At 35.7% G+C, this 43,449-nt stretch carries 39 protein-coding genes, 1 pseudogene and 1 riboswitch; of the genes and pseudogenes, 9 read left to right on the top strand and 31 right to left on the bottom strand.

The features are described 5' to 3' along the window. Positions 1-103: 103 nt before the first annotated feature. Positions 104-577, bottom strand: coding sequence for a DinB family protein (locus ACIQLB_RS23370; protein ID WP_400731088.1), 474 nt, complete (start codon positions 575-577; stop codon positions 104-106). 222 nt (positions 578-799) lie between these two features. Between ACIQLB_RS23370 and ACIQLB_RS23365 the strand changes: the two genes are divergently transcribed. After that, positions 800-1,795, top strand: coding sequence for a S66 family peptidase (locus tag ACIQLB_RS23365; protein ID WP_400731086.1), 996 nt, complete (start codon positions 800-802; stop codon positions 1,793-1,795). Positions 1,796-2,130: 335 nt separating this feature from the next. Continuing rightward, the gene (locus tag ACIQLB_RS23360) at positions 2,131-2,940 is read left to right on the top strand and encodes a S1C family serine protease (protein WP_400731084.1); all 810 of its coding nucleotides are present in this window, start codon (positions 2,131-2,133) and stop codon (positions 2,938-2,940) included. 298 nt (positions 2,941-3,238) lie between these two features. On the opposite strand, the gene ACIQLB_RS23355 is transcribed toward ACIQLB_RS23360, so the two are convergent. Beyond that, complete coding sequence (locus ACIQLB_RS23355; RefSeq protein ID WP_049665398.1) at positions 3,239-3,439, bottom strand: cold-shock protein; 201 nt, start codon at positions 3,437-3,439, stop codon at positions 3,239-3,241. Positions 3,440-3,668: 229 nt separating this feature from the next. Then, positions 3,669-3,950, bottom strand: a complete 282-nt coding sequence (locus ACIQLB_RS23350; RefSeq protein WP_400731092.1) for a DUF1033 family protein — start codon at positions 3,948-3,950, stop codon at positions 3,669-3,671. A 127-nt stretch (positions 3,951-4,077) separates the two neighbouring features. Here ACIQLB_RS23350 and ACIQLB_RS23345 point away from each other — a divergent pair, with 127 nt between their 5' ends. Then, positions 4,078-5,805 (top strand): methyl-accepting chemotaxis protein, encoded by a 1,728-nt coding sequence (locus ACIQLB_RS23345; protein WP_400731081.1) that lies wholly within the window; start codon positions 4,078-4,080, stop codon positions 5,803-5,805. A gap of 45 nt (positions 5,806-5,850) precedes the next feature. Further along, a complete protein-coding gene (locus tag ACIQLB_RS23340; RefSeq protein ID WP_400731079.1) occupies positions 5,851-6,132 on the top strand; it encodes an acylphosphatase in 282 nt (93 codons plus the stop codon). A gap of 587 nt (positions 6,133-6,719) precedes the next feature. Here ACIQLB_RS23340 and ACIQLB_RS23335 read toward each other — a convergent pair. From ACIQLB_RS23335 to ACIQLB_RS23325, 3 genes are all read right to left on the bottom strand, one after another. Continuing rightward, complete coding sequence (locus ACIQLB_RS23335) at positions 6,720-6,959, bottom strand: hypothetical protein (RefSeq protein ID WP_400731077.1); 240 nt, start codon at positions 6,957-6,959, stop codon at positions 6,720-6,722. Between the two features lie 389 nt (positions 6,960-7,348). Next, positions 7,349-7,615, bottom strand: a complete 267-nt coding sequence (locus tag ACIQLB_RS23330) for a hypothetical protein (RefSeq protein WP_400731075.1) — start codon at positions 7,613-7,615, stop codon at positions 7,349-7,351. Positions 7,616-7,844: 229 nt separating this feature from the next. Continuing rightward, positions 7,845-8,201: a VOC family protein gene (locus ACIQLB_RS23325; RefSeq protein WP_400731073.1), complete on the bottom strand. Its 357-nt coding sequence runs from the start codon at positions 8,199-8,201 to the stop codon at positions 7,845-7,847. 853 nt (positions 8,202-9,054) lie between these two features. Between ACIQLB_RS23325 and ACIQLB_RS23320 the strand changes: the two genes are divergently transcribed. Beyond that, positions 9,055-9,705, top strand: coding sequence for a 5-bromo-4-chloroindolyl phosphate hydrolysis family protein (locus ACIQLB_RS23320; RefSeq protein ID WP_400731071.1), 651 nt, complete (start codon positions 9,055-9,057; stop codon positions 9,703-9,705). Continuing rightward, positions 9,702-10,769, top strand: a complete 1,068-nt coding sequence (locus ACIQLB_RS23315; protein ID WP_400731069.1) for a toxic anion resistance protein — start codon at positions 9,702-9,704, stop codon at positions 10,767-10,769. The genes ACIQLB_RS23320 and ACIQLB_RS23315 overlap by 4 nt, the downstream gene beginning before the upstream one ends. 58 nt (positions 10,770-10,827) lie before the next feature. Here the strand turns inward: ACIQLB_RS23315 and ACIQLB_RS23310 are convergent, their stop codons facing one another. The 9 genes from ACIQLB_RS23310 to ACIQLB_RS23270 form a co-directional block, all read right to left on the bottom strand. Then, on the bottom strand, positions 10,828-11,025 hold the full coding sequence (locus ACIQLB_RS23310; protein ID WP_400731067.1) for a DUF6501 family protein: 198 nt from the start codon (positions 11,023-11,025) through the stop codon (positions 10,828-10,830). Between the two features lie 317 nt (positions 11,026-11,342). Continuing rightward, the gene (locus ACIQLB_RS23305; protein WP_400731065.1) at positions 11,343-12,074 is read right to left on the bottom strand and encodes an amino acid ABC transporter ATP-binding protein; all 732 of its coding nucleotides are present in this window, start codon (positions 12,072-12,074) and stop codon (positions 11,343-11,345) included. 12 nt (positions 12,075-12,086) lie between these two features. Continuing rightward, the gene (locus tag ACIQLB_RS23300) at positions 12,087-12,812 is read right to left on the bottom strand and encodes an amino acid ABC transporter permease (RefSeq protein WP_400731063.1); all 726 of its coding nucleotides are present in this window, start codon (positions 12,810-12,812) and stop codon (positions 12,087-12,089) included. 179 nt (positions 12,813-12,991) lie between these two features. After that, entirely contained in the window at positions 12,992-13,849 is an 858-nt protein-coding gene (locus ACIQLB_RS23295) for a transporter substrate-binding domain-containing protein (RefSeq protein WP_400731061.1), read from the bottom strand. Positions 13,850-13,964: 115 nt separating this feature from the next. Continuing rightward, positions 13,965-14,151: riboswitch (Lysine riboswitch) on the bottom strand. A 599-nt stretch (positions 14,152-14,750) separates the two neighbouring features. Next, positions 14,751-15,986 carry a 2-oxoglutarate dehydrogenase complex dihydrolipoyllysine-residue succinyltransferase gene (gene odhB, locus ACIQLB_RS23290; RefSeq protein WP_400731059.1) on the bottom strand — a complete coding sequence of 412 codons (1,236 nt, stop codon included), beginning with the start codon at positions 15,984-15,986 and terminating at the stop codon, positions 14,751-14,753. Positions 15,987-16,076: 90 nt separating this feature from the next. Beyond that, positions 16,077-18,899 (bottom strand): 2-oxoglutarate dehydrogenase E1 component, encoded by a 2,823-nt coding sequence (locus ACIQLB_RS23285; protein WP_400731057.1) that lies wholly within the window; start codon positions 18,897-18,899, stop codon positions 16,077-16,079. A 232-nt stretch (positions 18,900-19,131) separates the two neighbouring features. Next, positions 19,132-20,517 (bottom strand): ATP-binding protein, encoded by a 1,386-nt coding sequence (locus ACIQLB_RS23280; RefSeq protein ID WP_400731055.1) that lies wholly within the window; start codon positions 20,515-20,517, stop codon positions 19,132-19,134. After that, the gene (locus ACIQLB_RS23275; RefSeq protein ID WP_400731053.1) at positions 20,514-21,188 is read right to left on the bottom strand and encodes a response regulator transcription factor; all 675 of its coding nucleotides are present in this window, start codon (positions 21,186-21,188) and stop codon (positions 20,514-20,516) included. Before ACIQLB_RS23275 ends, ACIQLB_RS23280 begins: the two co-directional genes overlap by 4 nt. 122 nt (positions 21,189-21,310) lie before the next feature. Beyond that, complete coding sequence (locus ACIQLB_RS23270; RefSeq protein WP_400731051.1) at positions 21,311-23,338, bottom strand: diguanylate cyclase domain-containing protein; 2,028 nt, start codon at positions 23,336-23,338, stop codon at positions 21,311-21,313. Between the two features lie 558 nt (positions 23,339-23,896). Between ACIQLB_RS23270 and ACIQLB_RS23265 the strand changes: the two genes are divergently transcribed. Next, entirely contained in the window at positions 23,897-24,445 is a 549-nt protein-coding gene (locus ACIQLB_RS23265) for a GNAT family N-acetyltransferase (protein WP_400731048.1), read from the top strand. Positions 24,446-24,549: 104 nt separating this feature from the next. Here ACIQLB_RS23265 and ACIQLB_RS23260 read toward each other — a convergent pair whose 3' ends face one another. After that, positions 24,550-25,626: an undecaprenyldiphospho-muramoylpentapeptide beta-N-acetylglucosaminyltransferase gene (locus ACIQLB_RS23260; protein WP_400731046.1), complete on the bottom strand. Its 1,077-nt coding sequence runs from the start codon at positions 25,624-25,626 to the stop codon at positions 24,550-24,552. 243 nt (positions 25,627-25,869) lie between these two features. Here ACIQLB_RS23260 and ACIQLB_RS23255 point away from each other — a divergent pair, with 243 nt between their 5' ends. Then, positions 25,870-27,240 (top strand): MATE family efflux transporter, encoded by a 1,371-nt coding sequence (locus ACIQLB_RS23255; protein WP_400731044.1) that lies wholly within the window; start codon positions 25,870-25,872, stop codon positions 27,238-27,240. 419 nt (positions 27,241-27,659) lie between these two features. On the opposite strand, the gene ACIQLB_RS23250 is transcribed toward ACIQLB_RS23255, so the two are convergent. The 13 genes from ACIQLB_RS23250 to ACIQLB_RS23190 form a co-directional block, all read right to left on the bottom strand. Next, the gene (locus ACIQLB_RS23250) at positions 27,660-27,845 is read right to left on the bottom strand and encodes a hypothetical protein (protein ID WP_400731042.1); all 186 of its coding nucleotides are present in this window, start codon (positions 27,843-27,845) and stop codon (positions 27,660-27,662) included. A 309-nt stretch (positions 27,846-28,154) separates the two neighbouring features. Beyond that, a complete protein-coding gene (locus ACIQLB_RS23245) occupies positions 28,155-28,931 on the bottom strand; it encodes a CAP domain-containing protein (RefSeq protein WP_400731040.1) in 777 nt (258 codons plus the stop codon). A gap of 390 nt (positions 28,932-29,321) precedes the next feature. Further along, positions 29,322-30,224, bottom strand: a complete 903-nt coding sequence (locus ACIQLB_RS23240) for a CobW family GTP-binding protein (RefSeq protein WP_400731038.1) — start codon at positions 30,222-30,224, stop codon at positions 29,322-29,324. An 81-nt stretch (positions 30,225-30,305) separates the two neighbouring features. Further along, positions 30,306-31,811 carry a lmo1851 family serine protease gene (locus ACIQLB_RS23235; RefSeq protein WP_400731036.1) on the bottom strand — a complete coding sequence of 502 codons (1,506 nt, stop codon included), beginning with the start codon at positions 31,809-31,811 and terminating at the stop codon, positions 30,306-30,308. 352 nt (positions 31,812-32,163) lie between these two features. After that, the gene (locus tag ACIQLB_RS23230; protein ID WP_400731034.1) at positions 32,164-32,898 is read right to left on the bottom strand and encodes a peptidoglycan recognition protein family protein; all 735 of its coding nucleotides are present in this window, start codon (positions 32,896-32,898) and stop codon (positions 32,164-32,166) included. A gap of 218 nt (positions 32,899-33,116) precedes the next feature. Then, on the bottom strand, positions 33,117-33,878 hold the full coding sequence (locus ACIQLB_RS23225; RefSeq protein ID WP_400731032.1) for a GNAT family N-acetyltransferase: 762 nt from the start codon (positions 33,876-33,878) through the stop codon (positions 33,117-33,119). Positions 33,879-34,355: 477 nt separating this feature from the next. Beyond that, positions 34,356-35,105 (bottom strand): polysaccharide deacetylase family protein, encoded by a 750-nt coding sequence (locus ACIQLB_RS23220; protein WP_400731030.1) that lies wholly within the window; start codon positions 35,103-35,105, stop codon positions 34,356-34,358. A gap of 117 nt (positions 35,106-35,222) precedes the next feature. Further along, positions 35,223-35,684: a DinB family protein gene (locus ACIQLB_RS23215; RefSeq protein WP_400731028.1), complete on the bottom strand. Its 462-nt coding sequence runs from the start codon at positions 35,682-35,684 to the stop codon at positions 35,223-35,225. A 33-nt stretch (positions 35,685-35,717) separates the two neighbouring features. Next, positions 35,718-36,191, bottom strand: coding sequence for a hydroxymyristoyl-ACP dehydratase (locus tag ACIQLB_RS23210; RefSeq protein WP_400731026.1), 474 nt, complete (start codon positions 36,189-36,191; stop codon positions 35,718-35,720). Positions 36,192-36,389: 198 nt separating this feature from the next. Further along, entirely contained in the window at positions 36,390-37,316 is a 927-nt protein-coding gene (locus ACIQLB_RS23205) for a D-alanyl-D-alanine carboxypeptidase family protein (protein WP_400731024.1), read from the bottom strand. A gap of 87 nt (positions 37,317-37,403) precedes the next feature. Continuing rightward, positions 37,404-38,495 carry a vancomycin resistance histidine kinase VanS gene (gene vanS / locus ACIQLB_RS23200; protein WP_400731090.1) on the bottom strand — a complete coding sequence of 364 codons (1,092 nt, stop codon included), beginning with the start codon at positions 38,493-38,495 and terminating at the stop codon, positions 37,404-37,406. Between the two features lie 25 nt (positions 38,496-38,520). Next, positions 38,521-39,216, bottom strand: coding sequence for a VanR-ABDEGLN family response regulator transcription factor (vanR, locus tag ACIQLB_RS23195; RefSeq protein ID WP_400731022.1), 696 nt, complete (start codon positions 39,214-39,216; stop codon positions 38,521-38,523). A 235-nt stretch (positions 39,217-39,451) separates the two neighbouring features. Then, entirely contained in the window at positions 39,452-40,213 is a 762-nt protein-coding gene (locus ACIQLB_RS23190; protein ID WP_400731020.1) for a glycosyltransferase, read from the bottom strand. A 721-nt stretch (positions 40,214-40,934) separates the two neighbouring features. On the opposite strand from ACIQLB_RS23190, the gene ACIQLB_RS23185 reads away from it, so the two are divergent. After that, positions 40,935-41,378 (top strand): SRPBCC family protein, encoded by a 444-nt coding sequence (locus ACIQLB_RS23185; RefSeq protein ID WP_400731018.1) that lies wholly within the window; start codon positions 40,935-40,937, stop codon positions 41,376-41,378. A gap of 222 nt (positions 41,379-41,600) precedes the next feature. On the opposite strand, the pseudogene ACIQLB_RS23180 reads toward ACIQLB_RS23185, so the two are convergent. Beyond that, a pseudogene (locus tag ACIQLB_RS23180) lies at positions 41,601-42,041 on the bottom strand (alpha/beta fold hydrolase); the annotation flags it as partial. Between the two features lie 454 nt (positions 42,042-42,495). Next, entirely contained in the window at positions 42,496-42,882 is a 387-nt protein-coding gene (locus tag ACIQLB_RS23175; RefSeq protein ID WP_400731016.1) for a DUF5391 family protein, read from the bottom strand. Positions 42,883-43,449: the final 567 nt, after the last annotated feature.

Raw genomic sequence — 43,449 nt, 5'->3', positions numbered from 1 at the left:
TATCTGGAGACAACATAAAAAAATAGAGAAATCCGAATTTGAATTCATTCAAATTCGGATTTCTCACTAATTGAAGCTAGTTATGTCCCAGCCTCCTTTACGTTTATTTTTGCATTTCCTTCGTTGGTCCCAATACGCCTGGTACTGGTAAGCCTGCTTGACGTAGGAGGACTGTCATTTGTCCACGATGATGCGTTTGATGATCGATCAGCGTACGCAGTAATGCCCCTCTTGCTATTGGGCCAGTGAAGCCTTTTACTTCCTCCAGCATGTCTTCATTTGATAGCTTTGCCGCTTCCTCTGTCACACTGTTTGCTAGGTTTTCGTAAGTAGCTACAATTTCAGCTGCTGTAGATGGTATCGGATCTTCTTGACGAATCATTGGCACCTTTAAACCTGCTAAATAACTGAAATAACCAGCAGCACCAACTAAATGCCAACCTAACCAGCCAAGTGTGCTGTGACCTTCCACGATGCTTTGCTCTAGCTTGTCATCTGGTATAGCTTTTAATACTTGAATAGTACCTTGTGCTGATGCTGACCACTCATTTAAAAAATCATCTACTTGTCGATACATAATAACGCCCCCCATTTTCGTAAGTACATTTCTATCTTATTAAATAAGAGACTTTCTTACAAGTTTCTAATATTAAGTTTACATAATATTATTATATTTTATTCTGCTATAACTATTCAATTCAGTTACTTTTTACATGACTTTCGTCAAAATAAGTATACGACTCTTTAAATTGTAAAATCATGTATAATAGCTTTTATCTTAAATTGAAAGAGGTATTTTATGTTTTCCCCATTAAAAAAAGGTGATACCATTGGCATTTACTCGCCTTCCAAACCAGCTACAACTATTGCAAAGGCTCGCTATGAACGAGGTAAGGAACGTCTGCAAGCACTCGGCTTTACAATAAAAGAAGGCTCGTTAACAGGAAAAAAAGATTTTTATCGCTCCGGTACACCGAAAGAACGAGCAGAAGAGCTGAATGCCCTACTTCGTGATCCCCACATCAAAATGATCTTACCAACTATGGGTGGTACTAACGCCAATAGTATGCTGCCCTATCTAGACTACGAAGCATTTAAGCAGAATCCCAAAATACTTATAGGTTTGTCTGATGTTACCGCTATACTTCTTGCAATGTATGCAAAGACTGGTGTTCCTGTCTTTTATGGACCTTCTGTTGCTTCTACATTTGGTGAATTTCCACCTTTTGTCCATTATACAGAGCAATATTTTAAAGATTTGTTTTTACATTCATTAACGATTCCCTATAACATGCCAATCCCACCCATTTGGACAGATGATCGATCAAACTGGTTAGAAAAGACGACGGAGAAAACTCAGCATCACAATTCATGGATTACCGTTCAACCTGGCATTGCTGAAGGTCGTTTAATAGGTGGAAATATAAATACGATGTACGGCTTTATTGGAACAGCTTACTTCCCTCACATTCATGCGGGTGATATTTTACTTCTTGAGGATACTTCTAAAACAATTGCTGTTGTTGAGAAAAACTTTGCCATGCTAAAACTACACGGCATTTTCGACAAAGCTTCAGCGATTATTTTAGGTAAATATGAACAGTATGATGATTTGGACACCGGGAGAAAGCCTTATGATGTATTGCTAGAGCAGCTAGATGGACGTACTATACCTATCATCGCGGATGTTGATTGTTGTCACACTCACCCCCTGCATGCCATGCCTATCGGTTTACGTGTACGCGTCAATGCAACTAGTAAAGAGATTACCTTTCTAGAAAACTGGTTTTCATAACATTCGTATAACCTATAGACTTCACGTATAATGAAGGAAAATGCTGAAGGATTCTGGATATGAGTCCTAATATAAAGTAGGATATAGCATTAATGCTTAAACAATTCAATCGATTAGACTTCTTTCACTACTAGAGCAACTGTCTATCATGATGATATTTAACTTTCACGCTCAGAGGGTATAATGACGACAACGAAATATTTCATGTAGAAGACACATTGGTGACAACTAATAAGAATCGTTTGTCATTACCTCTACCCTACAAAAAATTGAATAAGAATGACTTCACAGGCATCCTGCTTGGGGCTTTTCATTTTTGGGTAAGGAGGGGTTTTATGAATGATATACATAGGCCAACAACAGATGAGGAATTGACCGAAGAAGAATTGATTGAGCTTGTCCTCGCTGAGCAGCAAAAGGCGTTAGCCCAAGAACAAGAAGAACGCCAGCAAGAAAAAAAGCCTAAAAAACAAAAACCGATTGTCAAATGGATCGTCTGGAGTATGGCATTTGTGTTGTTTTTGAATACATTTGCACTTATCTTTCAAATTTACTCCATTCCAGCTCTTGAATTTTTGAAGGTGTCTGCTCGGCTATCGGCGCAAGAAGATATAAGAACTTATAAAAAAGCTGTTGTAGAGATCTCTACAGGTTCTAGTAAAGGCACTGGTTTTTCGATTTCTTCAGATGGACTTATCGTAACCAATGCACACGTTATAGAAAATGCTCAATCATTAACCGTCATTTTCCCTGAGGAAGGTTTAATGGGTGCCAAGTTACTGCAAAGTTTCCCAGATGTAGATTTAGCATTATTGCAAGTAACCGGTGATGAGTTACCTTCCCTCTCCCTTGCTGAAAATCCTAGCTATAGTAAAAACGAGCATGTTTATTTTATAGGGAATCCACTAGCCTTTACGGGCATTGCAAATGAAGGAACTTTACTAGAGTCAACATCCCTTGAGGATTGGCAGGAGCCTGTTATGATGATGGATGCTCCTGTTTATCGGGGAAATAGTGGGAGCCCTGTCATAAATGCTGATGGTGAGGTTATCGGGATTGTCTTTGCAACGGCGAAAAAGGATCCATATGGTCGTGTCGGTTTGTTTATTCCTGTTGAAGTGCTACAGCGTATACTAAGTAGATAATTCCCAGAAAAGTTGCTTGTTCTCTAAACTTACGAGACAAGCAATTCATTTTGTTTACATAATAAAATTATTTTCTTTATAGAAAACAAATTGAGAACACTGCTTTGCTTCTCCTCCATCACTTTTCTCTGTTTTTTCGAAGAGCATTTAGATTAATGGTAGTATGTAAGCTCTATCATATGACTAGTTCACTAGCGTTCATATTTTGTAACTCTCAAATGTTCAAAGCACGCAAAAAAAGACATCCTATATCAATAGGATGCCTTAATTTAACGAATGTAATTTTAACTACTGAGAATTAAAGTTTAGTTACGTTAGCAGCTTGTGGTCCGCGGTTGCCATCTACAACTTCGAATTCCACTTTTTGACCTTCGTCAAGAGTTTTGAAACCTTCGCCTCCGATAGCTGAGAAGTGTACGAATACGTCGTTTTCGCCTTCTACTTCGATGAATCCAAAACCTTTTTCTGAGTTAAACCATTTTACTGTACCTTGTTTCATTTAAGAAAACCTCCAAAAAATAAAAGTGAACAATATGTAATTTCTTCAGCGTGAAAAAATTCACATATTACAAAGAGTACCGAACTAACGCGATCACTTTTTGTAATATGTGAATTCATGTTTCCGGTGAAGCAATTTAATTGTTAAACTAAGTATAACTGGCATTCATAATTTTGTCAAATAAAGAAAAATGTTTTTTTTATTAATTTCTAAAAATTTCTAATTTTTTCTATTTCTCAGGTTTCAAAACGATAATACCGTGAAATATTTGTACATCATCATCACAGGCTTCACAAAAAACACTTTCATCCTCTGACCAGAAGGCCCAAAATCCCCCTTCTTTTGTAAGCTCATTGTCATATGTTATTCGGAAGTGCTGCAGTTTTCTTTGTAATGCTGCCTCAAATTGCTCCTCCGTTTCAAATGTTTCATTTGTTTGAATAAAAGCCTCCCAGCCTTCAAACTTCCACCAAGGCTCATAATCAGCTTTCATGTAAATGATTGTATACATATTTGCCACATTCCCTGCTGTAATAAGATATTTTCATTTTAGCAAAGACATTTGAAATGTCTATTAAAACACTCTGTAATATGCTACTATTACCTTATTATTCATTATTTTGGGAGGTATTTTTTTTATGTTTTCAAGCATTCGACCTAAGGCCGAACTCGAGGAATTATTAAAACGTGGTACAAATTTAAATGCAACTGGCCGTTTTAATAAAACACTAGCATTTAACCATTTTAATTCTCAAGATGAAGAGAATTTAAAAACTCTCTACAATAAATTAAAAGATATCACGCCTTCAATGAACGCTATTTTTAATAGCTATTTAAGTGAACTCTCTCTCTCCTCTCAGCTGACAATTAGTGAAGAAAATATTAATCGATACTTGACTCAATTTTTCTTAGCTAGTCGTGATGATGAATATGTGGATGAAACCGTTAAATTTTTCAATTTATTCAGAAAGAATCAATATGAGCCGGGTAAGTTAATCGTCGTCTTCAATCAATTTGCATTTTATATTACTACATACATTTTACATAATTTTGGTTTAAAACCTAATAAGGCATTTGATTATATGAAATCTTTCCAATCTGCAGTCAATGTTGATCAGGAATTACTCGTTGAAGTATTAACAGAACGTACTATTGAAAATGTAGTTGCTGAAATTTCCTCTTTAATGGATGTCAACGCAAAAATCATGTACATGAAAGATTTAGTATTTAGCTTAGATAAACAAAACGAAGAAATCCAATCCTCTACCGCAGCAACTGAAGAAATTGCCGCTTCTATTAATGAGGTTGCTCGAATGTCTTCCCGTATTTCTGAAAAAACAACTGAATCTGTTGATCACGCTGTACAAGGAAAAAATGCAATTGAGCATGCCCTTTCTGAAATCTTTAAAACTGAAGAGACATTTACATCGATTGTTGAGTCCTTTGCAGAATTACAAAAACGGGTAAATGATATCGAAAATGTTGTAACGTTAATAAACCAAATTGCCGATCAAACGAATTTACTTGCTTTGAACGCATCTATTGAGGCTGCACGTGCAGGTGAACATGGTAAAGGCTTCGCCGTAGTTGCACAGGAAGTTCGAAAGCTTGCTGAGGGAACGGTATCAGCGCTCAATGAAGTATCCACAAATGTACAGCATTTAAAGAGCTATTCAAATGATGTGTCAAACTCAATTACTGAAACAACAGAGATTATTAAAGAAGCAACAGTGGAAGCTAAAGAATCGTTACCATTGTTAAATGCCATAGTTAGTGCCATTGAAGGTATTAATCTGGATGTTACAAATACAGCTGCGATCTCACAGGAGCAGGCAGCAGCTATTGATGAAGTATCAGCACGAATGATTGAAATTTCTAACCTTCAAGATGATATTCGTGAATATAGCCATAACACATCTAGTGATATACACTCATTAGGGAAAGAAATTAATCGTTTCCGCAATGATATTATATCGAATAATAATGTTCAGCTATCGTCTATAGCACTTTTACAATTATCAAAGGCCGATCATATTTTATGGAAATGGCGAATTTATAATATGTTCCTTGGTCTTGAAAATGTCGAGCCAAGAGATGTCTCTTCGCATACAGATTGTCGTCTCGGTAAATGGTATACATCTACTCGCTCTGTAGAACGTTTCGGACACTTGCAGGAGTATCGTGAATTAGACGCCTATCATTTACGTGTTCATGAATCGGCGAAGTTAGCAGCTGAGGCTTATAAGATTGGGAATATTCAACAGGCTGAAGTTCATTTAAAAGAAGTAGATCAAGCTTCGAAGCAGGTTCTCTACTATCTCAATAATTTAATTGCATATTTAGAAAAAGAACGTGTAATGCACTAAGCACAAAGGAGGGATCTCCCCTCTTAACTAGTAGGAGGTGTTAGCTTGAACAAGCGAGCGCTAATTAAATTTTTCGGGGATGTTTATGGAACCGGCTACCGTTTTTTCATTAAACAAAAAGCGATTGAGCTAGGATTAAAAGGATACTGTAAACTAAATGATCAAGATCAAATTGAGGTTGAAGTAGAAGGTTCAAAAAAAGCGATAGATGAATTTTTAGTATTTGTTCAAAAGGGTGTTAGCCCTCAAGCAGATTCCAATTCTTTTACTTTAGAGCTTTTTGATGATTTAAAAGGTTATACACGCATGGAGTCAGACATTGTTTAGTCTGGCTTCTTTTTTATAGTGCAGTAATACCAAGGTTTATCAAGCTTTTTGGCTATTTTCAACATTGAATGAATACGATTTTATCTAACATGACGTTGCTGGGGGCAAGTTTATATTTTATTACTTTGGATTGGGAATAATACCCCAGTCCTTTTTTATTTCTCTTTTATCCCAACCTTTGTGAACAATACCGTCAATGCGTTCTAATAATCTCCCTACTGCCCCTTGTATAACCATCCTTAACCAATGTAGCTATTTTTTTGTGCAATCGTTTTTAATAGGTGTTGTGTTTGTTGCTGCATGTTCTCACTCCACTTTTCATCTATGTTTTATTTAGTTGCTACCGCATTTAAAAGTAATTGTTTGTTGCGATCAGACATTGCACGCCATTCTTTAACCGTTACTTTCATTTACCCTCACATCCTTTCAAATATACGCTTCCAAACACTGTATACAAGCGTTGACGCATGTAAGACACTTCCACATCGGTTATTGTTCTATTCACGAAGTCCATTCGATACATCAATCGGATGTCATGTCATAATAAAAAGCCACCACTCATAATGAGTGTGACTTTGAAATTCTGATTATAATTCTTCTAAATAGATTGTAGCTATGATACTTCTTGGTCTATAAGTAAAAGTTCTATCACTCACGCCCCTGTAATTACCATCAATATTAACTACATCACCAACGTTCGGAATCAAAGCTGATAGAGAGTGGTTGATGTCATACGTCATCATTACTTCTCCGTTTTTTTCACAAAACTGATTGTAATCTGTTCTAAATTTTCTCTCATCTTTGGCACCAACTTCCTCACTAATCATAGAATATACGGTATCATATGTCATCATTAGAAATATAAAGCATAAAAAAAGACATACCTTGAGTGATGTAGACCTCGCTGTGCTATATTTACTCCACATGCTTAAACGGCTGAAATCGGATATGATTCGCACACTACTTTACTACTACTATGATACTGTTTAGTTTGTGAATATCTACTCAGAGGGTTCTCCCTCTTTATCTTTTAAGAAGGTTCTTATATTTCCAAAATTAAAGTAACCATCATCATTTAAAAATAATCCTTAAAATCCTCAATAAACTAGCATCCATTTCTCCTTTTTCGCCATCTGTTAAGCACACTCATGACTAGCAATAGTATGGAGTATAAGAAAAAGCCACACCAAATGGGCTATGACTTGATATTAATATGTTATTCAGTCATTAATGTCTCAATGGTTTTACTTTCATTACAGATAAGACTATTAGCTTTAAATTTTATACTCGTTGAAAGCATCTGCAACATACTTAATTCATTAGCCAACTTTTCTAATTCAACCAAGCCTTCGCTTTGCAAATTACTAACTTCCAACTCAAGTTGTTTTAATGATTTTTGAATGAATTCTATATTTTCCTTGTATTCCTCTAAAATAATTTTAGTATCCAATATCTCAACCTTATTGTTAGTGTTTTTTTGCATATGCTGACTCTCCCTTTCTATCTATAAAGTCACCTTTATAGCGCAATCTTTGTTACATGAGATATTGAAAAACACCTAAGAACATGAAAGTATCTCAAAAACTGGATTTAATTAACACTATTATAAAGTTGTTTACCTTATTTAACAATATTAATTTCTTTGAAATGAAATTAAAAAGCCACACCTTGTTAGATGTGACTTTCTAAAACATTATGGTCTAAATATCTACCTAAATAAATTGTAAATACTCTAAGACATTTCCAAAAGGATCTCTGAAGCTAATTACTTTTCCTGGAGGACAATCCATCGGCACATCTGCAATAAACTCTACATTATGTTCTTTTAACATATTGACTGTTTGATAAATGTCCTCTGTTTTTAAAGCTAAAACCACACCAAAAGAATTTTTAGGAATAGATTTAGCGTTTTTCGATTCTTCTAAAACTAAAGGTAAATTTCCGTAAACAAGTGTCACGATTTTGGGTCCGTATTGTTTGTTTACCTCAAAACCTAAAACAGTCGTGTAAAAATCAATTGCTTTTTCAATGCTAGGTACATAGATGCTGATAACACAAACTTGACTCATAATTCATCCCCCTATTATTCCGGTAATTACCTTTTTGGCACATAAAAATAATAGAATATATGGTAATATTTTCCAACTTCAAAGGCATAATCGAGTAGGAGGGGATTACTAAGTAAATAGTAAGAAGGAGGCTTAAAACACTGACAATTAAATCACCACACCAGGAGTAATTTATCTATATAAAAACTGTACCTCATTGTTAATGTCCAACAATTCGACAGAACAATTAAAGCATTTTCGGTCTAATGAATGACTTAAAATGGACGTGATGCAAGACTCGAAATATAAGCGTATTTGAGATTAAAATCTCGAATACGCTTATTAGTTTTTATAAAAACAAATATAACGATGATAGTGAGGAATTAACAACAGTGAAAAAAACAATACTAATAGATAAAATTTGACTAACAACGTGTGAAGCGATCCAAAAATTCGCGAATTACATTAAATTTGAATACAATATAATGAAAATGATTAATCCTTGATAGACCTTTTAATACCTATCCGAATATAGAGATTCTTTCCGTCGTTGGGGACTCTATCCGTCGCTTTGGCAATTCTATCCGTCATTTCGATGGTTCCATCCGTCGCTCTGACGATTCTATCTGTCACTTCGGCGGGCCTATCCGCCTTTGCAGAGAAGAGCAATGTCAGACAATTAGTTTTACTTCTTTTTCGTCTGTCCCCCTTTTCTTCCTAATAAAGCAAAGGATTTTCTTGTTCTTAAGTAATATCATTGAGAAACTTTACAATTAGCAGTAAAATTTATGTAAGGATTATTATTTCATTGAAACTTTATGTCGATTATTTCGTATAAGAATATAGACATATCTAAATGCTAGGAGGAAGAAACATGCTTAGTGTCGGCCAGTTTTTCTCTAGACATACCGCTAGCTTCTTAATTTCTCTCACAACTGTTTCTATCGCAGCAATTGCGGCAAGTCCAGGATACTTCCTTGGTGGTTTATTGTTTGCTGGAACATACGCGTCGAGTACGGCGTTGTTGAAACATAGACAGAAAAAGAAATTCATGCAAATAGCAGGTATAACAAAAGAAGAATACAAACATATTGAAACACAACTTACAGCAGCCAATAAAAACATTCAAACTTTAAGTCAAAACTATTTACGTGTACGTTCTGTTTCTGCATTTAAGCAATTACTCGAAATGACACGTATTTCAAAAAATATCGTAAAAATAGTTAAAACAGATCCACAAAAGTTTTATAATGTAGAACAATTTTTTTATGCACACCTTCCTTCTGCTGTCGAATTAACGGATAAATATACGATGTTATCGAGGCAGCCAGTGAAGGATAAGGAAATCCAGATTACATTATCAAAAACAAGAGAAACACTGACAGATTTAAATGATACGATTCAAATTGATTTAAAGGATGCGCTTTCCAACGATATCGACCATCTTCAAATGGAAATCGAATTTGCGAATCGTTCCAATATAAGACGAAAAGAACAATTGGAATGGCGAGGCGATGATAAGTGACAGCAAATGATCACGCATTTCAACTAAATACAATACAAGGTATTTCCCCTCTTGTGCAATCTTATTTAGAAACCACTCCAAATAATGAGGCGATGGCGACATATGAAACGCTATCGCCTCTTGCACAAAGTCGAGCACTTCTATTTGCTAGCCAACTAGACCTGACAAACTTCGAATCAGTCCTGTCTTTAGGGCAAGGTTCACAGCGAGCGCTTTCTCAATTTGCAGATCGAATGCTTGCACAAGTAAAACAGAAAGACGTCACAAAGATTGGTCAAATGTTAGACTCTTTAATGGGAACGTTAGACCGTGTGGACCCTAACGCATTAGAACCCAAAAAGCAGTCCTTTTTTCAAAAGATGTTTGGCAAAATCGAGCCTACTGTTAAGCAAACATTAACGGAGTTTGAACGTATTAGTATCCAAGTAGAACGAATTGGTGTTCAGCTTGAACGTGCACAGCTTCAAATGATAAAAGATGTGGAAATGCTAGAAGAACTTTATGCGCATAATAGAGGATTCTTTGAAGAGTTAGCGACTGCTATTGCAGCAGGACAAATGAAGAAGCAGCAAGCCATTGAAGTTGACCTTCCTAAAAAGGTGACTAGTATACAGGCGACGAAACAGCCTCTAGCTATCCAACAGCTTAATGATTTTGCCGCTCAAATCGAACGTCTAGATCAACGTATTTATGACTTACAAGTTTCTCAGCAGGTTGCCTTACAAACTGCGCCACAAATACGTATGATTCAGCAGTCCAATCAAACGCTAGCTGAAAAAATCGAATTTTCAATCGGTACTCTTATTCCACTTTGGAAAAATCAATTGGCCATGATGTTATCCATGCATATGGATCATCACTACGCACAGCTAGAGGAAAGATTATCTCGTACAAATGACCGTTTTACAAGTCCTTCCTTTGAACAGCAAGTATCGAAATTCAAAGAAACACAGCATGAGCTGAAGACAGCGATCAAAGACGTCTTTGCCCTTCATACAGCTACAGAACAGGAAAAACAGCAATTACAGGATGTAGCTGAATTAAAGACCGTTAAGAGGGAATGATTCCGCTTTTCCAACAAGTAAGGGTGGCTCAGAAATCTGAACCACCCTTTGATTATTCTTATTTGAAATAATCTTTATAGTAACCACCAATATTACCAGTGTTATCGATAATAAAAATGAATTCTTCTGTTTCATTTTTTACATCATATTGTTTTCCTACTGTTAATACGTTTGAAACTAAATATTTTGATGCATTTGTATGCTTACAAGTAACTGTGCGTACTGTTTGAGCATCTTTCCATTTTAAATGTAACATAATCTCTCTACCTCTCTTTACTAGCGTGAAGCTAATGTCTATTGCTTATTTTATAATATTTTTGAACTTTTGTGGAGAAAAAAACCATAGAAGACCATTTTTTCTCCATAACTATCTTTTTTTAACCATATCAATCATAAAAATTTTTACTTCGAGGTGTTAATATGAGCTTTGGTGGCGTACCGCAATGGTTTTTTATTCTGGCCGTTGCATTTGCAATTTGCTTTGTTTTATACGCAGAATGGAATTCTAGAAAATAAGTGAGCCCATAATATGGACTCACTTTTTTAGTTATTGAAACCGAATGCGTAATCTTATTATTTTAATGTTCGTTTTAAAAACTCTTTTGTCCGTTCATGCTGAGGTTTTACTAAAACCTGTGATGGTGGTCCTTCCTCTACAATAACACCTTTATCCATAAATACAACGCGGTCTGCTACTTCTTTAGCAAATTCCATTTCATGTGTAACAATTAACATCGTATTCCCGGCATTCGCTAGCTGACGCATTACCTTCAATACTTCACCAACCATTTCTGGGTCAAGGGCTGACGTCGGTTCATCAAACAGCATTACTTCTGGGCTCATTGACAATGCTCGCGCAATCGCTACCCGCTGTTTTTGACCGCCAGATAGCTGCCTTGGCTTCGCATTGACGTATTGGTCCATACCTACAATTTGCAAATATTTTAGAGCAATTTCGTCGGCTTCTTCTTTTGAACGCTTTAATACTTTCATTTGACCAACTGTGCAATTTTTTAGCACATTATGATTGTTGAATAAGTTAAATTGCTGGAATACCATACCTAGATGTGTACGGTATTCCTGGATATTATGTTTTTCATCTAAAATATTTTCACCTTTGTAAATAATTTGACCGCCACTTGGTGTTTCCAGTAAATTAATGCAGCGTAGTAATGTTGATTTACCAGAGCCTGAAGAACCGATTAAACAGACAACCTCGCCCTTTTCTACTTGGAAATTTACATCCTTTAACACTTGGTTACGCCCAAATGATTTACTTAAATGCTCTATTTTAATAACTGTCATTTGCTCGTCCCCCTATACTGCTTCTTTCTGTTCTTTTTGGTAGGCATCTGGTCCATCCAGTCGTTTTTCTACATACAGTAAAATTCTTGATGCTGTGAATGTCATGATGAAATAAAGGACACAGGCTACAAAGAAGGATTCAAAATAGCGGAAGTTATTACCTGCAATCGACTTTGTTTGGAAGTATAATTCCGTAACCCCGATAACGTTTAATACAGCTGTATCTTTAATATTCATAATTAATTGGTTACCTGTTGCAGGCAATATATTTCGTGCAACTTGTGGTAATACAACATGTAGCATGATTTGAAAATGATTCATACCAATTGCCGATGCAGCCTCGTACTGCCCCTTATCAATGGAAACAATGCCGCCACGCACAATTTCAGTCATATAAGCACCTGTGTTTAGTGCAACAACTAAAATACCTGCCGTAATAAAGTTCATATCAATACCAAATGCAATATCTAATCCGTAAAATACAACCATCGCTTGTACAATCATTGGTGTACCACGGAAGAATTCGACATAGCATGTTAGTATAAAATTAATGAGCTTTAAGCTATAGAATTTTACACCCTTTTTACGAACTTTGATGGTATGCATAATTCCGATGAAAAATCCGATAAGTGCACCAATAATTGTACTAGTAATCGAAATAAGTAATGTATAATACGCACCTCGTAAAAACATTTGCCAGTTGTTCTCAACAATAGAAATAATCCATTCAAAACTCATGATGTTCCTCCTAACAACGTCGTGTTGCTTGTTCGTTACAGTATCGTTTCTTAGCTGAAGCCTTTATTTCTTTTATTTTATGAAACTTTTAGCTAAGACATTATTATTATTTAGAGAGATTCTTATTTTATAAATTTTTATGGGATTGCACGGACTAGCAGATAGCCCGTGCATTCATGTTATTGTGCTGCTGGTTGTTGGTGAATGGCTTCTTCCATAATTTTTTGGCGATCACCTTCAGAAATACCTTTTAAGATTTCATTGATTTTTTCAAGATCGGCATCGCCTTTACGTAAACCAACTGCAATTGATGTATTTGAAATATCTGTATCGAAACCTTTTTCAAACTTTACATACGTAAACTTATCATTTGCAGCAGCAGCCGAAATACCTTCTGGACGTTCTGCTACATAGCCGTCAATTTTTCCAGCTTCTAATGCTACACGCATTGCTGGGAAGCTATCCATTGCTGTTTGTTTTTTTACACCTTTGATTTGATCAATAACATTGTAGTTAGACGTATTTAATTGTGAGGTAATTTTTGCACCAGAGAAATCTTGGATAGATTTTGCTTTTTCATATTTACTGCCTTTTTTGATGACCATCACAAAATCAGACGTATAGTAGTTTTCGGTGAAGTCAATTGTTTGTTTACGCTCTTTAGTAGGTGACATTCCTGCAATGATTGCATCAATTTTGTTTGATTGTAGTGCTGGTACTAAACCATCCCATTCCAATTTTACGATAACTAATTCTTTTCCTAAGCCTTCAGCAATTTTTTTCGCCATTTGCACATCATATCCGCCTGCATATTCTGCATTATCGGCAATTTTTACTGCGCCATTTGTATCATTTTGCTGTGTCCAGTTAAACGGAGCATAGCCTGCTTCCATCCCAATACGGAATTGGCCGCCCTTATCAGTATTTGCCCCCCCATCACTAGACGACGTCGCATCCTTTTTACCACCAGTACCACAAGCTGCTAACAAAATTGCAGTCATGACGCTCAACATTAATACCAACCATTTTCTTTTCATATAAAACTCTCCTTTCTGTAAAAAAATAAGACAACTGTACCAAAAAAGACCTAAGTTCTGAACTTAGGTCTTATCTTTTTAACAGTTGCCCAAATCCTCACAATAAATTCCAATATTTCGAGATAGCACAACCTAGTAAACCTGGAAAGTAATCTACTAGGACAGTCCTGCACTTATTCACTGCAGACCCAGCATAAAAGTACGAGCTCCTTTTATACTTCGGCGATAGTTCCTTCTCCATTGCGTCTTCGCTTGCTTATACTCAACAATGAACTAATAAATACCGCGCCTCTACCTCACAATAGGATAAATGTGAGGTTTGTATATTTAATTGATAATAAGATACTACTATAAAACTAAGTTATACGTCAAGATAATTTTATTACTTTTCTGACTAATTACAATATTAGGGTTTTTTATCCTTTTAAAGCCTTATATACACTTTTGCAAAGTTGAAAAAATGATTAAGACTGTAGAAAGAGTCCGTGACGTCCATGCTCCATTATACTTACTCCAACCAGCTTATATACTTGGATACGTTCATAATAAATATAATAAAGAACTGATTCTTCAGAAATTCCGCAAATAGTTAATACTCAACTTACTTTCAAGTAATTCAAAAGAAATTGTTAATCAGTAAAGATAATATCCTTTGCACTATATGCATTTTACTGAGAAGCTTTCACAAGCGTTGGGACAATCTATCCGTCGCTTTGAATGCTTTATCCTTCACATGAGCTCTTTTATCCGTAGCTTCGATTCTTATCCGTCACTTTAGCTCTTCTTTCCATCGCTTTGAATACTTTATCCGTCACTTCGGCTCTTTTTTCCGTCACTTCCTCAAATGCTTCATGAAAAAAACCTGCGAAACAATGTTCGCAGGTTTTAACAAATTCAGGAATTAAGAATTTAATAATAAATCTTCTGGGTTTTCAAGTAGTTCTTTAACAGTTTTAAGGAAGCCTACAGAATCTTTACCATCGATAATACGGTGGTCATAAGAAAGAGCTAAGTACATCATTGGGCGAATTTCTACTTCACCATTCACTTCAACTGGACGTTTTTTGATAGTATGCATACCAAGAATACCAGCTTGTGTACCGTTCATGATAGGTGTAGACATTAATGAACCGAATACCCCACCATTTGTAATTGTGAATGAGCCACCTGAAAGATCAGCTAAACCTAATTTTTTGTCGCGTGCTTTTTTAGCTAAGTCTGCAATTGAATCTTCAATTTCAGCAAAGTTTTTGCGGTCAGCGTCACGTACAACTGGTACTACTAAACCTTCTTCTGTTGATACAGCTACACCGATATCGAAGAAGTTGTTTAAGTGAATTTCATCGCCAGAGATTTGTGCGTTCACATATGGGTATTTTTTAAGTGCTGCAACTACAGCTTTTGTGAAGAATGACATGAAACCAAGTTTAGAGCCAGTTGACTCAAAGAATTGGTCTTTTTTACGAGAACGTAAAGCCATAACGTTTGTCATGTCTACTTCGTTGAATGTTGTTAACATTGCTGTAGATTGTTTTACTTCAAGTAAGCGTTTTGCAATTGTTTGGCGACGACGGCTCATTTTTTCAACAGTCACACGTGATTCGTCAACAGCTGCTACTGCTTTAGGTGCTGCTGGAGCTGCTTGTGGTGCTGCTACTGGAGCTGTACCATGAGCTGCAACGTCTTGTACACGTACACGGCCTTGTGGATCTACTGGAGATACAGCAGCAAGGTCAATACCTTTTTCACGAGCAAGTCTACGTGCTGCTGGAGATGCGATTACACGCTCACCAGAAGTTTCTTCTACAACTGGAGCTGCTGCAACAGGAGCAGGTGCCGCTTGTGGCGCTGCTGGTGCTGGAGCTGCTTCAACTGGAGCTACTGGAGCAGGTGCTGCACCTTCGCCAGCTTCAACTACTGCGATAACTTGACCTACTAGTACAGTATCGCCTTCTTCAGCTAAAATTTGAGTTAATACTCCCGCTTCTTCAGAAATGATTTCAGCGTTTACTTTATCTGTTTCAAGTTCAACGATGAATTCACCTTTTTCAACGCGATCGCCCACTTTTTTTACCCACTGTGCGATACTACCTTCTGTAATCGATTCTGCTAATTCAGGGACTTTAATTTCAGCCACTTTCATTTCCTCCTTTAATTAACGTGCATTGTGCACATAAAAGGGCTACTGCCTAAGCAAGTAGCCCGGCTCTTAAAATTTATTATGTGATTATTTTACCTTTACAGGCTCAGCAACTGCTTCTTCTACAAGTGCGGCTTGAGCTGCTTTATGAGAATCTGCATCACCTTCAGAAGTAGAGCTCATTGCAGGACGGCCTACATAACGAAGCTTTTTACCTTCAGTAAGTTCATGTAATGTTTCTAATGCATAATTCCAAGAACCTTGGTTTTTAGGTTCTTCTTGTACCCAAACAACTTCTTTTACATTTGGATACTTAGCAATAATACCAGCAACTTGCTCTTTTGGGAATGGGTAAAGTTGTTCTACACGAACAATGTGTACGTGATCGAAGCCTTCACCATCTTTAATACGGTCTGCAATGTCGATCATGACTTTACCTGAACCTAATACAACGCGTTCTACAGCTTCAGTTTTTGAACCTAGGCCTGGTTGTTCAATTACTTCTTGGAATGAGCCATTTGCTAATTGATCAGCATTTGCTGCAGCTAATGGGTGACGAAGTAAGTACTTAGGTGATACAACTACAAGTGGGCGAACGCCTTCTGTACCTAATAATGCTGCTTGACGACGTAATAAGTGGTAGTAGTTACCTGCGTTTGAGCAGTTTGCTACGAACCAGTTATTTTCAGCTGACATTTGTAAGTAACGTTCCATACGGCTTGAAGAGTGTTCTGGACCTTGCCCTTCATAACCATGTGGTAAAAGAATGACTAAACCAGATTTTTGACCCCATTTAGCACGTGCACCTGAAATAAAGTTGTCGAACATAACTTGTGCCATGTTTGCAAAGTCACCAAATTGAGCTTCCCAAACTGATAATACATGGTCATTTTCTATATTGTAACCATATTCAAAGCCCACTACCCCAGCTTCTGTCAGTGGAGAGTTGTGTACTGTAAATGATGCATTTGCACCTGAAATATGGTGAAGTGGCGTGAATAAATTACCATTGTTTTTGTCATGTAACACTAAGTGACGTTGAGAGAACGTACCACGTTGTGCATCTTGACCTGTAAATCGTACTGGTGTGCCATCTTGAATAATTGTTGCATAAGCTAAAGTTTCTGCATGACCCCAGTCGATTTTTGCAGAAGCAAATGCATCACGGCGTTTTTCTAAAATTTTGCCAAGTTTTTTCTGTGGTTCAAAGTTTTCTTCAAACACTAAAAGCTCTTCATTAATATTTTCTAAACGTTCCGCACCAACTGCTGTATCAATTTGTGGGAATTCTACTTTTAATTCTTCTGGCATTTCTAAATGCTTGTGCTCATCTTTATCTGCCATTTCTTTTACATGATCATAAGCTGCTTGCATTTCTGCATAAATAGCTGTATCTAATGCTGCTACTTCATCAGTTGAAACTACACCCTCAGCTGCTAATTGAGCACCGTATAAAGCACGAACGGGTTCATGTTTAGAAACTAATTTATATGTTTCAGGGTTTGTAACAGTTGGATCATCAGTTTCATTGTGACCATGACGACGGTAACCAATTAAGTCAACAACGATATCTTTACCGAATTTTTGACGGTAGCTAGCTGCGAAACGACCTACTAAAGCTACAGACTCAGGGCTATCTGCGTTTACATGTACAACTGGTACTTCGTAACCTTTTGCAGGGTCAGAAGAGTAAACAGATGAACGAGAGTCTTGTAGTTCAGTTGTAAATCCAATCATATTGTTAGCAATGATGTGGATTGTACCACCAGTAGTGAACCCTTCAGTTTTTGCAAAGTTTAATACTTCTGTTACGATCCCTTGACCTGGGAACGCAGCATCACCATGCACAAGAATACCTAATCCTTTTGTGCGGTTATGAATAGCTTGCCCTGGTTTAGAAGTGTCATCTTGTGCTGCACGTGCAGTACCTAAAACAACTGGATTTCCTACTTCTAAGTGAGATGGGTTGTATGCAAGTTTAACATTCATACCAGTTTCACGGTTGTAAGATGCACCCATGTGGTACTTCACATCACCAGTCCAACCTTTAGTAATTTCAAGGCGACCATTTTCTGGCATAAATAAATCATTAGATACATGTGCAAAGTCAGAGAACATCATGTCGTATGGTTTATTTAAAATGTGTGTTAACACATTTAAACGACCACGGTGAGCCATACCAATACGTACATTTTCAACGTTATTTGCTTCAGCTGTTTTTAAAATTTCATCGAATAGGACGATTTGAGTATCTAAACCTTCACCAGAGAAACGCTTTTGACCTACAAAAGTTTTATGAATAAACTTCTCGAAATTTTCAACACGAGTTAAGCGATCTAATAAAGCTTTTTTCTCATTAGAAGCTAATGCTTGTTTAAATGAACCTGTTTCAATTTGTGCTTGAATCCAATCACGTTCTTCTGTTGTTACCACGTGATTATATTCAAATGCTACTTTTTCTGTGTAAACAGATTTTAAGTAATCGATTGCATCTTTACCATTTTTCACGTTTGCTGGCACATCTTTGAAGAAGATAGCTGCAGGAATTTCAGCTAAATCTGCAGCGCTTAAGTTGAACGCGCTTTCTTCAATTTGAGCTGTTTGTAGTTCACGGTTATTCAAAGGGTAAATATCTGCCGCTAAATGACCGTTTGTACGGATTGCATCTGCTAATTTCACAGCTGCTAACACTTTCTTGTAATCGCCAGCAGGAGCTGCTGCATTACTAGCTACAGCTACTTCACCTTCTACTACTACTGGTGCACCAAATTGTTGGAATAATAATACTAACTCCGGTTCTACTTCTTCAGGAGACTGTAAGAATAAGTCGTATTGCTCCATCACATATCCTAGGTTAGGACCAGAGAAAGCTGACCATGGAGAACTTACAGTTGTAACGTTGTTCGACATGAAAAATGACCTCCAAATTTTGCCTTTCGGCAGTTCCATTAATTAAAATACAATTAATTATATAATATTTCTCCGCTCTTTAAAAGGATGTTTAACACAACATACCCATATTTTAAAGAACGTTTTTTCCATCTCAATCTTACTACTCTTCACAAAAAATACAACTCTTTTTAGCAAATTAAGCAATTTTTCTCCCAAAGGATAGAATAATTAAATAAAGCATGTATTTTTCTCAATATTTCAGCGGGAAATTCATCAAGAAAACGGTTCCAACATTTTTGACACTCTTGACTTCCACAGAGCTATTGTATTTTTCAAGTAACATTTTTGTAATACTAAGTCCTAAGCCTGTACCGCCTATTTGACGATTTCTAGCCTCATCAACCCGATAAAAACGATCGAAAATGAACGGAATGTTTTCTTCCGCTATACCAATTCCATTATCTTCTATTTTTATAAGCGCCTCATTACCAGAGACAGAAAGTGAAATTTGAATCTCAGGAATTTTTTCACAATAACGAATTGCATTTTCTATTATATTACGAACAATTTGGCTAAGTGCATTTTCTGTTATAAATAATCGCCCTATTTCTTCATCTTTCGACAGCGTTATTCGAGCTTTTGGATGAAGGCGTCTTGTTTCCTCTAGAACCGCTTCTATAACAGCTACTGCATCAGCCTCACTTTTGATGTCCTTTTCTTCACGGCGCGCAAGTTCTAATAATTCTTCAATCATTTTACGCATCCGTGCAATTTCCGATAGAGAAGTATCAATAGATTCCTCTAAAATTTCAGGATCATCCTTCCCCCATCTTTTCAAAAGGGAGAGATGTCCTTCAATTGCCTGAATAGGTGTTCGTAACTCATGAGAAGCATCCGCAACAAATTGTTGCTGCTGTGCAAATGAAATTTGCAATTCATTCATCATCGCATTGTACATTTTCAATAGATCACCAATCTCATCATGAGACGTGTAAGTTAATTGAATTGGTTCATTAAATCCTTTATCCATAACGGTTTTCATCGATGAACGTAACGCATGCAACGGTTTGATGAAATAATTGGCGAGATAATAGCCAATCGAAGCTGATAACAATAATGCTCCTAATCCCGCTATTAGCATTGTAGTCAATAAATAATGCATCAAAGACTGGAACTTAGATAATGGATGTATCACCTGAATATACCCTTGAAAGAAACCGAGCTGAATCCGTTGATTTTTGACATAGACATCCTTATTATCAATCGTCATTTCAATAATTTCACCTATCGAGGTAAGTGGTGCAACCTGTGCAGTATTATTAATACGAAGAATCTGAATGCCATCTGAATTAAACATTCTAATCGTTTGATCACGATCCGCAATAGAATCTATAAGACCTTTATTTTGCTGAATTTCCTGAATGGTAAGATTGGGTCCCTGTGACTCTAAAAAATACACCAAATCATCGCTTGTCCGTTTGATTTTACTTGCCTCGTCATTTAATAGCCATGTATGTAATGAAATATAGACGACGATACAAATGATCGTATAGCTAAAAAATATTACAGCACTAGATGTTAGCATCCATTTTCTTTGTAAAGACTGATTGACTAAATAATCTCTCAATTTTTTCATTCACGCATCACGTACCCAACTCCACGAACGGTTTCGATATAGGCATTCATACCACCCGGTAGTTTTGTTCGTAAATGCCGGATATATACATCTACGACATTTGTCTCTATATCCGTATCATACCCCCAAACAGAGGTTAAAATTAGCTCTCGTGTACAAACTTTATTTTTATGCTCTATTAATAATTTAAGTAAATCGTATTCAGTTTTCGTTAAATCAAGCTTTTTCCCTTGAACAAATACTTCATAGGCCGCTACATCCATTTCGATATCACGAAAATGTAATGAACCCCCATTTTTTTCATCAGGTGTCACCCGACGTATTATAGTACGAATTCTAGCTAGTAGTTCTTCAATAGCGAATGGTTTTACTATGTAGTCATCTGCACCAGCATCTAAGCCGGCTACACGATCCATCACAGCATCTCGTGCCGTTAACAATATAATAGGTACCATTGACTGCGTACGTATTCGACGACAAATTTCAATTCCATTTATCCCCGGAAGCATAACATCTAATAACAGCACATCAAAATTTTCAGTTGAAGCTAGCGCAAGTCCTTCACGTCCATCAAAAGCGACTAATACATCGTAGCCTTCATGCTTTAATTCTAGCTCCACAAAGCGAGCGATATGCTTCTCATCTTCCACCAAAAGTATTTTTTTAGGCATTTCTTCACCTTCTATTCTAAGATAACTAATAACTATGAGGGGTTTCCTCTTTAGTACTGTTATAGCATAACATCAAACAAAAAGTCTGTACCACAAGCAGCTACTTGCGGTACAGACTTTTTTCAATGAGTCTCAGTAATATAGAGATTATTTTTTCCAATTTCCTTCGCTTTATATAAAGCTTGATCTGCTAGTTCTAGCAATTCATTTAATGTTTGACCGTGGTCCGGATAATAAGCGATACCAATGGAAGCAGTTGGAGCAAAGTGATGACTTTCGATCGTCCAACCCTTTTTTAGTTCATTACGGATACGATTAATAATATCCATTATTTGTGTATGTCTCTTCTTTTCATCACTCGTTATACCAGTTAGGACGACAATAAATTCATCGCCACCCATACGAATCACTAAATCGTGGTTACGTACAGCAGTAATTAAAACTTGGCCAAACTTTCGGATAAAACCATCCCCCATGTCATGGCCGTGCCGATCATTAACATTCTTAAAGTCATCCCCATCGATATAGAGCATAGCTAAACACTCAGTACGTTCTTTTGCTTCTGCCAATAGTTTCGGAAACTCCTTGTGTAAAAAACGACGATTTGGTAGTTGTGTTAACGTATCGTGATAAGCTAAATATAATAAGTCATTCTCTCGTTCCTTACGATGAGTTATTTCACGAGATACCATCATAATTTGTGAAACTTTTTCGCGCTCTGGATCATGAACAACCGTTGCGTTCCCTTCAGTCCAAACAGGCGTACCGTCCTTTGCCCTTAGCAGTAGCTCAAACTGTGTTTCCGTTTGACCCGAATAATTATTTAGAAAAGTTTGCCACTCCTTCTTACTTTCTTCATCCACAATGTTGCTGTAAAACTGACCTTGTAATTCTACATTTTCGTACCCTAAGAAAATCTCATAGGAAGGCGAAGCATAAATAATGATGCCATCTTCGTTTGTTATGACAATCAAATCATTTGTATTTTCTGTAATGATACGGAATGTACGTTCAATATTTTTCAATTCGGTTAACATTCTTTTCTTGTCCGTAATATTATAGTTAATGGATAAATATCGTTCTGTCTCGCCAAATTCATTTTTTAATGGAACTATAGATGCTTCTACCCAAAAATCTGCATGGAATTTTGTACGGTAGCATAACTCCCCTCGCCAAATATTCCCCGCTTTAAGCGTTTTATCAATTAATTGTATTAAGTCGTCAGTATTGTTACGAGGCTCTATTAATTTAAAAGGTTGTTCTATCAGCTCTTCTGCCGTAAAGCCAGTTGCATTTAAAAACAAATCATTAATTTCTAGAATTTTGGCATCCCTATCCAATACAGCAATGTACGCTGCAGAATTTAGAGCAGCCTTAAAAACCTCTAAACCATGTGATTTTGAGCGTAACTCTGCTTTTTGTTCAGTGAATTGTGTGCAATCCTGCATGAGAAGAAAAATAGCAAAAGAGTTATCCCCCTGCATAACTGGAGATAATGATACTAAATACGTGCGCTCTTTTTTATCCAGTGTATGAAGCTTGATGAGTTTTTTACCAATATTTTCGCCCATAGCTGCTCTTTGTAAATAGTTTTGTATGTTTCCCACTTCATCTTCAGGAACAATTGGTAGATCGACGAATAATTGCTGTTTAACCGTTTCTGTATCTAATTCAAAGTCTTCCGTGAAGCTGGAGTTCACTTCATAAATAGACCCTTCAGCTGATAAGATGACCGTTGAAAAAAAAGCATGATCAAACATTGAGCGCAGAAATAAAAACTTATCTTCGATGCTACGATCATAGAGAATCTCTTTTGTTATGGCTAAAATATAATCTTCTTTATTATGTTTAAACGGCCGAACAGAAGTCTCATATTTACGAACTTCTGCTTTATAATAGGCATAATCCACATAGTCAACCTGACTATGCTTCGTTATTGCTTGATTGTAATTTTCTTGAATTATAAAAAAATTGCGACTTGAGGTAAGGGTAGATAGCATTTTCCCAATCGCCTCATGTGATAACAAAGCTCGAGCTGCTTGATTTAAGCGAATATATTGAAAATCGTCTCCCACTTTTTTCATTAAAAAGACAAAATCTTTTCCTATAAACAAGTCATTAAATAAGTCTTCGCTTAAAAGATATTCCATGCTGTCACCCCCATAAGTCGTTATTGTTACTATTAAATAGAATTTTTATATAGTTTCTGTTTATACAAAAAAATCAATACTACTATTATAACATAATTTAAATAAATCACTCTTCTCGATTCTAAAAAAATATATCCTTTTTAGGATAAAATTTGTTAATTTACCTCTCCTGAAGAAATTACGTAATCCTAAAGAAACACTATCCAATTATTTTTACCTAGAAAACTGATATTTTAGACTTAATGACCCTAAAAAAAATGGATAAACAAATTTTAACTATATATGCAATTATTTATTTTTCGGAATTTACTGACTATTAAATATAATTTTTGTTTTAGCGAGGAAAATGATTGCATAAAGCAGTATGATTGTTATATTATATTAAAAAAACTAGCCTTTTTTCGGTATGGTCGAAAAATCAGTAAGACAGCGGGAGATTATGGATATCATAGTTTTAACGTCTAGTTCTTTGGGTTTTAATTCCAGTACGAATTTTAGTTTTCTTCTTTATGTTTTAAAGGAATTGTTTTAACTACCCTAGTAAAGGAGGCGTTTCGTATGCTTAAACATCGAGACCTACATGAATGTACAGAGCTTTATGAGCTATTATCACACCCTTCTGTTTTCCCATTTGTCCGTCAAAAAGCCACATCAGCTGATGAATATTGGTTTATGACAAAACAATTGATTGAAGAAGAAGCGAAGGGACTCGCTATTTCAAGGACAATTACTGATGATTGGGGGCAACCGATCGGCACCATTAGCATTCATGACGTGGAGGATGGTGCAGGCTTTTTAGGAACGTGGATTGGACTCCCTTATCAAGGGCAAGGTTATAACCAAAAGGCGAAAATGCTTTTTTTGAATGAACTTTTTTTTGACTATAACTTCCATACGGTATTTCTCCGTATTCGTGTTGAAAATATAAAATCGCAGCGTGCAGCCTTAAAGCTACCCTATGTTATGAGTGCGAATGAAAGTCACCCAACATTATTAACACAGGTTAACAGCGGCAAGGCGCAATTTAATTTATATAAAATTCCAAAAGACTTGTTCTATCTTACAACAGCCAATCAAATGGCAGAAGGCGAAGAACAAGCGATGTAATCTAAAAAAAGCTATGTGCTCTGTCATGACAGGTACATAGCTTTTTTCTGGCTTGGCTTCATATTATTACAGTAATTGTGATTTAACGACTACGGGTACAGTGCCTACTTTTTATATTGTAAAATCAATTTCGCCATTTCATCTGGCGTTTTCGGTCTTTGAGTTTTTTCCATAGTCGCAACCATTTCTGCTTTACGCTCTGTTAACACATGAACCGATTTTTTAAAGGATTCCTTTGTTAACTCTTCCTCTTGTAATACTTCCGCGTAACCCTGTCTTTTAAACAGGTTGGCATTTAATATTTGGTCACCACGACTTTTTTGTGCAGATAATGGCACTAATAACATAGGTTTGTGAAGTGCTAAAAATTCAAAAATCGAGTTAGAGCCAGCACGTGAGACGATGAAGTCTGCCGCATGTAATAGATCCGGTAACTCTGTTGTCACATATTCAAATTGCTTGTAACCAGGCGTAGATTCAAATGATTTGTCGTAATTTCCTTTACCGCACAAATGAATAATCTGAAACCGTTTGACAAGCTCTGGTAAATTTTGACGAAGTGCATCATTCAAGACAACTGAACCTAGACTCCCTCCCATCACAAGAAGAACCGGTCTTAATGTTGTAAAACCACATAATGATAACCCTTCCGCTCGATCTCCCATAAATAATTCTTGGCGAATAATGGAGCCTGTGCATGTTGCTTTTTCTTTCGGTAAGTGCTGCAATGTTTCTTCAAAAATCGTAAAGATGTGTGATGCAAATGGCAGCGCAATTTTATTGGCTAAGCCAGGTGTAACATCTGATTCATGGATGACTACCGGAACACCAGCAAGTTTTGCAGCCATGACAACTGGTACAGAAACAAAGCCACCCTTTGAAAAAATCACTTGGGGCTTCACTTTTTTGATAACACGAAAAGCCTGCATAATTCCAGCAAGCACTTTAAATGGATCTGTAAAATTTTTCATTGAGAAATAACGACGCAATTTCCCACTTGAAATACCGTAAAACGGAACATTGGGAAACGCCTCGCCTATTAATTCTTTTTCAATGCCCTGTTCTGAGCCAATATAGTGGACATCATAACCTAGTTCTTGTAAAGACGGGAGTATCGCTTGATTGAGCGATACATGACCAGCTGTCCCTCCACCGGTTAAAATGATTGTTTGTTGTTTCACATAAATTCTCCTATTCCTTAAAAGCATAGCCATCACTACTTTTTGTTTACAGTCTTTTATTTTACTATATGCGAACAAAAAGATATAGATGAAGCTTTTAATTTCTTTCAACAGATGTCTTTTGTACCGAAAGCGTAGCGACAGATGTTCGAACTCCTGATGAAAGAAATTAAATTTTCAACTTACCTCTTTTTTTATGCTATACTCATTATTTAAATATGTTAATTAAGGAAGATATACACTTTGAATCAGACAACTACGTTAAAAGAAAAATATGCATTACTTTTAAAAATTATCGTACCTATTTTAGTTACACAATTAGCGATTTATCTTATTTCTTTCTTCGATATTTTGATGTCGAGTCGGTACGGTACTGCTGACCTAGCTGGCGTGTCAATCGGCTCCTCTATTTGGATGCCTATTTACACAGGTTTATCTGGAATTCTCCTTGCGATCACACCTATTGTCTCACAGCTTGTTGGAGCTAAAAAAGAGTTGGCAGCAAAAAAGACTGTTCAGCAAGGAATCTATGTGGCCATCGTACTATCAGTACTTATTTTTATTGTATTATTAGTCGGTATTGATAAGATTCTTGGCAATATGAATTTAGAAGCTTCTGTACATACTATTGCTAAATCTTACATTCATGCGATGTGCGCTGGACTAATACCACTCTTTTTATTTTTTGTTATGCGCTGTTTTATCGATGCGCTTGGACAAACTCGCGTCACTATGATTATCACTTTACTTACAACGCCTATTAATATTGTATTGAATTATATTTTTATTTTCGGCAAGTTTGGGGCACCAGAGCTTGGCGGAATTGGTGCAGGCGTTGCAACAGCGATTACATACTGGCTTGTTTTCTTGATTACAGTTTGGATTATTGCAAAACGCGTTCCCTTTGAACGCTTCCGCCTATTCCACGACTGGCCAAAATTAGAATGGCTTCGTTGGAAGGAAATTTTAATCATTGGTGTACCGATTGGAATATCCTTATTTGCAGAAACAAGTATTTTTTCTGCCGTCACGGTGATGATGAGTAGCTTTAGTACAGAAATTATCGCAGCTCATCAAATAGCTATAAATTTCACCTCCCTGCTTTATATGGTACCTCTTAGCATTTCTATGGGTGTTACGATATTAGTAGGTTTTGAAATAGGCGCTGGCCGTTTGCACGATGCTAAACTCTATAGCTATTTATGTGTTGGGACCGCGATTTTATTTAGCTTTATTTCAGCTTGTATTCTTTTTATCCTTCGAGAGCCTGTTGCTAATATGTACACGTCTGATGACAAAGTGCTAGAATACGCCAGTCATTTTTTAATATACGCAGCTATATTCCAGCTATCTGATTCAATCCAAGCGCCTGTACAAGGAGCTTTGAGAGGTTACAAGGATGTTACCATGAGCTTTATTATGGCCATTATCTCGTATTGGATTATCGGCTTGCCTGTCGGTTATGCACTTGCTACTCAAACAGACTTCGGACCGTTTGGCTACTGGATTGGACTAGTTGCAGGTTTAACAACAGGTGCGATTACTTTATTAATACGTTTATTAATTGTTCAAAAAAAATATACAACAGCGGCTAAAACAGCAATAGCAAACTAGACTTTGTTCTAGTTTGCTTTTTCTCATTATGGAAGTAAAACAAGAATCCACCAGTATCGAATAACCCTCTTTCACATTATCAAGGCTCCCAAATCCTTTATTTAGTTTCATCTTCTTCTTTTCAACAATAATGTAATTATAAATCCAATGAACATTAACATCATAAGAACCTCCTTTGTTAATACTAGATCGATCCTTTAATGAAGTTTAGGGTATGTATAATATGAAAAAATACTTACTTTTTATCAATTTTTTTATGACTAAATATTTTCACTGTAGAGAGTTTGCTATTGCAGTTTGAAAAAATGATTCAACGAATGAGGCATAAGCCACTGGGAGTATCTTGCAACCGTAGCCCCATTGTATAGTTATTCTTCCGTGCTAAAATTTATTTGGCCGATAGATATACAACCCGTTATCTATTTAATATCCCAATAAAATTGCCCATTATTATTTTTTAAAGTAGGAAGTCGACTGTTCATGACTTCTATGTCCTTTCTTTCGCAGCTTTCATTACAGTAAAACTTATCTTCTTGATTGTTATAAATACTCATTGCTCTATCTAGTATTAATTTACCGCATTCTCCACATATTATTAATATCATACATCGTTCTCCCTTTTCAGTTAATTAACGATTCCAGACGGCCTCTAAAATATGAATTTTGTTTCACCGCTACAGTAAAGCTTCACAAACTAACTAATGCTCATTCGATTAGGTGCTAAATCGCATTGTGAAGCCATTTTTCTCTACATATATAATGTATTCAGATATCCCTTGAAATGCACTCATTTGTTTTTCAGTCAAAAGATTTGTCACTTATAGTAGCACTGGAAAATTAAAAAAGGATGTCCACCAAGCCTTTACGACTTAGTGGACATCCTATTATTCAATATAGCTATTCAATTTATACTATTATTTTTGGATAAATTGTTGTGTCCAGTAGTTACCTGATTTCACATAGCCAACACCAATATGCGTAAATTTCTCATTTAAAATATTCGCACGGTGACCTGGTGAATCCATCCAAGCTTGTACTACTTCTTGAGGTGTACGTTGACCTTGTGCAATATTTTCTCCTGCACTCTTATACGTAATACCTAAAGCTTTCATACGATCAAATGGTGAACCGAATGTTGGGCTTGTATGTGAAAAATAGTTTTTAGATTGCATATCTTGTGATTTTTCACGAGCAGCTGCCATCAGTTGATCATCAGTTTTAAATGGTGCTAAACCTGCTTTTGTACGTTCAGCATTTGTTAATTTTACTACTTCTTGTTCAAATGCATTCACATCTGAAGTAGTTGTTGATGGTTTAGACTGTGATGGTGCAGTTGCTGTATTATCTTTTTGAGTTGTTTGTGTATTGTTGTTTGGTGTTTGATTATTTTCTGGTGCTTGAACTTCTTTTGATGGTGCTTGAACTTCTTTTGATGGTACTTGTACTTCTTTTGATGGTGCTTGTACTTCTTTTGATGGTGCTTGTGTTTGTGGTACATTTACATACCACTTATGATTTGACAATTGGTTTAACAATTGATTTGACCATTGATCATTAGACCATTTATGATAAGAAACTTTATTACAGTCTGTTGTTGTGTTCCCCTCTGTAGTATTTGCTGCAGCGGAAGCCATTTGAATTGGAGCTGCTAATAAAAATGTTGCACAAATTGCAGTTAGTGTTTTTTTCATTTTTGCAATTCCTCCTTCTATGCAACCAATCGTAAAGTACGAATTTAATAAATTTCTTGCCAGCATCTGCTAACAACACCATCAGAGAAATAAATTCGCATCAAATAGAGGGTTTATAGTAAAGATTTTTAGCAAGTTTCACCAGCCTATGAAATACTTACGTTTCAAATAGGGTTGACACCCCTAAAAAACTATTAAATAATTTCAATATTCAAATAGATAAACAACGAAATAAGGACTCGAAATATCGGAACACACTTCCTTTTTTTTACTAATCTACAAAAAAATCTGCCATGATTACTACTTAAATAAGACAACAGAAACAGAACTTTCGTGTCTTATTAGTAGAAATCAGCAGATTTTATATGTTATATAGAAAAGCCTACTATTTTAATTACGACCTATAACGTTTATGCTACTTACATCTTCACCAATGATTACGAGTTTTGCGGGCATTTTTACGTATTCTGGAAGCCATTGGACCATGCCATATGCATATTGAAATAGCATAGGATTTTTTACACCTTCAATTGGCACATAGCCTTTCATTCGATACACAGTTTCAGGTAAGGTACGTACCCAATCCTCAAAGTGCTCCTGCGTAAAGTCAACGTCCTTAAATTCAACTAACCGTGAGCCTAGATGCATTGAAGCAATAGGAGCTTTCACAACATCTTGTTTATCCACCTGAGCTGTTGCCTTTAAATCTTCTAACAAACGTAACGGCACTCGCCCATTTGTAGTTTGCAAAATAAAAGCATGAGGATTAAAGCCTTGTAGCTCATAAACAACCTGTGCTTGCTCTGCCTCTGTTAATAAATCCGTTTTGTTAGCCAATAATAAGTGTGCGTGACGGATTTGTTCCATAAATAAGGAGCGCACTTGCGGAGTTAATGTTTCTCGATTTAGCCACAGCTTTGAGTCAGCAACCGTGATAATCCCTTTGACATTTAACTGTTCCGCAAATAACGGTGAATAAACAGCATCTAATGCTTCAACAGGATGTGCAGCACCGGTTGTTTCAATTATTAGGACGTCAAAGTCACTATCTAATAGAAGAGATTGAATTTGCGCCTCTGTTTTTTCGGCGCCAGAGCAGCAAATACAGCCCTCTAGCATTTCCTTTAGCGGGATATCCTTTTCCACAGCCTGTGAGTCAAATGGAAGCTTACCAAGCTCATTCATAATGACAGCAGGCTTTAATTTTTTTTCCTTTAGTTGTCGAATAACATCTGTTAACATAGATGTTTTTCCGCTACCTAAAAATCCACTAAATAAGTATACATCCTTCATAATTATTCCCTCCATAAAAAAAGCTGTCGCAAAAGGCCATTAAAGACGCCTGCTGCGACAGCTACTTTGTTAGTTTGTAGTTTACTCAGTTTTTGCTGGTGTACCAGTAAGCAGTTCTTTTGCTTTTAACAATTGAGGATCATCTGCTTTTATTTTAGCACGTAATGCTTCCATTAAAGCATACGTTGTATCGCCAGTTAAAACTCCAGTTTCTTCAAGACCATTTGCAGCTTGCAGTTTTTTCACTGCACGTTCTGTAGATTGATCAAAAATACCGTTTGCTTTACCAGGCTCATATCCTAGAACCTCTAGCATCTCTTGTGCCGCTTTTACTGAGTTAGACTGCACGTCCTTTTTCATTTCCATAGATGGATCTAAGTATGGTAATGATGCATAAGGTGGGTATGACACTTTAACATCTGGAACAATCCCTTTTTCATGAATCCAGTTACCATTTGGTGTTAACCATTTACCTGTTGTGAATTTAAGGTTAGAGCCATCTTTTAATGGTGTGACATTTTGCACGGTACCTTTACCAAACGATGTTTCTCCAACAATTTTAGCACCGACAGATTCTTTTAATGCACCAGCTAATATTTCAGAAGCAGAAGCACTGCCGCTATCGACTAGCACTGTCACTGGAACATTATATTTTTTACCAGCAATAGCATTTGAAATTTTCGGCTCTTCATTTTTTTGTTGCACTTGTACAATCGCTTTGCCTTCTGGAACAAATAAATTCGAAATTTCTACTGCAGCATCTAGGTAGCCACCTGGATTTTGACGAACATCTATTACGATGCCTTTCATGTTTTTACCTTCGTAATCTGCAAGAATCTTCTCAAATTCTTTTGCTGTATTTTCACTAAATGACGTTATTTGAATATGGGCAATATCCCCTTCAAGCATTTCACCGTAAACCGTTTCAACCGGAATTTCATCACGGACAATCGTCATATTAAGAGGTTCAGCATTTCCTCCTCGTTTCACGGTTAATTTTACAGCTGTTCCTTTTTCACCGCGAATAAGCGCTACTGCTTCAGAAGCACTTAACCCTTGAATGCTTTTTCCATCCACAGTTAAGATAATATCTTTCGGTAATAGCCCTGCCTTTTCAGCAGGTGAGTTTTTAATAGGTGACACAACTGTAATAAAGCCGTTACGCTCTTGAATTTCTGCACCAATTCCTTGGAAACTAGAAGACAATCCCGACTTAAATTGATCTGCTTCTTCTTTCACCATAAAATCAGAATACGGATCACCTAAAGCGTCGAACATGCCGTTAATAGCGCCATCGACAACTTTTGAATCGTCGATATCTTTGTAATAGTTGTTTTTAAGTAAATCATAGGCTTCATATAGTTTTGCAAATTCTGCACGCCCCGTTGGTACTTTCACTTCAACTGCTTTCTTTTCACCGAATGTTAAGGCAAATATCGTTAAGCCTGCAGTAATTAGGATTGTAAAGAACATCAGCATGATAAATTTAAACGGTTTCATTTGTATGAATTGTCCTGCTGGTTTTACTTCAGCAGGGGGTGTTTGTTCTGACTGCTGTTCTATACTATCTTTTTTCTGTTCATCCATCTTGATTGTCACCACTCTCATATACACTAACTTGTTGTCACACTATTACCATCTTAACAGGTTATAGAGAAGACGAAAAGAAAAGACTGTCAAAATTTCACGACAAATCTTGTCCTACAACAATCTTCATAAAATCCAGTATTTCTTAATCGCTATATTGTTAAGCACTTTATTCTATGTAGGTGTTATTGCTTTAGATTTTGTCAAAGTAAGGTGCCCGAGAAGCACTTTCTAAGGCACCTCTGTTATCTGCTAAGTTGTAGGTATATAATGGTACTGCTTTTCTATTTTACCCGTTTCCTCGAAGCAGTCAACTAAAATCCTCATAGAATATTAGAAATTATTTTTTCACTTATGCATCTTTAATATACGTAACTTGCGCCAATTTAGCATTTTTTATTTTAATTTCTGCATTTTTCGCTGCAGTAATCCCTGTAAAAGTTCCCGTTTTAATTCGATAATTTGTACCGTCCTGCTCCATGTAAACAAGCCATCCGAACGTTGTTTTCATCACCTGTGCTGCGCTTTCTGCTGCTTTAAGGGTACTATACGTTCCCGTGAAAATTCGATATTTTTGTATTTCTACTGGAGGATTTTGAATATCCCCAGCGTTTTTTACCATGTCAATAAATTGTGACCAAGGTACTTTTCCAGCTCGAATATTACGAGGGCAATTTTTCCCACTAAAATAATTGTGTTGAACAATATTCTGAATGGCTATATTTTCATCTTTTATTATTTTTGCGATAAGACTCGCCGTATTTTCCACAGCTTTTAAATAATCCCCATCACTATTTACGCAAATTTCCACTTGTATTCCTTGACTATTACCAACGTAAGTTCCTGTTCCCCAGCATTCCCAAAAATGTTCAAATGATTGTACAGCTTCCTTATCATCTACTTGCCAATGCCAGCTAGCTTCCCTACTATTGCCATTTATCTGTAGACGAGCATGGGCGTCAGCATCAGCTCCAATGTCCGTATTATCGGTTTCATGAACGACCATATACTTTTTTGCATTATTTTTACCATTTGTTATTTTGATTGCTTGTGAAGTTGATACTAGTTTTTGGCGAATGGTTACCAAAGGTTTTCCCCCCTTTCTTTTTGTCATAATGTAAAAAGTGGGATGAGTGAACTTGTAATCATACTATCTTAACATTCGTAGTTTAAAGATAGATATTTTAAGTTCATTCTATATTATGTACCTTTTGTAACTTCTTTTATGTTTTTATAAGTATTAATAACCAAATATTCATACTCGAAATTTACTAATGTTTATTTTGGGTTTGCACGAAGCAGTTTTTAACTCAGTTCTCTTAATTTTTTTATAACAGAGTGTACTGTTAACCTATGAAAAGTAAGAAGCTGCCCCTTATAAATGACAGAAAAAACACCGTACGGAGTTGGTGACAGTTCCATCAACTCTTCTCTATCTTTAAGATCAATAAGCTCAACTGGTATATTCAATTTATTTGCACCAGCTATAATATTTTCTGTTGCAATTTCGACATAAGGACATTGGAACGAACGTAAAATCGTTAAGTTATTAAATTTTTTTAATCTCTCCTCCCAATCATTCGGAAAATAGGGTTGTTCGTCTACGTTACTCATTGGGTAGACAAGTAATTCAAAATCATATGGCGCCGTATCTATAAGTTGAAAATCGTTTTTCAAAAAAATCTCTTTACTTGGCGCCCAAGACGTTTTTGAATTAGAAATAACAACAACCCCTTTTTTTGCTAGCTTTTTGGCATCTTCTAAACACTTATTGATTAAACGAGTACCGTAACCTCTCCCCACTTCACTTACCCATAAACAATGAATCACTAAATAACCATCTGCATGAACCACTCTTGAGGAATATTCCGCTTCTGTATATTCAATAAACCCTACTTGTTTTTTATTGTCGATTACTTGTACATATTTCAAGCCTTCTTCAAATCTATTGTTCAGCCAATTGTTCTTATTTAAATATCCACTTGATTTCTTCTTACTTCTAAGACAATAGCTTCCATTTCCCTCTAAAAGCTCATTATTATATTCAACTAATTCAACATTACACAATGCCAATCCCCCTCTTCATGTTAAGGTAATTATACCTTTTTTAAGCGTTTTTTGTCGTTTAAGAAGAAGTTCTGTAATATTAAACAAAATGAATGTGACAGATTATTATGATGTTAAATGGAAAAGTCATTTATAGAAATAAAAAAATCAGACTAATACCATTTTAGTCTGATTTTCTAAATAAAAAATCATTCATTAAATACCCAAAGCAGAGCTAATTTAGTATAGACTGAAAAAAGTATTTTTTCCCTCATTATCAAAACTGAAGATAACATTTGCTTTACCGTCCATAAGTTGAATGGAGTGGAGGCTGGGCGACTTCTTTGGGATCTAAGAGCATCACGTCCTGTGATAACACATCCGTGACCAACATCCAGTTGCTCCGACGCCCTCAAGAAAGCGCTCAGCCGGAACGTAAATCAACCCCACGTTATGACAACAAACAAATAAGTGACACATTAAGTTATAGTTCATACATTACGGATTTTTATTGTTATTACCTTTCTTACTCTGTGCGTCGAGTAATTCAGAAACTGTGACAAATCGATATCCTTGACTTTCAAGTTCAGGTAATATTTTTTCCATTGCTTGCACAGTTTGATGGCGATTTCCGCCTCCATCATGAAAAAGAACGATATTTCCTTCTTTCACACCGTTTAACACAGTGTTAACAATTCTATTCGTACCTGGACTTTTCCAATCTAATGTATCTAAATGCCATGACCACATAACTACTTTATATCCTTCTTTAGCAATTGCTTCAATCATTGCGTCTGAATACTGGCCTTCAACTGGTCGGAATAAAGTAGGCTTAAATCCGGTGATTTTCTGAATAGTGTCATTTGTTTGATTGATCTCCTTAAGTAAATTCGAGACATTCGTCCTTAGGGGATGAGTAAATGTATGGTTAGCTAATTCATGGCCTTCCTTATACATTCTTGATATTACCTCAGGATTTTTTTGTGCATTTTGACCAACAATAAAAAAAGTTGCTTTCGCATTATATTTGTCTAATACATCTAAAATCTGAGACGTGTACTTTTTATGTGGCCCATCATCAAAGGTAAGAGCAACAATTTTTTCATCGGTATTGATCTCCCAAACGATTTGTCCTGCTTCTTCATAATACTTTCTTCCTTTATTTTCATATTTTTCTGCGCCGACTTTTACATATAAAAAGGAGACAGTTAAAAGGCAAATAGGTAATAAAAATAGGAGTTTTTTCAAATCTTCACTTCCTCAAATAAAATATTTAGTACCTTATTATTTGAGGAATGTTAAAAAAAATGCTCTTTTTAAATATTTTGTTGTAGTATATACCTTTGTGATAGCAGCTAAAGGTTGTCATTTCAATGATTTTGTGATGAAAATCTGTTTTTTCAAATGATGTTCCATATGTTCAATGTAGTCTTGGATAAGCCAATGAAGAGTCACTAGTTGATTATTTTCAAAGCCACATTGAAGAGCAAGTTTTTCATCGGGGATATTTTTAATAACATATATAATTTTTTTATTTAAGCTCACCCATAGATTCATTACTTCATCAAAAGGTAACTCTTGATACCCTTGAATTTTCACCCAATGAACCTGGTCATACGGAGTTAATACAAATGGTTCCTTTTCGTATTGTATTTTAATGAACCTTTCCAGATTATTAATGGCGGAGTCACATAAATGGCCTAATATCTCTTTTTTTGACCATTTTTGAGGAGCTGGTCGTTGTGAAATCTCTATTTCAGACATTTGACGAAACTCTTCAGGTGCCTTATTTATCCAAAAATATAATTGATCTATAGTACTTTGCATATTTTTCACACTCCTAGGAATTGATTAAATTAGCTATTTATGAAAACTTAAATAATAGTCAATTAATTTAATGACCTCGTATATTTTTTTATATTCTTTTTCTATTTTATAGGAAATAAACAATATAGCTACATTAAAACTCAAAACTGCTAGAGCGACGATTTGGACAAGTGAGATCCCAATCATCAATTTTATATTGATGGCTGAGGCAATTATTGTAATCAATGATAAGATTACACCACACAATGTAATATAAATTGGCTTAGATCTAATAATTTCATTTGCTTGCAATTTCAAAACATCTAGTAAATATCGAATTTCTTTCAATTTATATTGTTGATCAAAAATCACAAAATATGACATATAAACATCGTTAGTTATATTTTCATTCAGTATATTTTTATGAATTTTTCTCACTAAGCGATCACAAAAATCTTTATCTAATGCTTTTTCAGGTATGAATAGTTCCTCTTTATTTTCAAAAACATTTGCGCCGGGATGCTTCAAATCCCTCATCCTCTCATACTTGTTTACCTGATTTAATGACCTTATTAAGATTAGAAAACTCGTTTATAGTCAAAACATAGTCACCCAAATTTTTCAGATATTTTAATTATATGAAGGGATGGAAAGGTTGTATGTTATTTTGGACAAAAATTTTATTGTAAGTTTAGAAACTGCTGCAGGAAAAATACATAAAGTACCTTAGAAAAGTTGTTGATAGACAGCTAATGCATCTGTAATATTGAATTGCTCTGTTCGTGAGTCACCATTAGCACCTACTGTTACTAAAATATACTCCTCGCCATTTATCGTTGCTAGACTCGCTAAACATAAGCCTGCTTGCTCTGTGTAGCCAGTTTTGCCACCAATTATTTTACCTCTCGTATTTTCATTTGCATTCAAATTTTTAAACATTCGACTCGTCAGCGTCATTCCCTCTGGATGAAGATTCGTTGACTTTATTGAGTATCTTTCAGCTGTATAAATATCCCTAAAGGTGTTATTTGTTAAAGCATATTGTAAAAGTATAGAAATATCTTTCACACTCGTATAATGATCAGGATGATGGAGTCCTGTTGCATTCCTAAAATGTGTGTTTTTCATCCCTAGCTGTTTAGCTTTTTCGTTCATTAACTTTACAAATTTACTCTCCGACCCAGCAATATAATCGGCTAAACCAATAGAAGCATCTGCACCAGAAGGTAGCATTGAACCATAAAGTAAATCCTCTGCTGTTACCTCTTCATTTGGAAGAAAGCCTGCCACAGAAGCATTTTCTTCATATAAATTCTTAAATATACTTTTAGGAAGCAAAATCTTTTCCTGTAAATTCGGGATATTTTCAATTGCAACTAAAACCGTCATGATCTTCGTCAAAGAAGCAGGATAGATAATTTCATCACTACCTTTGTCTAATAAGATCTTATTTGTGTCTAAATTCACTAAAATAGCGTTTGAGCTATGTAAATTTACATCAAGATTTATTTCACTTTTCTCTGGCAGTTCTTGCTGAGGATAATCAACGATTTCTGGCTTTAATTGTTGCAATGGATTTTCTTTAACAAACAAGTACATCAGAATAATAAAAATCATGAATATTAGGCTATAAAATCCTTTTCTTTTAAACATAAAACAACTCCCTCTCTCTATGCCTCTATTGAAACATAAAAGAAGGAGCTCTTTTTTAATAATCTATTATAGAATTCTTAAGGTTTCTTAAGAAAGTGTTGGAAGCATGACAGTGAACACTGTTTTCTCATCATTACTTGAAGCTGATATCGTTCCTCCATGTGCATGAACTATTTCATTGGCAATTGCAAGCCCAAGCCCCGCCCCACCTGATTGGGTCGATCTGGCAGAATCTAAACGATAGAATTTTTCAAAAATCATCTTTAATTTTTGTGGTGGAATTGTTTTCCCCTTATTTGCAAATGAAATAAATGTCTGGTCATTTTGATGGTGTGCGCTAATATCAATTATACTGTTTTCATCACTATATGCTATCGCATTTTTCAAAATATTATTAAAGACCCTCGCTAATTTATTGGCATCCGCAAAAACCTTTATTTCTCCCTCGATCTTCACAATGGCCTGCTGTCCTTTAGGGGCCAATAAGGGATAAAATTCATCTGCCAATTGCATTAACATATAATTTAAATTAATGGATTCTTTATCTAAAATAATGGACTGTAAGTTAAATCTAGTGATTTCAAAAAATTCATTAATCAACTGTTCTAGCCTATATGATTTTTCTAGTGAAATCTTCACATACTTTTCTTTTTGGTCAACAGGCATGTCCTTTGCCTCATCCAACAGACTCAAGTAACCAATCATAGATGTCAGCGGTGTTTTAATATCATGTGCTAAGTAAACAACTAAATCATTTTTGCGCTGCTCAGCCTCCTGTGCATCCCTTGCCCGTTTTTCTAATTTATTTTTAACATCATTTAGTTTTTTCTCCATAAAATCTAGCTCAGAAGGAAGACGTATTTCCTTTTCTGATTCCTCTGAAAGCATATTAACACCTATGGCAATGTGGTTAAAATACCTCGTAAACCGAGAAAGTGCAATATAAAAAATCACTAGTAGCAAAATAATTAAGCCCATTGCTAACCAAAGGGACTTATTTTGTCGGAATAATATCCCATAAGCCGTCTGTGCCGAATAATAGTCAAGCTGTAGCACGTTTTCACAAAATCGAATAAACCAATCAGCGAAAGGGGCTTGTAAGACACCATCAATAAACACATAGCTTATGAAATAACCGACCAACAATGCTATTACTAAAATGAGCAAAATTTGAAGCATTATTGTTCTTTTTAGTTTTCCAAAATCATTTTTCAATAGTATACCCCACTCCCCAGACAGTTTTTATGAATTTAGGGTTCTCTGCGGAATCATTCATCTTTTCTCGTAAATGTCTAATGTGAACCATTACCGTATTGTTACTGCTATAATACTTCTCGCCCCAAACTTCTTGAAATAATTCTTCTGATGAAATGACACGCCCTCGATTTACACATAGAAACCACAATATGGAGAACTCAGTAGGAGTAAGAGACAGTTGTTTTTCGTTTAACATACATTTTCGGTTATTTTGCTCTAAAATTAAGCCTGAAAAATCAATAATCGGATCATTTTGTAATGTCCCCTGATAATTGTACTTTGTAGATCTGCGAATTTGAGCCTTAACCCTTGCAATAACCTCCAGTGGACGAAATGGCTTTGTTATGTAATCATCCGCCCCTAATGTAAGCCCCGTTATTTTATCTAGTTCCTCTTCCTTCGCTGTTAACATAATCACTGGAAAATGATATTGTTCTCGAATTCTTCGGCAAATTTCGAAACCATCGATGTCAGGCATCATTACATCAAGAATAGCAAGATCCAATTTGATCGAGTGTATACACGCTAACGCTTCCTGAGCATTATAAAATTTATAAACCTTAAAATTTTCATTTTTTAAATAAAGCTCTATTAAATCCGCAATTTCCTTTTCGTCATCAACTACAAGAATATTTATATCCATACTCATAACCACCTTTATTCAAATAGCTTCATCTTTGTGTTCAAAACATTGATTTAACAATATTCCCAGAGGTACTACTAATCACCCAACATCATATCATTCCGTTAAACTTACTGTCATGCAAAGTCTTATTATTTAAGAAAATCTAAAGAATTACACATAAAAAAACCACTCGTTTGAAAACGAAGTGGTCTAAATGATTATTAAAGTGAAATACGAACCATTTGAGCTTTCATTATCTTGCTTGATCATCATAGTAGGCTTCATTAGCTGCCTCTTCATTGGTACCCTTTAAATAAGCTAAAATCATATCAGGCCGTTTCAGTAACAACCAGTCTCCATAATGGTCAAATCGTCTGCATGAAGTAATCATTCCATTTTTAATCGTTCCGAATTTTTTGCCGTTCTTCTTGCCCCATTGTTTTAAACGCTTAGCAAAATCAGCATCTTCTGCCATTAGCATATTCTCGTTAAAACCTTTTATCGCCTGAAAGTCCTTTTTATAGCACCAAAAGATCCCTACAGAGATAAAACCATACTTGAACAGTAAGGGAACAATTAGCAGCATTGTAGAAACTATTATACCCAAGGACATTCTTTCAAAATTACCGTTCACGCCTCCTCCAATGAAATGATTGGAAGCTAAATGCTTTTCAACCTCAGATAGCATGTGTTCTGTCATTCGAGTATCAGCATCAATTGTAATCAAAATATCGCCTTTTGCTAACGCAGCTCCAGCATTTCGAATTTTAGATAAATTTTTATCGTTATTTTCCAATGTCACACAATTGTAGGACTGTGCAATTTCTTTCGTTTTATCCGTACAACGATTGAGCACAACGATCACTTCTACTTGATCTTTATAAGGTTGTGCAGACTTTGCAATTGACTCTAAACACCCACCAATATAATTTTCTTCGTTATGAGCAGGTATGATAATAGAAAATTTCACATCTCCATCAGGAACATCTTTTATAAATGGTGTGCTTTCCGACATATAAAATCTCCTCTCAATAATTAGCTCTCGTTATTTTAATTAAAGTATACGTTCAAATATTTCATTTGATTTTTTTATTTTTGGATTTTTATGTCTATTCTGCAACAAAATGAATTAACTCACATATTACCTTTACGCTCAACATCTAAATTTTCGGACAAAAAAAAGAGTTGATTTTGTGATTATCAACTCTTTTGTCTTATTTTATTTAGGATTTTTATTCATTAGAACATCTTTTATCCCGCATTAACGGGTAGTAATTTATCTGTACCGAAAGCGAAGCGTCAGGTACAAGGTGTTACATTTAAAAAAGTTTGATCAAAAATACCACTCAATCCTACATTTTACAATAAATTAAAAGAAGCCATTTTGAAAAAAGATTGATCAAAATGACTTCTTTTCTAGTATATTTAAGATTGGATTTTATAAAAAAGATTGATCATTTTCTTCTTGTGTTACTCAATAATAGCGCCCGATTGTGGAAGATCGTTATTCCCCGATACCAGCCGTAAGAGAATCGCCTATCCCCAGATAACATAAAGGATTGAAATCCATATTTCACCTCAAATGATTAATTGTATTTTTATAGTATTCAGTTCAGTTACGATTAGAAACTATTTGGTTGTCATACAGCCAGGCATGAGGGACAAATCCCGCTTTGTTGGAAGTAACATATACATATATAAAGTACTTACTATTGAGATGGAAAGGGGGAAAATCAATGCCAAGAGGAACGCATCAGGTTGAGGTGGAGTTACCGATAAATAAGATTTGGGATTTTGTTAAGGATATGGATAACTGGGCTCCACTTATTCCTGGATATATTCAACACCGAAAAATTACTAACCGCCAGTCCACTTGGGAATTTTATAGTAACATCGGATTCATAAAGAAAAAGATTAATCTAATGGCCACTATAGAAGAATGGATTGAACCGACAAGGGTTACTTTTAATTTAAAGGGTTTAAATGAGGAACTTTCAGGCGGTGGCTATTTCCTGGCAGAAGTAATAGCTAAAAATAAAACAAGGATAACAGGCTTTCTTGAGATCAATGCTGGTGGTGCATTGGGACCGCTGGTTAATGAGGCATTAAAGTCTTATCTTCCTAAAGTAACAGAAGAAATGACGATTGGGATCTCTAGAAAATTGGAGGAGCTTAATTAAAAAATGTTGCATAAAGTCATTGCTACACCACAGAAAATGAAAGATTATTACGTTCTTTCATGGGAGTTCAATAAGTAAAAAAGAGCTGCATATGCAACTCAATGTTATACAAGTAAAGCCCCTAATAATCTCACCTGCTCCTCAAATTAGCCCTCATCTATTTAAGATGGGGGCTATTTGACGCTTACGAATTATTTGCGACAATGTTGCTATTCCGAGTCGTTATGCAAAAGAAGATAATAATTGGTTGAATCTATCGCGCTCCTCTAAAAAAGCGCAATGGCCGCTGTATTGGAACGGAACTAGCGTTGAATTTTTGATCAGCTTATTTGTTTCCTCAGCTTGAGTAAACGGAACGACTTTATCGTGAATTCCGTGAATAATTAATGTGGGTACATCGATCTGACCAAGATCGTTGTAAACATTTTCATCCCTAAGCGTGACCATAATGGCGGAAGTCGCCCAATTCGCCGCTTGTAATCCCATTAAAACGAACCAATCGGATTTCAGTTCGGAAATATACTGAAAGAAAAAAATTTGCGTTTGGTCTTGCAGCATTTGCGGTCGGTCATGATTTGTATCCACGATGATTTTATTTGTAAATTCTTTTGGAACGCTAGATGGAGAGGCAGCGTCGACCAGGACGAGTTTAGATACCCCATACCAGTATTGATATTTTCGCTCTATAATAACGCGAATTCAACAGTTGAATTCGCTTCAAAAGGTTAAACAACAAACCAGAAAACGAGCGCTGATTCTTGTTACATAATCGCGCCCGATTGTTGAATATCGTTTTTCAATTAAAGGCCCTGTAAGGGAAGTATAGGAACGATAAAAAATGCAGTTTTAAAGCGTCAAATATACAGGTTTTTATTCAGATAACACACTCTACATAATCTTGAAAAGTACTATCGTAGCCCTGTATATATATTTGCATAAAAAGCTGTATAAACAATATTCAAAGGAAAATCCAAGAAATGTTTGTTTAACAGCATTTCTCGAATTTCGGTCTCTCTCCAAACTTTCATTTGGGACGTTTATTGGGTTTGTTTTGTATACTTTATAAATCTTTAATGAACTAAAGTAATCTTGAATTTAATAAAAATAAAAACGCTTCTTAAACAATTGCGCCCGATTTTTTAAATGCAACAATATACCAAACGATATTGGCAATTAGTGACATAACGCAAAGAACGATCACATATAGAAAATCAGAAACATTATAAGTATCCATTCCCTTTACAAATGCCAGTCCAATTATTGAAAGTGATATAAGTAACCCTACTCCGCAAAAAACTGCCATAACATATTTCATTCCTTTAACTCCTACCCAATACAAAATTAAAGACAGAATATAAAAGACAAGAAACATTATAATATTCAGCCACATACCTAAAGAATTGAATCCACCAGGATCCGGAAAGGGAGATAGCGAAGCTGCAATCATTATAAAACAGAAAAGTAGCCCCGAAATTGTGGTCATTAAGATAACACCATTTCTCATTCTACAACCTCCATAAGAATAATTTTTGGTAAGTTCACTTTACATATAGCACCTCAACAATCTGGCCCGATTGTTGAATAATAAAAATGCACCCAAAGCGTCTTTTACATTTCATTGAGATTCTATTTATATGTTACCGTCATTCAGAACAAGTGGATCGAACAGTCTCTTTAAAATTATCTTTCGCCCAGCCATGTCAAACTGGAAAACCAGTAAATTCACCATTAAGATGCCAAATAAACTGAACTCATGCATTTTACCTCATTCTTTCCCCAGGGTGGAACTTTAAAACTCGGTATAAGAAAAGATTAACATTATTTGATTAATAATCCTATACGCCTTGAGTCTAAATTAATATCCGTCTTAAGCCTTAGTGATACACACAACGAGGCCAAACTGTACATTCTATCATGCTGCGCTAGTTAAAGAAAGAATATTAGCATGCTCAAGTTACATAGAATAATTTTAGTAATAGTAATAAAATATTCGACGACTTAACTTGTTAAAACAGCTATAAACGAATAATTTTATTTAAATATCAATTAAAATTGGGGAGTGGAACATGGG

Origin of the sequence: Lysinibacillus sp. NPDC092081 (assembly GCF_044755845.1) — a bacterium.
In the GTDB taxonomy this organism is placed as follows: domain Bacteria; phylum Bacillota; class Bacilli; order Bacillales_A; family Planococcaceae; genus Lysinibacillus.
Note: the sequence above shows the minus strand (reverse complement) of the source record. Positions and strands in the feature narration are given on the sequence as shown.

Coding starts and splice junctions, on each gene's coding strand:
- ACIQLB_RS23190 (WP_400731020.1), bottom strand. CDS start 40,213: ATGTCGGAAAGCACACCATTTATAAAAGATGTTCCTGATGGAGATGTG.
- ACIQLB_RS23325 (WP_400731073.1), bottom strand. CDS start 8,201: ATGAGTCAAGTTTGTGTTATCAGCATCTATGTACCTAGCATTGAAAAA.
- vanR (WP_400731022.1), bottom strand. CDS start 39,216: ATGGATATAAATATTCTTGTAGTTGATGACGAAAAGGAAATTGCGGAT.
- ACIQLB_RS23285 (WP_400731057.1), bottom strand. CDS start 18,899: ATGTCGAACAACGTTACAACTGTAAGTTCTCCATGGTCAGCTTTCTCT.
- ACIQLB_RS23270 (WP_400731051.1), bottom strand. CDS start 23,338: ATGGAATATCTTTTAAGCGAAGACTTATTTAATGACTTGTTTATAGGA.
- ACIQLB_RS23355 (WP_049665398.1), bottom strand. CDS start 3,439: ATGAAACAAGGTACAGTAAAATGGTTTAACTCAGAAAAAGGTTTTGGA.
- ACIQLB_RS23295 (WP_400731061.1), bottom strand. CDS start 13,849: ATGAAAAGAAAATGGTTGGTATTAATGTTGAGCGTCATGACTGCAATT.
- vanS (WP_400731090.1), bottom strand. CDS start 38,495: ATGCTTCAAATTTTGCTCATTTTAGTAATAGCATTGTTGGTCGGTTAT.
- ACIQLB_RS23205 (WP_400731024.1), bottom strand. CDS start 37,316: ATGTTTAAAAGAAAAGGATTTTATAGCCTAATATTCATGATTTTTATT.
- ACIQLB_RS23310 (WP_400731067.1), bottom strand. CDS start 11,025: ATGTTACATTTAAAATGGAAAGATGCTCAAACAGTACGCACAGTTACT.
- ACIQLB_RS23370 (WP_400731088.1), bottom strand. CDS start 577: ATGTATCGACAAGTAGATGATTTTTTAAATGAGTGGTCAGCATCAGCA.
- ACIQLB_RS23330 (WP_400731075.1), bottom strand. CDS start 7,615: ATGCAAAAAAACACTAACAATAAGGTTGAGATATTGGATACTAAAATT.
- ACIQLB_RS23360 (WP_400731084.1), top strand. CDS start 2,131: ATGAATGATATACATAGGCCAACAACAGATGAGGAATTGACCGAAGAA.
- ACIQLB_RS23335 (WP_400731077.1), bottom strand. CDS start 6,959: ATGATTAGTGAGGAAGTTGGTGCCAAAGATGAGAGAAAATTTAGAACA.
- ACIQLB_RS23365 (WP_400731086.1), top strand. CDS start 800: ATGTTTTCCCCATTAAAAAAAGGTGATACCATTGGCATTTACTCGCCT.
- ACIQLB_RS23185 (WP_400731018.1), top strand. CDS start 40,935: ATGCCAAGAGGAACGCATCAGGTTGAGGTGGAGTTACCGATAAATAAG.
- ACIQLB_RS23235 (WP_400731036.1), bottom strand. CDS start 31,811: ATGGATGAACAGAAAAAAGATAGTATAGAACAGCAGTCAGAACAAACA.
- ACIQLB_RS23320 (WP_400731071.1), top strand. CDS start 9,055: ATGCTTAGTGTCGGCCAGTTTTTCTCTAGACATACCGCTAGCTTCTTA.
- ACIQLB_RS23240 (WP_400731038.1), bottom strand. CDS start 30,224: ATGAAGGATGTATACTTATTTAGTGGATTTTTAGGTAGCGGAAAAACA.
- ACIQLB_RS23275 (WP_400731053.1), bottom strand. CDS start 21,188: ATGCCTAAAAAAATACTTTTGGTGGAAGATGAGAAGCATATCGCTCGC.
- ACIQLB_RS23300 (WP_400731063.1), bottom strand. CDS start 12,812: ATGAGTTTTGAATGGATTATTTCTATTGTTGAGAACAACTGGCAAATG.
- ACIQLB_RS23305 (WP_400731065.1), bottom strand. CDS start 12,074: ATGACAGTTATTAAAATAGAGCATTTAAGTAAATCATTTGGGCGTAAC.
- ACIQLB_RS23250 (WP_400731042.1), bottom strand. CDS start 27,845: ATGATATTAATAATATGTGGAGAATGCGGTAAATTAATACTAGATAGA.
- ACIQLB_RS23350 (WP_400731092.1), bottom strand. CDS start 3,950: ATGTATACAATCATTTACATGAAAGCTGATTATGAGCCTTGGTGGAAG.
- ACIQLB_RS23175 (WP_400731016.1), bottom strand. CDS start 42,882: ATGAGAAATGGTGTTATCTTAATGACCACAATTTCGGGGCTACTTTTC.
- ACIQLB_RS23215 (WP_400731028.1), bottom strand. CDS start 35,684: ATGCAAAGTACTATAGATCAATTATATTTTTGGATAAATAAGGCACCT.
- ACIQLB_RS23265 (WP_400731048.1), top strand. CDS start 23,897: ATGCTTAAACATCGAGACCTACATGAATGTACAGAGCTTTATGAGCTA.
- ACIQLB_RS23280 (WP_400731055.1), bottom strand. CDS start 20,517: ATGAAAAAATTGAGAGATTATTTAGTCAATCAGTCTTTACAAAGAAAA.
- ACIQLB_RS23345 (WP_400731081.1), top strand. CDS start 4,078: ATGTTTTCAAGCATTCGACCTAAGGCCGAACTCGAGGAATTATTAAAA.
- ACIQLB_RS23245 (WP_400731040.1), bottom strand. CDS start 28,931: ATGAAAAAAACACTAACTGCAATTTGTGCAACATTTTTATTAGCAGCT.